49 protein-coding genes and 2 pseudogenes (2 of these 51 only partly in view) are annotated in these 57671 nt (G+C 47.0%); 28 read left to right on the forward strand and 23 right to left on the reverse strand.

Features of this window, described 5'->3' with window-relative positions; all coding sequences use genetic code 11:
* Nucleotides 1–566 carry the 3' portion of a Na(+)/H(+) antiporter subunit B gene (locus NDI48_05300; GenBank protein MEP0830623.1) on the forward strand. 94 nt of this gene lie to the left of the window's left edge, so the window shows 566 of its 660 coding nt (coding positions 95–660); its start codon lies off the left edge, out of view; the stop codon is at nucleotides 564–566.
* A 191-nt stretch (nucleotides 567–757) separates the two neighbouring features.
* Here the strand turns inward: NDI48_05300 and NDI48_05305 are convergent, their stop codons facing one another.
* Entirely contained in the window at nucleotides 758–1708 is a 951-nt protein-coding gene (locus NDI48_05305; GenBank protein ID MEP0830624.1) for a hypothetical protein, read from the reverse strand.
* A 532-nt stretch (nucleotides 1709–2240) separates the two neighbouring features.
* Between NDI48_05305 and NDI48_05310 the strand changes: the two genes are divergently transcribed.
* The 3 genes from NDI48_05310 (at nucleotide 2241) to NDI48_05320 (ending at nucleotide 4201) form a co-directional block, all read left to right on the forward strand.
* The gene (locus tag NDI48_05310; protein ID MEP0830625.1) at nucleotides 2241–3665 is read left to right on the forward strand and encodes a cation:proton antiporter; all 1425 of its coding nucleotides are present in this window, start codon (nucleotides 2241–2243) and stop codon (nucleotides 3663–3665) included.
* The gene (locus tag NDI48_05315; GenBank protein MEP0830626.1) at nucleotides 3655–3810 is read left to right on the forward strand and encodes a hypothetical protein; all 156 of its coding nucleotides are present in this window, start codon (nucleotides 3655–3657) and stop codon (nucleotides 3808–3810) included. The genes NDI48_05310 and NDI48_05315 overlap by 11 nt, the downstream gene beginning before the upstream one ends.
* 151 nt (nucleotides 3811–3961) lie before the next feature.
* Nucleotides 3962–4201: a cation-translocating P-type ATPase C-terminal domain-containing protein gene (locus NDI48_05320; protein ID MEP0830627.1), complete on the forward strand. Its 240-nt coding sequence runs from the start codon at nucleotides 3962–3964 to the stop codon at nucleotides 4199–4201.
* 98 nt (nucleotides 4202–4299) lie between these two features.
* Here NDI48_05320 and NDI48_05325 read toward each other — a convergent pair whose 3' ends face one another.
* On the reverse strand, nucleotides 4300–4473 hold the full coding sequence (locus NDI48_05325) for a hypothetical protein (protein MEP0830628.1): 174 nt from the start codon (nucleotides 4471–4473) through the stop codon (nucleotides 4300–4302).
* Between the two features lie 319 nt (nucleotides 4474–4792).
* Here NDI48_05325 and NDI48_05330 point away from each other — a divergent pair, with 319 nt between their 5' ends.
* Entirely contained in the window at nucleotides 4793–5209 is a 417-nt protein-coding gene (locus NDI48_05330) for a DCC1-like thiol-disulfide oxidoreductase family protein (GenBank protein MEP0830629.1), read from the forward strand.
* Nucleotides 5210–5296: 87 nt separating this feature from the next.
* Here NDI48_05330 and NDI48_05335 read toward each other — a convergent pair whose 3' ends face one another.
* Nucleotides 5297–5965 carry a nitroreductase family protein gene (locus tag NDI48_05335; GenBank protein MEP0830630.1) on the reverse strand — a complete coding sequence of 223 codons (669 nt, stop codon included), beginning with the start codon at nucleotides 5963–5965 and terminating at the stop codon, nucleotides 5297–5299.
* Nucleotides 5966–6058: 93 nt separating this feature from the next.
* On the reverse strand, nucleotides 6059–7042 hold the full coding sequence (locus tag NDI48_05340) for a GntR family transcriptional regulator (GenBank protein MEP0830631.1): 984 nt from the start codon (nucleotides 7040–7042) through the stop codon (nucleotides 6059–6061).
* A 648-nt stretch (nucleotides 7043–7690) separates the two neighbouring features.
* On the opposite strand from NDI48_05340, the gene NDI48_05345 reads away from it, so the two are divergent.
* Together NDI48_05345 and NDI48_05350 are read left to right on the forward strand one after the other, a co-directional pair.
* On the forward strand, nucleotides 7691–8449 hold the full coding sequence (locus tag NDI48_05345) for a dienelactone hydrolase family protein (protein MEP0830632.1): 759 nt from the start codon (nucleotides 7691–7693) through the stop codon (nucleotides 8447–8449).
* A 65-nt stretch (nucleotides 8450–8514) separates the two neighbouring features.
* A complete protein-coding gene (locus NDI48_05350) occupies nucleotides 8515–9423 on the forward strand; it encodes a S1 RNA-binding domain-containing protein (GenBank protein ID MEP0830633.1) in 909 nt (302 codons plus the stop codon).
* Nucleotides 9424–9458: 35 nt separating this feature from the next.
* On the opposite strand, the gene NDI48_05355 is transcribed toward NDI48_05350, so the two are convergent.
* A complete protein-coding gene (locus NDI48_05355; protein ID MEP0830634.1) occupies nucleotides 9459–10652 on the reverse strand; it encodes a transposase in 1194 nt (397 codons plus the stop codon).
* A gap of 117 nt (nucleotides 10653–10769) precedes the next feature.
* Here NDI48_05355 and NDI48_05360 point away from each other — a divergent pair, with 117 nt between their 5' ends.
* Entirely contained in the window at nucleotides 10770–11477 is a 708-nt protein-coding gene (locus NDI48_05360; protein ID MEP0830635.1) for an ROK family protein, read from the forward strand.
* Nucleotides 11478–11611: 134 nt separating this feature from the next.
* Here the strand turns inward: NDI48_05360 and crtD are convergent, their stop codons facing one another.
* A complete protein-coding gene (gene crtD / locus NDI48_05365; GenBank protein MEP0830636.1) occupies nucleotides 11612–13135 on the reverse strand; it encodes a C-3',4' desaturase CrtD in 1524 nt (507 codons plus the stop codon).
* A gap of 141 nt (nucleotides 13136–13276) precedes the next feature.
* Here crtD and NDI48_05370 point away from each other — a divergent pair, with 141 nt between their 5' ends.
* From NDI48_05370 to NDI48_05380, 3 genes are all read left to right on the forward strand, one after another.
* The gene (locus NDI48_05370; GenBank protein ID MEP0830637.1) at nucleotides 13277–14581 is read left to right on the forward strand and encodes an insulinase family protein; all 1305 of its coding nucleotides are present in this window, start codon (nucleotides 13277–13279) and stop codon (nucleotides 14579–14581) included.
* A 120-nt stretch (nucleotides 14582–14701) separates the two neighbouring features.
* Entirely contained in the window at nucleotides 14702–15649 is a 948-nt protein-coding gene (locus NDI48_05375) for a fructosamine kinase family protein (GenBank protein ID MEP0830638.1), read from the forward strand.
* Nucleotides 15650–16305: 656 nt separating this feature from the next.
* Nucleotides 16306–18492, forward strand: coding sequence for an ATP-binding domain-containing protein (locus NDI48_05380; protein ID MEP0830639.1), 2187 nt, complete (start codon nucleotides 16306–16308; stop codon nucleotides 18490–18492).
* Nucleotides 18493–18754: 262 nt separating this feature from the next.
* Here the strand turns inward: NDI48_05380 and NDI48_05385 are convergent, their stop codons facing one another.
* Nucleotides 18755–19813, reverse strand: a complete 1059-nt coding sequence (locus NDI48_05385) for an isochorismatase (protein MEP0830640.1) — start codon at nucleotides 19811–19813, stop codon at nucleotides 18755–18757.
* Between NDI48_05385 and NDI48_05390 the strand changes: the two genes are divergently transcribed.
* Nucleotides 19812–20753 carry a DUF2236 domain-containing protein gene (locus tag NDI48_05390; protein ID MEP0830641.1) on the forward strand — a complete coding sequence of 314 codons (942 nt, stop codon included), beginning with the start codon at nucleotides 19812–19814 and terminating at the stop codon, nucleotides 20751–20753. The genes NDI48_05385 and NDI48_05390 overlap by 2 nt on opposite strands.
* Here the strand turns inward: NDI48_05390 and NDI48_05395 are convergent.
* From NDI48_05395 to trpS, 3 genes are all read right to left on the reverse strand, one after another.
* Nucleotides 20728–22338, reverse strand: a complete 1611-nt coding sequence (locus NDI48_05395) for a mucoidy inhibitor MuiA family protein (protein MEP0830642.1) — start codon at nucleotides 22336–22338, stop codon at nucleotides 20728–20730. The two genes, NDI48_05390 and NDI48_05395, sit on opposite strands and share 26 nt — an antisense overlap.
* A 174-nt stretch (nucleotides 22339–22512) precedes the next feature.
* Nucleotides 22513–23442, reverse strand: a complete 930-nt coding sequence (locus NDI48_05400) for a methylenetetrahydrofolate reductase (protein ID MEP0830643.1) — start codon at nucleotides 23440–23442, stop codon at nucleotides 22513–22515.
* A gap of 245 nt (nucleotides 23443–23687) precedes the next feature.
* The gene (gene trpS, locus NDI48_05405; protein ID MEP0830644.1) at nucleotides 23688–24698 is read right to left on the reverse strand and encodes a tryptophan--tRNA ligase; all 1011 of its coding nucleotides are present in this window, start codon (nucleotides 24696–24698) and stop codon (nucleotides 23688–23690) included.
* Between the two features lie 188 nt (nucleotides 24699–24886).
* Between trpS and psb28 the strand changes: the two genes are divergently transcribed.
* On the forward strand, nucleotides 24887–25225 hold the full coding sequence (gene psb28 / locus NDI48_05410; protein ID MEP0830645.1) for a photosystem II reaction center protein Psb28: 339 nt from the start codon (nucleotides 24887–24889) through the stop codon (nucleotides 25223–25225).
* Between the two features lie 155 nt (nucleotides 25226–25380).
* Nucleotides 25381–25884: a molybdenum cofactor biosynthesis protein MoaB gene (locus NDI48_05415; protein ID MEP0830646.1), complete on the forward strand. Its 504-nt coding sequence runs from the start codon at nucleotides 25381–25383 to the stop codon at nucleotides 25882–25884.
* A gap of 275 nt (nucleotides 25885–26159) precedes the next feature.
* On the opposite strand, the gene NDI48_05420 is transcribed toward NDI48_05415, so the two are convergent.
* On the reverse strand, nucleotides 26160–26753 hold the full coding sequence (locus tag NDI48_05420) for a hypothetical protein (GenBank protein ID MEP0830647.1): 594 nt from the start codon (nucleotides 26751–26753) through the stop codon (nucleotides 26160–26162).
* A gap of 226 nt (nucleotides 26754–26979) precedes the next feature.
* Here NDI48_05420 and NDI48_05425 point away from each other — a divergent pair, with 226 nt between their 5' ends.
* Entirely contained in the window at nucleotides 26980–28980 is a 2001-nt protein-coding gene (locus NDI48_05425; GenBank protein MEP0830648.1) for a S8 family serine peptidase, read from the forward strand.
* A 132-nt stretch (nucleotides 28981–29112) separates the two neighbouring features.
* Here the strand turns inward: NDI48_05425 and NDI48_05430 are convergent, their stop codons facing one another.
* Entirely contained in the window at nucleotides 29113–30429 is a 1317-nt protein-coding gene (locus NDI48_05430; protein MEP0830649.1) for a S41 family peptidase, read from the reverse strand.
* Between the two features lie 368 nt (nucleotides 30430–30797).
* Between NDI48_05430 and NDI48_05435 the strand changes: the two genes are divergently transcribed.
* Both NDI48_05435 and NDI48_05440 read left to right on the forward strand, forming a co-directional pair.
* On the forward strand, nucleotides 30798–31409 hold the full coding sequence (locus NDI48_05435; protein ID MEP0830650.1) for a YdcF family protein: 612 nt from the start codon (nucleotides 30798–30800) through the stop codon (nucleotides 31407–31409).
* Nucleotides 31410–31483: 74 nt separating this feature from the next.
* A complete protein-coding gene (locus tag NDI48_05440) occupies nucleotides 31484–32314 on the forward strand; it encodes a thioredoxin domain-containing protein (protein ID MEP0830651.1) in 831 nt (276 codons plus the stop codon).
* Between the two features lie 19 nt (nucleotides 32315–32333).
* On the opposite strand, the gene NDI48_05445 is transcribed toward NDI48_05440, so the two are convergent.
* The gene (locus NDI48_05445) at nucleotides 32334–34838 is read right to left on the reverse strand and encodes a DHH family phosphoesterase (GenBank protein MEP0830652.1); all 2505 of its coding nucleotides are present in this window, start codon (nucleotides 34836–34838) and stop codon (nucleotides 32334–32336) included.
* Between the two features lie 509 nt (nucleotides 34839–35347).
* On the opposite strand from NDI48_05445, the pseudogene NDI48_05450 reads away from it, so the two are divergent.
* Nucleotides 35348–35773: pseudogene (locus NDI48_05450) on the forward strand (peptidylprolyl isomerase).
* A 255-nt stretch (nucleotides 35774–36028) separates the two neighbouring features.
* Here the strand turns inward: NDI48_05450 and NDI48_05455 are convergent.
* Nucleotides 36029–37636, reverse strand: a complete 1608-nt coding sequence (locus NDI48_05455) for an FHA domain-containing protein (protein MEP0830653.1) — start codon at nucleotides 37634–37636, stop codon at nucleotides 36029–36031.
* Nucleotides 37637–38071: 435 nt separating this feature from the next.
* On the opposite strand from NDI48_05455, the gene NDI48_05460 reads away from it, so the two are divergent.
* Entirely contained in the window at nucleotides 38072–39712 is a 1641-nt protein-coding gene (locus tag NDI48_05460) for a protein kinase (GenBank protein MEP0830654.1), read from the forward strand.
* Between the two features lie 127 nt (nucleotides 39713–39839).
* On the opposite strand, the gene NDI48_05465 is transcribed toward NDI48_05460, so the two are convergent.
* Entirely contained in the window at nucleotides 39840–42431 is a 2592-nt protein-coding gene (locus NDI48_05465; GenBank protein ID MEP0830655.1) for a sigma 54-interacting transcriptional regulator, read from the reverse strand.
* Nucleotides 42432–42636: 205 nt separating this feature from the next.
* Entirely contained in the window at nucleotides 42637–43062 is a 426-nt protein-coding gene (locus NDI48_05470) for a hypothetical protein (protein MEP0830656.1), read from the reverse strand.
* A 224-nt stretch (nucleotides 43063–43286) separates the two neighbouring features.
* Between NDI48_05470 and NDI48_05475 the strand changes: the two genes are divergently transcribed.
* The 3 genes and pseudogenes from NDI48_05475 to NDI48_05485 all read left to right on the forward strand — a co-directional run bounded on the left by NDI48_05475 (nucleotide 43287) and on the right by NDI48_05485 (nucleotide 44255).
* The gene (locus NDI48_05475) at nucleotides 43287–43433 is read left to right on the forward strand and encodes a hypothetical protein (GenBank protein MEP0830657.1); all 147 of its coding nucleotides are present in this window, start codon (nucleotides 43287–43289) and stop codon (nucleotides 43431–43433) included.
* A 223-nt stretch (nucleotides 43434–43656) separates the two neighbouring features.
* Nucleotides 43657–44067 (forward strand): annotated as a pseudogene (locus NDI48_05480) (Uma2 family endonuclease).
* Between the two features lie 14 nt (nucleotides 44068–44081).
* Entirely contained in the window at nucleotides 44082–44255 is a 174-nt protein-coding gene (locus NDI48_05485; protein MEP0830658.1) for a hypothetical protein, read from the forward strand.
* A gap of 201 nt (nucleotides 44256–44456) precedes the next feature.
* Here NDI48_05485 and NDI48_05490 read toward each other — a convergent pair whose 3' ends face one another.
* Together NDI48_05490 and NDI48_05495 are read right to left on the reverse strand one after the other, a co-directional pair.
* Nucleotides 44457–45248 (reverse strand): PD-(D/E)XK nuclease family protein, encoded by a 792-nt coding sequence (locus NDI48_05490; protein ID MEP0830659.1) that lies wholly within the window; start codon nucleotides 45246–45248, stop codon nucleotides 44457–44459.
* A 99-nt stretch (nucleotides 45249–45347) separates the two neighbouring features.
* A complete protein-coding gene (locus NDI48_05495) occupies nucleotides 45348–45938 on the reverse strand; it encodes a PAP/fibrillin family protein (protein MEP0830660.1) in 591 nt (196 codons plus the stop codon).
* Between the two features lie 267 nt (nucleotides 45939–46205).
* On the opposite strand from NDI48_05495, the gene NDI48_05500 reads away from it, so the two are divergent.
* Nucleotides 46206–46445, forward strand: a complete 240-nt coding sequence (locus NDI48_05500) for a DUF3134 domain-containing protein (GenBank protein ID MEP0830661.1) — start codon at nucleotides 46206–46208, stop codon at nucleotides 46443–46445.
* Between the two features lie 100 nt (nucleotides 46446–46545).
* On the opposite strand, the gene NDI48_05505 is transcribed toward NDI48_05500, so the two are convergent.
* Entirely contained in the window at nucleotides 46546–47739 is a 1194-nt protein-coding gene (locus NDI48_05505; GenBank protein MEP0830662.1) for a tetratricopeptide repeat protein, read from the reverse strand.
* Between the two features lie 301 nt (nucleotides 47740–48040).
* Nucleotides 48041–49246: a peptidoglycan-binding protein gene (locus NDI48_05510; protein MEP0830663.1), complete on the reverse strand. Its 1206-nt coding sequence runs from the start codon at nucleotides 49244–49246 to the stop codon at nucleotides 48041–48043.
* Nucleotides 49247–49829: 583 nt separating this feature from the next.
* Here NDI48_05510 and ftsH4 point away from each other — a divergent pair.
* The 5 genes from ftsH4 to NDI48_05535 all read left to right on the forward strand — a co-directional run bounded on the left by ftsH4 (nucleotide 49830) and on the right by NDI48_05535 (nucleotide 55268).
* A complete protein-coding gene (ftsH4, locus tag NDI48_05515) occupies nucleotides 49830–51710 on the forward strand; it encodes an ATP-dependent zinc metalloprotease FtsH4 (protein MEP0830664.1) in 1881 nt (626 codons plus the stop codon).
* A 226-nt stretch (nucleotides 51711–51936) separates the two neighbouring features.
* The gene (locus tag NDI48_05520) at nucleotides 51937–52698 is read left to right on the forward strand and encodes a sterol desaturase family protein (GenBank protein MEP0830665.1); all 762 of its coding nucleotides are present in this window, start codon (nucleotides 51937–51939) and stop codon (nucleotides 52696–52698) included.
* Between the two features lie 888 nt (nucleotides 52699–53586).
* Nucleotides 53587–53862, forward strand: coding sequence for a GlsB/YeaQ/YmgE family stress response membrane protein (locus NDI48_05525; protein ID MEP0830666.1), 276 nt, complete (start codon nucleotides 53587–53589; stop codon nucleotides 53860–53862).
* 70 nt (nucleotides 53863–53932) lie between these two features.
* Nucleotides 53933–54211 (forward strand): GlsB/YeaQ/YmgE family stress response membrane protein, encoded by a 279-nt coding sequence (locus NDI48_05530; protein ID MEP0830667.1) that lies wholly within the window; start codon nucleotides 53933–53935, stop codon nucleotides 54209–54211.
* A gap of 265 nt (nucleotides 54212–54476) precedes the next feature.
* The gene (locus NDI48_05535) at nucleotides 54477–55268 is read left to right on the forward strand and encodes a glutathione S-transferase family protein (protein MEP0830668.1); all 792 of its coding nucleotides are present in this window, start codon (nucleotides 54477–54479) and stop codon (nucleotides 55266–55268) included.
* A gap of 234 nt (nucleotides 55269–55502) precedes the next feature.
* Here NDI48_05535 and NDI48_05540 read toward each other — a convergent pair whose 3' ends face one another.
* The 3 genes in view from NDI48_05540 to NDI48_05550 are tightly spaced (at most 15 nt apart) and all read right to left on the reverse strand, a layout consistent with a single transcriptional unit that may run on beyond the window.
* Nucleotides 55503–55880, reverse strand: a complete 378-nt coding sequence (locus NDI48_05540) for a response regulator (protein MEP0830669.1) — start codon at nucleotides 55878–55880, stop codon at nucleotides 55503–55505.
* Between the two features lie 15 nt (nucleotides 55881–55895).
* Nucleotides 55896–57323: a GAF domain-containing protein gene (locus NDI48_05545; protein ID MEP0830670.1), complete on the reverse strand. Its 1428-nt coding sequence runs from the start codon at nucleotides 57321–57323 to the stop codon at nucleotides 55896–55898.
* Nucleotides 57289–57671 carry the 3' portion of a response regulator gene (locus NDI48_05550; GenBank protein MEP0830671.1) on the reverse strand. Its footprint extends 1708 nt past the window's final position, so the window shows 383 of its 2091 coding nt (coding positions 1709–2091); its start codon lies beyond the right edge, outside the window; it ends in the stop codon at nucleotides 57289–57291. The genes NDI48_05545 and NDI48_05550 overlap by 35 nt, the downstream gene beginning before the upstream one ends.

Consider the following 57671-nt stretch of genomic DNA (forward strand, 5'->3'; position numbering starts at 1 on the left):
AAACGCTTGTACAAGAGAGTGGAGTACCTAATGCAGTTACGGCTGTCATTCTCAGGAATCGGCTGTATGACACGATCTTTGAAGTGGTGGTATTTACGATCGCGGTAATGGGTGCCCATTATCTGCTGGCGAACGAACGACCATTCTGCGCGATCTATCAGTTCACCGATCAACCATCCATTATTATGGCGCGTCTGGGAGCGACCATTGCTGCGTTGGTGGGTATCGAACTGGCGATTCGGGGGCATCTAAGTCCCGGCGGTGGCTTTGCGGCTGGAGTGGCAGGTGGAACGGCGATCGGTCTTATTGCGATTACCTCATCAACGGAGTGGATGCAGGAAATCTACAAGCGCTGGAACGCCGCTACATGGGAGAAGGTTTCGGTTCTTATTTTCATTGTCCTGTCGGTTATCACTCTAGCCGGATTTGAATTACCGCACGGAGAGTTGGGCGCACTTTTCAGCGGCGGGGTTATCCCCCTGCTCAACATCTTGGTTGCAGTAAAAGTCGCATTGGGTTCTTGGGCGGCTGTTTTGGTTTTTATTCATTATCGGGGATTGTTGTGAGAGATGGAAAGCTAGCTCTGTTGATTCTGTTAACTATGTAGGTGAACCGCTTCGATAGTTAAGAAGTCATATTTCCCGATGGATTAGATAAAGCTGATCTAGCCGAATGCTTTTACTGCAATCCTTAATAAAATAATTAAGGTTCTATGTTGGGCACGAACATTGCAGTGCAGCAACTTGTTAGGTTGAGATCAATGGAGTTTGCTGGAACAAGCAAGTGCTGTACAAAACAGGAAATCCACGAGTTCTTTCAACTTATACACATCCTGATGATTGAGTTCTCCTGGTTTAGCACCAGTTAGAAGGTGAGCTGCATATTGTCCACGTTTTCTAATCAGTTCATCTCCATGCACTTTCAAAATATCGAATGGAGGCGTGTTGCCATCGATAGTCTTACAATCAAGGCGATCAAATGCTCTACGAAGGTGAAAGCCTTTGAATTGACCGCGTTCTCTAAGAACTTTAACCATGACTATATACTCAAGACAACGGAAGAACGAGAGATACGCTTCGGATAAAAAATGGGAGAAACCGTTGGGGTGCAAAGGGTTAAACTCCATTGGGCTTAAGAGGAACATTTGACCACTCTCATAGTTGTGGAGAAATGCCTCTGACCAAGACGAATTGAACATAGCTAGTGCTGTAATTGCAGCACAGAGGTTTCCTGCATCGATGCTACCCTGAGATTCAACATTAGGAAACTCATGTCCAAATTCTACTTTGCTTAAGTTTGGTTTACCCAAAATAGCTACATCAACGCCACCATGTAAAAAAGTTAGATGACGGCGAAGAATGAGACAACGCGCTGAAGCTGCTAATCCAGCAAGTACAATTCGAGCTTGACTGTATCCCTTAGCTATGGCTGCTCCAATGTGATCCGTATTATCCGGATTTTCTTGTCCTGCAATAGCTTTGCATCTGATGTCGAGTTCATATCTTATGGGTGGTTCGACAACCTTCAACCTTGCTAGGCGTTGTGCATCGTGGAATACAGCAAGATCGTGATTTTCTAGCAAATCTCGTCCAAATAGGTCAAATTTTACAGAAACTGTGGCGATTGCCTGATAATCATACTCACCCACCTCAATTAAACTATTTTTTATTTCATGCAGTCTCTTCAGCCCTTCATCACGGTTATACATTACTGTTTTTTTAATTACCTAAACTGCCTCAACTTTTCCTAGGCTAGACGATCACTTTATCCAAAAAATTAATAACCTATCGATTTAGATAGTGGTTGACGGATGCTTGGTAGAGTTTTAGACAACGCGATCGCGATATTGGCGATGGCATATTCTCCCTAGTTGTGATGCTCCTTTAGTGAAAAACCTCTTGAGGTCATCAGCGATTTACTCAATGATTTGAGGAGTGATCGGGGTATCGGCATTGTAGAAGCGAAACCCTTACGCGCTTCAAGAGTGGCAGCTTTAGCGATCGCCTTTGAAGTGGGTTGACCCAAAATCCTTTCCTTGCCTTTGTGAAATCAGGGCTTATGCAGCACCTCGACAAGTAGGGTGGGCATTGCCCACCCTAGCCGCCTCATTGCAGGTTCGATGCATCGAGGCAACCTAATGCGTCAGAAAACTAGCTGGCGATCGCGTAGCGTGCCGTAAGCAATCGGTTGTCTCTAATATCAAATCAGGTTTAAATCGTTTTTACCACCACAACCTAACCATGTTTTTGAACCATACAATTACAGCTTTAAGTTCTGGGATGGCATCTCTGGTTGCTCCCATGCCCTTGTTGGCAACTGTCGAGGCGGAAAATTCACCGATTGTCCTGGCTGGAGTTCTGCTGAGTTTAGTAGTGATTTATCTCGCCAGTAAACTCGGCGCGGAACTAGCTAAACGATTTGATTTGCCACCCGTCCTGGGTGAACTGGTGGCAGGGGTAATTGTCGGGGTATCTGCTTTACACCTGATCATCTTTCCCGAAAGTGGACTTTCCGCCTCAGACTCAGCGGTTATGACCGTGCTGCAATGGATTAATCATCTGTCTCCCGCAGCCCTCACGAGTGTATACGAGTCTCAGAGTGAAGTCATTTCAGTGCTGGCTGAATTGGGCGTGATTATTCTGCTGTTTGAAATTGGTCTGGAATCGGATCTCAGACAACTGAAAGAAGTGGGTACTCAAGCTGTGATCGTCGCCTGTGTGGGGGTGGCAGTTCCGTTTGCCGCGGGCACCGTTGGCTTAATGATGTTATTCCATGTTCCCGCAATTCCAGCAATTTTTGCGGGGGCTGCCTTGACGGCAACCAGTATCGGGATTACGTCCAAAGTGTTGTCTGAATTAGGACAGCTTAAATCCAAAGAAGGTCAAATCATTGTTGGTGCTGCGGTTATTGATGATGTACTGGGAATCATTGTCCTGGCTGTTGTCGCCAGTTTAGCCAAAACGGGTGAGATTGATGTTACCAATGTCATCTACCTGATTGTGAGTGCAACAGCGTTTCTGCTCGGTTCGATTCTGTTGGGTGGCATCTTCAACAAAACCTTTGTTGCAGTTGTGGAGAAACTCAAAACCCGTGGCAACGTTGTCATGCCAGCATTTATCTTTGCCTTCTTCATGGCATTTCTGGGCAACGCAATTCATCTAGAAGCGATTTTGGGTGCTTTTGCTGCTGGCTTGGTTCTGGATGAAACCGATGCCCGCAATGAGTTGGATGAACTGGTGAAGCCGATCGCCGATCTACTGGTGCCCATTTTCTTTGTGACTGTAGGAGCACGGGCTGATCTGGGTGTGTTGAATCCGACGGTGCCTGAGAATCGTGCCGGACTTTTGATTGCCGGATTTTTGATGGTGGTTGCCATTCTCGGCAAGGTGGTGACGGGTTGGGCGGTGTTTGGTCAGCCCGGAATTAATCGACTTGCGATCGGGGTTGGCATGATTCCACGGGGTGAAGTCGGGTTAGTGTTTGCCGGAATCGGTTCTGCGAGTGGGGTTCTGGATAAGCCGTTGGAGGTATCCATTATTATCATGGTGATTCTAACCACATTTCTGGCACCGCCGTTTCTGCGGATCGCCTTTGGTGAGCCAGTGGAACCCCCAACCAAAGGAGAACCTTTGAGTGAGCAACCCATTGTAGTGGGTGAATCTTAGCCTACGCCGTGAGGTTGCTGGGGGCGATCGATGTACCATGAACGCCACAGAATGCGATCGCCCCACTATCAACCTCTCGCCTACTGCCTTACCAGTAATGTCACCTTTACTTCACCCTGAACACCAACAAAAAACTTGGTCTTAACAGCAAACTCTTGCTCCTGGGGTTATTGCGGCAATCATCTTGCAAGTCATTTTCTCGCACTCACCGTTTATCAACCAAAATTAACACCACCCGCTTGCCCAAATTTTATATGTTGAGTATCAGCCAGTTTATACCCAATCTCATTGCTAAGATGGACAGCACTATCGAAGAGAATGCTGATATTCCTGCCATCGGCTTTGGAATTATTGGAGCCATCATTTTGCAAATCATTTTTGCTCATGTGCCACTCATCAATAACATTTTCTATACAGCTCCCTTAACCTTAAACCAGTGGCTAATTTGTTTGGTTGTAGGTTCACCGATGATTTTATGGGCTACCTGGGTCAATCGCTTTGACCCTCCAAACTCAACTCCAGTGAGTAATAAATAGTCAAAAAAAAGGGGCATACACAAGTAAGCCTCTTTTTTCTTAACCGTTTATCAACTATGTTAATCTTTGGAATAACGTATTTTTAATAACTCATAATATTAAACAAGAATTAGAGTTTTTGCCTGAGGGTGTTGGCTCAATACCATGACTTCTTGTCCGTAGATAAATTCGCTATAGTCAGCTAGGTTATCAAGTCCAATCAAATTGAGGATAATCTCAGCGGCTAACCAAACGGTCGTTTTAACAAATAATTTCTGCCATTGGGTTTTCATTGACCTCTACCTCTTGGATAAAAACTGGAAACTCAGTGCTTTGCTTAGACTCTCTTACTTAAGAATCAGGTGATTCTTTGTGTTTTACGCAAACTTGGGAGCCTATCCGGGAAATTCCAAGGGTTTCGCTCAACAATACAGGTAGAAAGCAATCTGGACAAAAACAGCCTGCTTCAGTGGCTCAGGATGAGTCATTGGAACAGATGTTGAAAAATTAGAACGCACCACCTATGTCCCTACAAAGGCTGTGCCTCATTTTTCATAATTAGGTTAAAAATGAAGAGATACTGCCGTTTTTGGCGCAAGCAATCACGAGAATATGAGATACCACGTTATTTACGACGGCAACTGTAATCTTTGCGTCACCCTGGTACAGGTACTCGAAAACCTGGATAAAGGACAGCTATTCGATTACATCTCGATGCAGGAGGAAGAAGCGCTGAAGAATTTGGGCGTGACGCCCCAAGATTGTGAAATGGGGATGATTTTAATTGATACTGCCTCACCAGAACGTCGCTGGCAAGGCAGTGATGCGGCGGAGGAGATTGGGAATTTGTTACCAGCCGGCAATGTGTTTGTTTCGGCTTACCGAGCTCTGCCTGGGATGAAATGGATGGGCGATCGCGTTTATGAGCAAGTTCGCGATAATCGTTACAGTTGGTTTGGTAAGCGTTCTAGTACGTATCAATCCGCTTATCCAGTGGGTTGCGCTGCTGCGTCTGATGCCCAGAGTTAGAGGCGAGGGAATGCTGCATTTAGCTTTATCGTCCTTCTAGGAAATATCCTCCGCAGGCATTAGTCCGTAACAGCCAACAGGGCTACTTTATAGGGTCAAGGGTTGTTCGTAACTTTCACCGAAGAAAACCTGATCAATCCCAAAGCGTCCACCATAGGACTTAAACGGTTCAGCCACATAGCCTAATGCTAAGAGACAGCAAACATCGACCTCCTCTGGAATTTGGAACGCTTCTTTCACCTGAGTACTGACAAACCCTTCCATGGGGCAACTATCTACACCATAACTCTTCGCCACAATCATTAAGTGAGCGACGGCTAACATCGTGTGGCGATTCGTCCAAGCTTCCACATGTTCAAAACAGGGACGATTCTCAAATAACTGGGGAATGGATTGGCGCATGTACTCTGCATAACCCTCATTCACCGCCCCCGCCTCAGAACCCAGCTTAATCACAGATTCTATGTAGTCAGGTTCAGCGACACGCCTGTCGCCACAACAAATTAAAACCACAGGCGCTTCACCAACTTGTCGCTGATTGAAGGCACAAGCTTTGAGTCTCTCTTTATTTTCTGCCTCCCGTACTACCACAAAGCGCCAAGGCTGGAGGTTATAACCAGACGGTGCTCGGACACCCAGCCGCAGAATTTCTGCTAAAGCGGCGTCCGGAATGGGATCGCTGCGAAATGCTCGCGCCGCGCGACGCTGCTCAATGCTATCCTTTAAACCCATGCTGGGATGCATGTTAATGGTCATTTTTTCTCCTCATTCCACAGTTAAGTTCGTCATATCACAAAACGGGTTGCCCAGCGCCAAAAGCGACTCGCAAAACCTTAACTTTTGTGTCACTTAACCCAAACCCAATTCGCGTTTGAGCAAGTTAATCGACTTGCTGCCAATATAATTGTCACTGCAAATGAGTTCTGGGGGACGGATAATGTCTTCTCTAGCCGCTAAGATGGCGGCTTTGACGATTTGATAGCTGGCTTGGTCGCTCAGAATCGTTTGGGCACTACGAACTAAGGCATTCAGTTTATAGGTTTCGTTAAACTGAGCTGTCATTAGGAGCAAATCTTCCCCACGCAGACTGTGGATAATCACTTCTACAACCCGTAGGATGCCGTCACTGATACTCACTACTCCCAAACAGCTATCTTTGGGGAGGCTTTGAATCAGCTTGATTTCCTTTCCATAATCGTAGATATCTACGGGAATAACACGAACAGATTTGGGAGCGGCGATCTCTTCGGCTTGTCGGATAAAATACCGACTGGTCACAACTGTACCAGAGTTGGTTTGATCCAACGCTAGGGCGAGTTCCTCCATGGGAACTAACTGCACAGGAATTCCCAGCGATTTTTCCAATTCCTGTACCATCAACTCCCCAGCACCCAAGTCTCGTGACTCAACGGTGACCAATACTCGCGCACTACAGCGCAATCGCCAATCGATTTCTGTGAGAAACAGTTCTCTGGCTTCACTGAGAGAGCAACCCTGTGCCAGCAGTTCATCAAGACTCTGCTGCACAATTTTGGAGGCATTAGGATACTGATTGAGGATGGGAGACTGTCGCTGGGCACCCCCTTCATGACCTTGTGCCTTAACATAAATCCCTGATCCCGCTTGAGATTCTACCAGTCCTGTGTCTTCTAACTGCCGATACACCTTACTAATGGTGTTGCGGTGCAAACCGGTAATCATGGCTAATTGCCTGGTACTGGGCAAACGATGACCGGGGGGATATTGCCGAGAGGCGATCGCAAATTGTATTTGATCAAATAGCTGCTTTGAGGCAGGAATCTCACTATCTGGCTGAATATGATATTGAACCATCACAATGTCTCCAAAGCCCTTGGTTAACCGAGGCAAGTTTTGCCATCGGCACCCTTAACACTAAAATTTTGTCCAGGTCTAGACTCTATCCAATCTATCCTTACTCAGCCCTGGATACCTAGAAAAACTCCTACTTCGGCACGATAAACACTTGATCGCAGCGTCGGTCTCATAGACAAAAGTTAAAAATAAGTGTGTGACTATATTAATAGTAGTCTTTTAGAGCTTAATGCCGCATTCCCTCCAGCGGAGATTCATCGGCCACAGACGAGCCTCTAGATTTTTCTCAAATGACTTGATTTAAAATTAAGGGATATCGATTCTATCTTAATTTAGGACAGTCTGAAAAAGAATCGACTTTATCAGTTTTGTGCTTCATCTATTTTTTGCTCTGATTTTTTGATTAAAAACCTTAGACTCGGTCGATTATTGCAGGACTAAATCTTTTTCCAAGAAACATAGATGTTATGAGAATATCTAAAAAAATAAAGATCAAAAGATAAAGTTCTATTGTAATTTCGTTCAAGCATTGGGTAACTTAGAGTTAAAATTAAACAGAAGTTTTTGCATCGGTTAGAAAGCCGATAAGCCTTCGAGATTAGCTGCTCTGGATTTCACAGCGCTCCTTTCCACGCGTTCAACTAAATCATGGCGAATAGAGAAATAAAAACAGATTCCGTTAAGATTGCGAATGGCTCTCTAGAAATTGAAGCTTACCTGGCAATGCCAGCCGACACGGGGAATTTCCCAGGCGTTGTGGTGCTACAAGAAATTTTTGGAGTGAACGATCATATCCGAGAGGTCACTCGACGGATAGCCCAAGAAGGCTATGTCGCGATCGCACCTGCACTCTATCAACGCCAAGCTCCCGGTTTTGAAACGGGTTACACAGACAAAGACATTCAAATTGGCAGAAAATATAAGGAGCAAACCACAGCAGAAGAACTCAAAAGCGATATTCAAGCAACCATCAATTACCTGATCAGCCAGACACCAGCCAAACCCAACTCTATTGGCTGTATCGGCTTTTGTTTTGGAGGGCATGTTGCCTATCTAGCGGCGACCCTACCAGACATTCAAGCCACCGCGTCGTTCTATGGCGCAGGCATTACCACAATGACTCCGGGTGGCGGTGAGCCAACCATCACTCAAACCAAAAATATCAGAGGAGGCACAATCTACCTCTTCTTTGGCATGAAAGACGCCAGCATTCCCTTGGAACAGGTTGCTCAGATCGAACAGGCACTGAACAAGCACCAAGTGATACACCGTATCTTTCGTTACCAGGAAGCCGATCACGGATTCTTCTGTGACCAACGCGCTAGCTACAATGAGGCAGCAGCCGCTGATGCTTGGGGGCAAGTGAAGCAGTTTTTTAAGCAGGAACTGGCCTTGGCATCGGCTTGAAGCTGCACCCCTCATCGACTCACTCTCGACCGTAATTCACTACTTTTTTTAAGCGATTAATTGACATGAAATCAGAACCAGCACGTTCTAAAGCTAGCAAAGTGTCTTTCTCCATGGACGATTTTGCCAAAGCCTTGGAACAACACGACTACGGGTTTAAAAAGGGACAGGTAGTGCGTGGCAAGGTGTACAACTACGAAACGGATGGTGCGTATGTTGACATCGGCGGCAAGTCTTTGGCCTATGTTCCCATCAACGAGGTTTCTGTGAAATCCTCAGGGGATTGGTCAGAAGTGCTGCCTTTACACGAAGAACTCGATTTTCTCATTATTGGAGAACAGGACGCCGATGGTCAGGTGACGCTTTCGCGGCGTCAGCTAGAAGTGAAGCGGCTTTGGGATGAGTTGGCAGAGGTACAGGAAGACGGGAAATCATTCCAAGTGCGCGTTACCGGGGTGAATAAGGGTGGCGTTACGGTCGATATGCGCGGGTTGCGGGGGTTTATTCCGCGATCGCACTTGAGTGAGCGAGAGGACTTAGATTCATTGATTGGTCAAACCCTCACCGCTACCATCTTAGAAGCCGATCGCGAACGCAACAAGTTGGTCGTTTCCCAGCGCCAAGCCACTCGTTCTGCTGGTTTTAGTCAGCTAGAATTGGGGCAATTGGTGGAAGGCAAAATTACTTCCATTAAGCCTTTCGGTTTGTTTGTCGATTTTGAAGGCATCACAGGTTTGCTGCACATTAAGCAAGTGAGCCAAACCTTTATTGAATCTCTCCCAGCCGTATTCCAAATCGGTCAGATCATTAAAGCGATGATTATTGACCTCGATGAAGGGAAAGGCCGTATTTCTTTGTCTACTAGGGTGTTAGAAAATTATGCTGGAGAAATGTTGGAGAAAATGGCTGATGTGATGGATAGTGCTGAAGCGCGTGCAGAACGGGCTAAGCCAAAAATCATGCAGCAGCAGTGACACTCCTCTGCCTCTTAGGCGCGAGGATTCTTGGCTCAACCAGTCGATTTGCTTATTGATGTCACCACCAATGAGTAGAGATCGGTCTGTCCCCAAGCGTTGATTCCGGCGTGCCCCGCCGTACTTAAATCAATTCCTGCCTGCCTTAAAGCTTTGGCTAGGATGTTCAATGCTGCGTTGTGGTCGCGGTCTAGCACCGTGCCACAACGGCAAGCATGAGTCCTCACTGAAAGCGACTTTTTGACTGTATTGCCGCAAGCTGAACAGTTCTGGGAAGTGTATTGAGGAGTAACAGCAACCACTATTTTTCCATACACTTTCCCTAGATACTGCAACCATTGAGAAAACTGCGACCAAGCGGCATCACTGATGCTTTTGGCAAGATGCGGGTTCTTCACCATGTTCCTCACCTGAAGGTCTTCATAGGCAATAAAATCGCTAGATTTCACTACGCACAATGCCGTCTTAATGGCAAAGTCTTTACGCTGCCTACTGACCTTGAGGTGTTTTCTTGCCAGCCGATTAATGGCTTTCCTGCGGTTGGCTGACCCCTTTTTCTTGCTAGAAACTCGCCGTTGCGCTATGCGCAATCCTTTCTCACTTTTTCGGAGATGGCGGGGATTGGGAACGGTGGTTCCAGTGCTATCGGTCAAGAAGTGGTCTAAACCAAGATCTATACCAATAGCTTTACCCGTAGGAAGGGCTTCCTCTACTCGTTCCACATTGATGCAGAACTGAGCGTAGTAGCCATCGGCTCTACGAATTACCCGTACCCGCTTAATCTCATCCGGCGCATAGAAGTGTAAATCGCGAGAGCCAACTAATTTAAAAGAGCCAGCAGCAAAGCCATCTGTAAAAGCTAGATGTCTTTTATCAGAAGAAAGCTTCCAGCCTGAAGTTTTGTACTCGACAGTTCGAGAAAACTTCTTGAACTGTGGGTATCCTTTCTTTCCTGGTTTTTTAGCTTTGCAATTAGCAAAGAAATGTTGGATAGCAATCAGGGCACGTTCTGCCGAAGCTTGACGCGCCATTGAGTTAAGTTTTCCTGCCCATTCAAACTCTTTGGCTAGTACAGCACATTGTTTGTAGAGGTCAGACAGCTTAACGCCTTGATTTTCCATCCAGTACTTGAGCGCCTTGTTTCGGATGAACTGAGCGGTGCGGATCATGTTGTCAATGACCCGATACTGCTGCGGCTTACCTTTTAACTTAAACTCAAGTACAATCATGAGCATATCCTACCATGTTTATGGCTACATATTGCTATAAACCAAGAAAAACTGTCCTAGAAGGACGCGGAGCTTCAGTGAGCAGCTTTAAACCCATTAATTTTGGTAAAAATACTCATGACTCAAGCAGACGGATCGAGCCGCACTCTCGGCGTGGACATTGGCGGCAGTGGTGTCAAGGTGATGGTATTAGATGAAGCGGGTAATCCCCTGACGGAACGCAGCCGTGTGGAAACGCCCCAACCCCCCAAACCCGATGCTGTAATTGATGCGATCGCTCAGTTAGCGGCAGGACAAGGTGAATTTGATCGAGTGTCAGTGGGATTTCCAGGGGTTGTAAGTTGCGGTATCACAAGAACAGCGGTAAACTTAGACCCCGATTGGATGGGCTTCGATCTTGCCACAGCTCTTTCTGAGCGTTTGGGAAAGCCCGTGCGGGTGGCGAATGATGCCGATGTGCAAGGAATGGCGGCTATTGTCGGTAAAGGAGTGGAAATGGTGATCACCCTAGGTACGGGGTTTGGTTCTGCCCTATTTGTAGATGGGAAACTGGTGCCCAATTTGGAAATGGGACATCATCCGTTCCGCAAAGGGGAAACCTATGAGCAGCAGTTGGGACGTGCAGCGTTGGATGCAGTGGGTCAGAAAAAATGGAATACTCGCTTAGAAAAGGCGATCGCATGTCTGGATCATCTGTTTAATTACGATTACCTCTACATCGGCGGCGGTGAAGCCAAGAAAATCACCATCGAGCTACCTCCCAATGTGAAAATTGTGCCCAATGTCAATGGTTTGTTGGGTGGGATTGTGTTGTGGCGGGATTAGAAAAGTTGCATGGTTGTTGGGGAGTTGGGGAGCGGGGGAGCTGAGGAGACAAATACTGGATTTGGCAAGGGGGGCTATCAATGCCGATTTGGGATGAGATGAAATTGAGAAGTATCCCTTTCCAGAGAGGAATTTTACGCCGATGCCTCAATTTGTCTTACAGCCGTGAGCGCTGAGTAACTCACCCCAGCTGTCCCTTCCCCTGGATGGGTCGAATCGCCCACCAACCACAGATGATTAATCGGTGTTCGTGTGGCAAAGCCAAAGGGGCCAAAAGTTGGTATGCGTTGCCCAATGCCGCCCACGATTCCTTGGTCGCGACCGGTGTAGAAGGCAAACGTGCGGGGAGTTGCCACTTCTTGGTGGATGATGGTTTCGGGTTTTAAGTAAAAATACTGGGCAAGCTGGGCGATCGCATCTTCTGTATACTTTTGCTTAAGCTGGTCATACTCCTGTTTCGTCCCCTGCCACCACCTCGCCGCCTCGGTAAAAGAAGAGGCAATAATTGTCGCTTTGCCCTGTGGTGCGCGACCATCTCCGGGATGACTCACTGAAACGAATAGAGAGTTATTCTCCCCAATTGGGCCACAGTAATCGTAAAGAAACTGAAGATGGGGCGGACAACCCAGGGGAATTGCACTTTGGTCAACGCCCAAATAAATCACAAAAGCACCCGATGCTGGAGGTAACTTATCCACTCGCTGTTTGTACCCCTGAGGGGCTTGTTCTGCGAGTAACTTCACCAAATTTTGGGCAGTGACGTTGGCAACCACTTCATCCGCCGGTTCTGTCCATACTTCCCCTGTTTTTTGATTGCGAATTCTCACACAAGTCGCTTTACCACCGGACACTTCAATGTGTTCAACCGTGTGGCGCATCAGCAGTTTACCCCCCCATTTTTCCAGCGCTTCGACTAAGCGATCGCTCAACACCTGCATACTGCCCTTAAGATGAAATAGCCCCTGCGGTTCGCTTGAAACACCCAGCGCGGTCGCCGCATAAAGTAGGGCGGTTTCATCCGCATTAACTTGGGAATAAAGCTTCAGTTGCAAATCGAGAAACGTCCTCAGACGCTGATTTTCATAGAGTCCGTATCCCTGCAGTGCATCCCCGACTGTGGTGAAAGTAAAGGGCAAGGTAATCAAGGTATCTGGACGCACGGCTGACGATAACTGCCACAAGTCCCACAAATTCCGGGGAGGCAATACAGGGTCACGGGATTGAAACTTCCAGCTCGCCTCGAACAACTTGGTCATCAATTGCCAGAAGGGTTCACTGCCGGGAAACTGTCGCTGTCGTTCAGCTTTCCATTTTTCTGGGTCGCGCCAGACGTTAATCGGTTCGGTTTCACCGGGAAGAAACACCGCACAAGCCGGATCACAAGGCGTTGCGGCGGGTAGGTCAATTTCTAACTCATCAAAAATTCGCTGGTGAATGCCACCCGGTTCTAAACCCGCCACCTGAGTCGCACCCACATCAAACGTAAATCCCCGACGTTTGAAGGTAGAAGCACACCCTCCTGGCACAAACGCTTGGTCGAGGACTAAAACTTGATAACCCCGACGAGCCAGTAAGGCTCCAGCCGTTAAACCCCCGATTCCAGCACCAACGACAACAACACGGCGAAACTTGCTATTGTCTGCCTGACTCCTTGGCATAGCAAAATTTTATATTTCTTAATATTAATTATCATAACTTGATTTTAGAATGCGCTTGTGGAGGGCTAGGGCGAAGCGCTGACAGAGCCGACCGTTGCAAACTACTAAGATAGAGAGGAATGGCAAAAACGCGAAGTACCGATGACCTCAACGCTGCTCAAAACTCCCCCGCTCAACGCCCCGACCATCAAGCAACTGCCCAATGGTCTAACTATCGTGGCAGAGCGGATGCCTGTCGAAGCCGTTAACTTGAATGTTTGGATTAATGTGGGTTCGGCTGTAGAACCCGACAACATCAACGGCATGGCTCATTTTTTAGAGCACATGATTTTTAAGGGAACGCCACGCCTGAAAAGTGGTGAGTTTGAGCGGCTGATTGAAGAGCGGGGTGCGGTGACCAATGCCGCCACCAGCCAAGATTACACTCACTATTACATCACCACAGCCCCAAAAGATTTTGCCCAACTTGCCCCCTTGCAACTGGATGTGGTGCTTAACCCCAGCATTCCCGATGATGCTTTTGAGCGGGAGCGACTGGTGGTTTTAGAAGAAATCCGCCGCTCCGATGATAATCCAGGGCGTCGTATGTTTCGACGGGCGATTGAGACAACGTTTGAACAACTGCCTTATCGGCGACAGGTGTTAGGGCCAGCATCGGTGATTGAGCAGTTGAAGCCTCAGCAGATGCGTGACTTTCATGCTCAATGGTATCAACCGAAGTCGATGACGGCAGTCGCCGTGGGGAATTTGCCGGTTGAGGAGTTGATCGAGATTGTTGCAGAGGGTTTCAATCACACACAGAGCAACTCAAGCAACAGCTCTTTACCTGAACCGTTTTTACAGCATCCCAACGCTTTCCAGCCTGAACCTGCGTTTCAAGAGATTGTCCGCCGAGAGTATACCGATGAAAGCTTACAGCAAGCTCGTCTCGTCATGATTTGGCGGGTGCCGGGGATGTTGCAATTGGAGCAAACTTATGCATTGGATGTCTTGGCGGCTATCTTAGGGCAGGGACGCATGTCACGACTGGTGAGGGATTTGCGTGAAGAGCGGAAATTGGTGACCCATATTGGGGTGAGTAATATGACGCAGCGGCTTCAGGGCGTGTTCTATATTTCCGCACACTTACCCGAAGAAAATTTAGCGGAAGTGGAAGCTGCGATCGCGCAACATATCCACCGCTTTCAAACGGAATTGGTAGCAGAAGCGGATATCGCTCGTATCCGTCGGCAAGTGGCTAATCGGTTTATTTTTGGCAATGAAAAACCGAGCGATCGCACCAGTTTATATGGCTACTATCAGTGCCAAATTGGAGATTTAGAACCAGCGCTGAACTACCCGACTCGCATTCAATCGGTCAATTCTTTGGATATTCAATCGGCGGCACAACAGTATCTCTCCGCTGAGGCTTACGGTATCGTGAGTATAAAACCGACCAAGATTTGAGATGAAGGGAGTTGCTAAGAGCGGGTTGAAGTTGGCAATGATTCAACTTCAAAATGAGTAAATTAGCTTAATTTACTGTGAAAATCTAAAGTCCAAAATTCCAAATCCCAAATTCTAGTGATGTGGACAGAAATTGCGACGCATATCAGCCAAATCACTGGCAAGACATTTGACATTAAGAACCGTCGGTCTGTCAGTGGTGGCTGTATTAATCAGGGTTATGCTGTCAGCAGCGAGACGGATACTTATTTTGTGAAGCTCAACCGGGCGTCTCAGGTGGAAATGTTTGAGGCAGAGGTGCTGGGTTTAAAGCAGATGCTGGAAACTCAAACGATTCGGGTGCCAAAACCGATTGGCGTTGGTACCGCCGCTGATTCTGCTTACATTGTGATGGAATGGCTGGAATTTGGGGGGAGTGGTAAGACCCCAGATTGGGAAGAGATGGGGCGAAAACTAGCCCAAATGCATCAGGCGAAACCTCCTCAACCTAACCCAGAGTTGAACGTTGGCAAGTTGTTAGCGAAGCGGGGCGAAAGCTCAGTTGAAAGTTCAAATAATCAACCTTCCACCTTCTTTGGTTGGAACTTGAACAACACCATTGGTTCAACACCCCAAATTAATACTTGGACATCTCATTGGGCGGCTTTTTTTGCTGAACATCGGTTAGGCTATCAGTTCAAGCTGGCGCAACGTCGTGGGGGGCAATTTCCTCAGCAAGAGCGATTATTAGCGTTGGTTCCACGTTTGCTGGAACATCAGCCTCAACCGTCTTTGGTGCATGGTGATTTGTGGGGCGGGAATGCGGCTATTACGAAGTTGGGAGAACCGGTGATTTTAGATCCAGCGACGTATGTGGGCGATCGCGAAGTAGATATCGCCATGACGGAACTGTTCGGCGGCTTTCCGGCTGCCTTTTATCGCGGCTATAACCAAGTTTGGCCGTTGGATGACGGTTACACACAGCGAAAAACTCTCTACAACCTCTACCACATCCTCAATCACTTCAATCTTTTTGGCGGTGGTTATAGTTCCCAAGCGAACCGGATGATTGAACAAATTCTCGGTTAAGTAGGCTAAGGGGGCTAATATTATATAACCCAGGCCCTAGGGTCTGGGTTTGATGTTTATAGGCTGGTCAGAAGTCTGCAAAGGACTTTTTAAAAAGGACTGACCAGCGGTTTTAAAAACAGCTTTGAATTGCGCTACGAACAAGGTACTTATCCTCGTCGATTCCTAAGATAACCAACTCAGGTGAAATTTTCGGGTAGGATAGCTCAACTTAACAAATTGCAACAAATGAAGCAAAAGGCAGAAGGCAGAGGGCAGAAGGCAAAAGGCAGAGGGCAGAGGGCAGAGGGCAGAGGGCAGAGGGCAGAGGGCAGAGGGCAGAGGGTAGAAGGCAGAGGGCAGAGGGCAGAGGGCAGAGGGCAGAGGGCAGAGGGTAGAAGGCAGAGGGCAGAGGGCAGAGGGCAGAGGGTAGAAGGCAGAGGGCAGAGGGCAGAGGGCAGAGGGTAGAAGGCAGAGGGCAAACGACTTCGGATGCGATGCATCTCGGACAAATCCAGTGAGGGCAAGGATTTTTGTATGGGCGTGACTTCCCGAAGAAGCGATCGCGCCAAAAAATTTTGAGCCGCTTGTTCCCCGATTGGATTTTTTGGGAACTCTACTTTTGAGGCTGCATTGAGCCGTCACCCAGAAAATCTTACTAAAGGAAGTAAGCCTAAATGCCTGTGAATGAAATTGATCAGGGTCGCAAGTTTATTACAACTATGCCCATAGGGGATAGTGGAGAAGCAGGGGAGCAGAAGGTGTGGGATGCTCTAAAAAATGCTTTTTCAGATCGCAATTGTATTGGCTATTGGCGTTATCCAATTTTCTCGAAAGTCGGAGAGATTCGGAAAGAGCCAGACATTCTTCTGGTGGATCGGGAACACAGTTTAATTGTGATTGAAGTCAAATCAATCACCATTGACCAAATTGTTGCAATTGACGGTCATCTGTGGCAGCTGCAAAATTTTGATACCCGTGAAGCTAACCCCTATCAACAAGCTGAATGTCAGCTAAGAGCGTTGGTTGCGTATTGCGATCGCGAACCAGCCATCTGGCGCAAAGTCATGGGACGAGCAATGGTTGCATTGCCTCTGATTACCCAAGAACAATGGCAGCAAAGAGGTTTTGACCAACTCCCCAGTTGTCCTCCGATTATCTTCCAAGATCAATTAGGCAAGGCTGGATTTTTAGAACGAATTCAACAAACTGCACCAATTGTTCCGGGAGAAGACTTGGATGACGAACAGTGGAAGTTGCTCAAGGCAGTGATTAGCGGCGCACCCGTTTTGCGTCGTTCTCCTCGTACCCTTGTCTCTACTAACGGTAAAATGCGTGGAAGCGTTGTGGCAGCTTATTCTCAACATCTCTTTGATTTGGACTTGCAGCAGGAACATATTGGCAAAGAAATTCCTCCAGGTTTTCAACGATTGCGAGGTGTGGCGGGTTCGGGCAAAACAATCCTGCTATGTCAAAAAGCGGCTCATATGCACTTAAAGCATCCAGAGTGGGATATTGCTTTGGTATTTTTCAGCCGCACACTTTACGACACAATCATTGGATTGTTGGATCGATGGTTGCGTCGTTTTAGTAATGGTGAAATTGGCTATGACCAAACAGAGAATCACAAGCTGCGAGTGCTTCATGCTTGGGGTGCGAAGGAGCAACCTGGTTTTTATGGAACAATTTGCCAGTCCCATGGCGTTCGGGCGAAAACAGCAGGAGAAACCAGGGAGAGGCAGCCCAATCGAGGATTGGCAGACCTGTGTAAGCGACTGTCTGAAGAAATGGAAATTGAACCGATATTTGATGCCATTCTCATTGATGAAGGGCAAGATTTAGTATCTGAGGATGACTTGAAGTATCAGGACAAACAAGCGATTTATTGGTTAGCTTATCAAGCTTTACGACCGATCGACTCAGAACAACCCGAACAACGTCGTTTAATTTGGGCTTATGATGAAGCGCAAAGCTTGGACACCCTGAAGATTCCGACAACCAAGGAATTGTTTGGTGAAAAGTTGAGCGGGTTATTAACTCAGGGAACGCAATACAACGGTGGGATTAAAAAATCTGAGGTGATGCGTCGCTGCTACCGCACCCCTGGCCCAATTCTCACAGCCGCTCATGCGATTGGGATGGGTTTGCTCCGTCCAGAGGGAATGCTGGCAGGAATTACAGACAAGAAAGAGTGGGACAGGATCGGCTATGAAGTTGTGAAGGGGAAATTTATTTCGGGTCAACAAATTACTCTGCACCGTCCTCCGGAAAACTCTCCCAATCCGGTTTCAGAACTTTGGGGCGAACCCATCATAGAGTTTGAAACCTATGGTTCTCGTCAGGAAGAATTGACGGCTTTAGCTCAGAAGATTGAGCATAACTTGTATCATGATGACCTCAAGCCCAGTCGTGAGATTTTAGTGATTGTTTTAGGCTCTCTTTCTGAAGCCAGGGAATTAGAAGATAAGGTGGCTAGTTGCTTGATGGAACAAGGCATTGATATCTATATTCCCACAGCTTTAGAAGTGAATGAACTCAATCCCCAATGGCCTCATCATGACCCAGATTGTTTTTGGATGGAGGGAGGAGTAACGGTGTCTCGCGTCCCCCGTGCGAAGGGGAATGAAGCGGATATGGTTTATGTCGTCGGCTTCGATCATGTTGCTCGGAATGAGTCGGATGTGAGCCTTCGTAACCAGCTATTTGTGGCATTAACCAGGACACGAGGCTGGGTGAATCTCAGTGGAGTTGGCAGCTACCCCATGTATGAGGAAATGCGGAGGGCGATCGCCAGTGGAGATACGTTCAGGTTTACCTATAAGCGTCCCTTGAAGCGAGATATTGGGGAGGGAGATGAGGGGTAATATTTACATTTAATTTGGAATTTTTTTGTAGGTGCAAATCTTATGTCATTGGTTGCCATTTAACCTGAGCAAGCACAGATTTGTGAAGAGCAGGCGGCATTTCCTCGGTGCCGCTTGCGCTTATAGGAGTTATCCAACTGTAGGTTTTAACCCACTTTCTGCACTTTGTTGATATAATTCTCTATCTAATAACTTCTATCCCGTGATACCTATTCTCCTACGATTTTCTTCATTCCCTAAGGTGCTGACAGCATAATAGCTATTACTGGATGAGGGTTCCAAACTCTCCCCAGCTTTCCAACGGTTCGGTCGATTTAACCAAGTTCATCCCTGCGGCGGCAAATCGCCGGAACGCTTCATCGGCTTGTTCGCTATAGTCTACTATCCCTGGAACTACAACGGGTGAGGTGCAATCTTCTAGCAGGTATACCTTTTTGGCAAGACTGGCATCTTGCTGCTGAATTTCTGTGAGTAAATCGGCAATTGTCCAAGCCACACAGTGACTCTTCGCTTGCCCTGCAATAATCACCGCATCAAACTCCAGCAAATACTGAATTAAGCTTGTATTTTTGTGGGCAATTGGGCTTCCACTCATATCTGCTATCACTTCAGGACGCAGGATGGAATAGTTTTCAGTTAAAGGATTGTTGCCTTTAATTTCAAATCGCGTTTGACTATTTCGGGCGATGCAATGGAAAAATATGGCCTCCTCCACAGCAGAAACCAAAGCGTGACCAATCCCGCCTAGCATGGAATGATAAGGCCATACCGTCAACGGGTATTTCCCCGCATCACTGAGTTGCTTGACGTAGTGTAGGGCGTGTGATTGGAGTCTGGAGTAGTTTCCGTGAGTGAGGCTATCAGCAATGGCTGGGTTGACTTTCCAAATACCTTGCTGGATATCTTCCGGGGTGATGAGAGTGGCAGCCGGTGTCGGGTGTTCTCCAGCTTCGTTAATCCAAAATATAGGATGGAAGATTTGCATGGCTGTGTGAGTGTCCATCGTCGGGGCGATCGCACTTATTACCCCCAAATGGCGGTAAATAAACTCACACAACCGTACATTATCTTCTACTGCTCCTATCCCGGATTGTCCACCAACGAACAGTTCAAAGTCGGGCAGGCAAAAGGTGTTTTGAACATCGATTAGCAACAAACAAATGCGGGTTTTGTCCTCAGCCGTCGGTTGGATATTGTACTGGTTCGCCCAATTCCTTGCTTGTGCGACTCTCTCCTGATAGGGAACTCGCCAAACTTCCCCCACTTTGGCGGCGTCGAAGTGGGTGGGAAGTGGCAGTGGGTTGATGGTTTGAGTACTCATGGTTGAGCTCCTTTTGGGACTACTAGCTGAAAACAGCCTTGTGCTTCATAGTGTAGTTAATCTGTTTACGAAGCAATCAATCATGGGTCGCTATGATATTTTGCACCGGATTCAACAGCTAGACCCGGTGCAAGACCATTGTGAGATTTATCATTTGATGAGTGGCTATGAGTTCCCTTGGGAGATAATGCGATCGCTCGAAGTTGCCCTGATGAGAACATTCTGCGTTCCCAGCATCTCCGCACTGCTCGATAAAACAGGCGAATTCAAACTTCGTCCCCAAAAACGCTACGACGACACAGGATTGCTTACCGCCGAAATCGTTAAATGGGGTTACGAGAGCGAACGAGGTACCCAAGCCATCGAGCGGATGAATGCCATTCACGGACGATTCAAGATTTCCAATGAAGATTTCCTCTACGTACTTTCCACCTTTATTTACGAACCCATCCGTTGGAATGCTCGTTTTGGTTGGCGTTCCATGTGTGAGCAAGAACGTCTGGCGTCTTTCTATTTCTGGCGGGAAGTGGGCAAACGGATGCACATCCAAGATATCCCAGAAACTTATCAGGAGTTAGAACGCTACAATCTTGACTACGAGCGAGAACATTTCCGTTATTCAGAACCCAATCGCCGGATTGGAGAAGCCACTCGTGACCTTTTCTTGAGTTGGTTTCCCCGTATCCTGCAACCTGCGATCGAGCCTGCTATTTATGCCCTGCTCGATGATGCGATTATCGAAGCCTGTGGGTTGCCTCAAGCACCAAAAATACTGCGCTCAGGGGTTGCCATCAGCCTAAAATGGCGGGGTCGAATATTGCATCTGTTTCCACCTCGGAAACAGCCAGACTTCTTTACAGACTCACCCGTGCGGAGCTATCCCAGTGGCTACGAGATATCTAAGTTAGGCTCTGCTAAATCTCCAAACCAACAATCGTAAATTCGGGCGGATGTTCGATCGCAAACTGATAGTACAACTCTTGCCCAGACAGAGGCGGCAACGTGAGCGACCATTCCACCATACCCATCTCACCCACCTCAATCTCCGGATTGGAGAGCGTCAGACGGACTTTCACTTGCTCGTGACGACTGACGGGCAACTGTTCTGTGAGTTTCAGCTTCACTTCACACTCCCGGAAGTTTGTAATCACCAGTCGATAAGCATAGGTACGATGGCGTTGGTTGCCCATCAACTTCGGGTCTACTTGACGTTCAACCAAATCGCGTTGAATCACGATTCCTTCATCACTCCCTAAGTTGAGCTTGAATTCTTGTCCGGGAGCAATGTTATCGAGTTGTGTTGTTCCGACAAAGGTCTGATCCAAGAAGATATTCACTTTGCCCGCTAGCAGCATCACTCCAGCCTGGAGATTGGTAATCGTGGCCTGGAGATAAGCCAAAGGGGAGACGCGAGCCAGAGCCATATACTCGGCACGGCAAGGGAAATCTTCATTCAAAATCGTCGTTTTATGAGGAACGCCATCACTAGGGATATAACTAGTGCTGTTGATCCGATAAGTAATACTCCCTCCTGGTTTGGAGGCATCTGGGGCTGCTGTTTGGGTAAAACCATACTCAAATCCAGACTTCATCATCGCTTCCGTTGAAGGTGTCGTCCCAGCAAACGGCATGGTAGCCGCTAGAGTCCGAGATGGCAGGCTGGCGGGTTCTGAGAGGGTGGGTGTTCTGAACTGATTGGGCTGTTGGACATCGATATACCAGGGGGTGAGCTTGGCAGGTAGAGTGCCGATTCCTGGCTTGGCGGTAGATAGAGTGAGCGCTACACCCCGCCAATCTTCACCCGTACTTTGTTTAATTTCCGCGAGGTAACTGATATTGATTTTTTCATGGCTTGAACCCAAGCGCATGTCATAAAGGGGTGTCCAGCTTGCTTTATAGACGATGTAGGATATCTCTAGCTCCAATTCTCCTACTGCCGAGGGTTCGACCGTGATCATTAGATTGAAACTTTCTGGAGGCTGGGTGCCTGACAACTGTTGAAGCTGCTGCCGCAGAGATTGCAACTTCGAGTCTAGCTGTTTTTGTTCTTTTTCCAGTTGGGCGATCGCATCAGAGAAGTCATTGTACTGCTGCCCGACAAAATCCATTAATTCCCGGATTTGATTCAGGTTCATCTGTTCCGGGTCTTGGAACTTCGTTAAGCGCTCCAAGTACTGACTACTCAAACTTTTGACAAAGTTGCGTTGCAGATTGAGCAGTGTCAGCCCATCTTGCACGGGGCGCTTTTGCTCCTCAATTTGCCCAATTTCTTGATTGAGCTGTGCAATTTTCTGTGCCACTTCCTCCGTCGCACAGGTGCGTTCGGTTCGGACTCCCAACAAGCGCACCCTTAAGGCACCGCTATTCCTCACCCGTATTGACTCACTCAAGAGCGTTACTGGCAGTTGGGTAATCACCAGTTCATGCTCGTCGCCAGTGAGCTGCACGACTCCTCGGCGAGTCACCAGCGCTTGGTTACTGTACACTGTAATGTCACAGATTCGGGTGTCTACCGTTTTATTCATCAGTCCTTTTTTCTTCGCCCTTAGTCATTCGTTCTAAATTGTTCGTCCAAAGAAAAGTTGAACGTTTGCCAGCACAGCAAGTTATCAGGTTGATACGTTCTAACCTGCCAGCTTTAACCTTCAAGCTTCAACCTTTAAGCTTCAACCCTTTAACCAATGACCCATTCGGTTTACTTAGCTTTTCAGGGGTTGAACTCCAGCTAAATCGAGAATTTTGGGAATCAAATCTTCCCGCTTGATCGCCATCATATGAACACCCTGACAAAGTTGCCGCGCGAGCTGGACTTGCTCGGCAGCAATTTTCACTCCTTCCTGTAAGGGTTCATCCGCCTCTCCCAATCGGTCAATGATGGTTTGGGGAATGTGAACACCTGGGACGTATTTATTGATAAATTGGGCATTTTTAGCCGATTTGAGCAGAAATATCCCCGCTAAAATTGGCTTATTGGTGCCAGCAGCAATCTCGTTCATAAACTTTTCCAGACGCTCAAAATCACTAATTAATTGGCTCTGGAAAAACTGTGCACCCGCTTCTAGTTTACGCTCAAATCGACTTTGTAATCCAGACCAACTTTTTAGCTGCGGGTCAACGGCAGCACCTGTAAATAAATCCGTAACACCATCTGTTAGAGGCTTATCATTGGCATCGAAACCACTATTGAGCTTGCCAATTAGCTTCAATAAACGCACGGACTCTACATCAAAGACCCCCTTCGCATCGGGATGGTCCCCAGCTTTGAGGGGGTCACCCGTGAGAGCCAGGATATTGCGAATCCCCAGAGCATGAGCCCCCATGAGGTCAGCTTGGAGGGCGAGACGGTTGCGATCGCGACAGGCCATCTGACAAATCGGCTCAATTCCATGCTGCAACAAAATGACGGAGGCGGCGACAGAACTCATCCTGAGTACAGCCCGACTGCCATCGGTAATATTAACGGCGTGAACCCTACCCTTGAGGGCTTGAGCCATTTTAATCATATGAGATGGGTCACCACCTTTGGGGGGTGCCACCTCGGCGGTAATTAAAAATTCACCGGATTGAGCCGCCGTCCGAAACTGGTTTTGAGTAGAGACAGGACTGTGTGAGTTGCTCTCAAGAAGCATCGCCTCTATGTCCGTCCGAACTGTGGTCTGTTGAAGGGAATCGCTCATCATCAATTGCGCTTACTTACGAGTATCACCTGTATCCGAATCCTGCCCAATCTGCCCAAGGGATGAATGACAAGAAGCCACTATTTAGAGATGGAATTTTGCTGAAGTAGACTGCAAAAACGGTATCGCTGAATGTCGCACTCAACCCCAATCCGACATGAGTTCTCACTCACTATCTACGATGGGATTAGTATCTGTCAAAGCGGCATTGAATAGCCCATAGCGGCCTTCACCCTTAATAAGGTCGCATTGGCGATCGCTTCGGCTTTCTCTCTCCCTTCTCGCAACACAGACTCCAGATATCCCTGATCATCCATCACGGCTTGATACTTTTGTTGAATGGGTTCAAGCGCGGCAACGGTCGCCTCCGTCAGTAACGGTTTGAACTGACCCCAACCCATATCTTGACATTCTGCTGCTACTTCTTCTTTCGTTTTCTGTGCAAGCAGCATATATAGACTCAGCAAATTATTACACTCCGGACGTTCTGGATTGTCAAATTCTAGACCTTTAATCGGGTCAGTTTTACACCGTTTAATTTTCTTGGTGATTTCGTCTGGGGAATCGAGCAAATTAATTCGACTCAAGTCCGAAGGGTCTGACTTAGACATTTTCTTTGTGCCATCCGCCAGACTCATCACCCGTGCCCCTTCCTTACGAATCAGGGGATCGGGTAGCTTCAGGATGGGTTTTTCTGGACTGCCAAATTGGTGGTTGATCCGGTTAACAATATCGCGTGTTAGTTCGAGGTGCTGCTTCTGGTCTTCCCCCACTGGGACTTTATCGGGATCGTAGAGTAAAATATCTGCTGCCATGAGTACGGGATAGTCCATTAAGCCAGTATTGACATTTTCCCCTTGTCTAACTGCTTTTTCCTTAAACTGGATCATGTCTGTTAGCCAGTTGATAGGTGTAATGCAGTTAAACAGCCAAGTTAGTTCACTATGGGCGGGGATATGGGATTGCACAAAAATTGTGGAGTCGTTTAAATCAAGACCACAAGCCAGATAGAGAGCCACGAGATTGTAGGTATTAGATGCCAGTGTGGCAGGCTCGTAGGGTGCGGTAATCGCATGTAAATCGGCTACAAAAAGAAAATTTTCGTACTGGCTTTGACCTTCCACCCAATTGCGAATTGCTCCTAAATAGTTACCCAGATGAAGGTTGCCAGTTGGTTGAACCCCAGAGAGAACGCGCTGCTTACCCATTGATTTCGGTTAAATACTCGTACAGAAACAACTTGAAAAATACTACAAGCGTTCTTAGTGTGTAACAGTTCTATCAATTTTGCCACTCCGGGAGTCTTAATGGGTTACAGTTCACGATTTCGCTTAAGTTCAGTCGGCTCGGTAAGATAATGAGAGAAATTACCTCGCATATTTGATTGGACTCAGTCATGGCTCAAATTCAGTTTTCTAGAGGGATTGACGAAGAAGTTATTCCTGACGTGCGTCTAACCCGTTCTCGTGACGGTAGTAATGGGACTGCCACATTTATTTTTGAAAATCCCAAAGCTCTCGACAGCAATAGTACAGAAGAAATCACTGGGATGTATTTGATTGATGAAGAGGGTGAGATTGTCACGAGAGAGGTTAAGGGCAAATTTGTCAATGGTCAGCCAACTGCATTAGAAGCCTTTGTTCTAATCAAATCCCCAGACGAGTGGGATCGTTTCATGCGTTTTATGGAACGATATGCCCAAGAGCATGATCTTGGATTTACTCAGGCAAAATAAATAGAGCCTTCCTTCAGGTACACTTTTGTGGCGACCTGAAGGATTGCTGTTTTCATACACAGTTGCCGTCAAACGTAGTACTTTATTTTTCCCTCATCTCCCCATCTTCCCATCCAAGTGATCTACTATCTTTGAACGCCACTGGGTATCAGTCTATGGCTCAACAACCTCACCCCGATTCCGCCCCAATCACAGTGAATTGTGCTGTGATTACGGTTAGTGATACGCGATCGCCCGAAACGGATAAAAGTGGTCAGCTAATTCAACAATTACTCTTGGATGCGGGTCACTCTATTAGTTTTTATGCGATTCTCAAGGATGAACCTCAAGAAATTCAGTCCCAGTTGAAGGCGCTGGGAGAACACACAGACGTGGAGGCGGTGATTTTTAATGGGGGTACTGGTATTGCACCGCGTGATACCACTTATGATGCTTTGGAGAAATTACTGGAAAAGACGTTGCCTGGATTTGGGGAAGTGTTTCGGTTCTTAAGTTACCAGGAAATTGGCTCACGCGCGATCGCTTCACGCGCCATTGCAGGAGTTTATCAAACTCAGCTTATCTTCTCCATTCCTGGCTCAACGGGTGCTGTTAAACTTGCCCTGCAACAGCTCATTTTGCCAGAACTCATGCATCTAGTCCGTCAACTGAAGTTGTGATGGGTAATACCAAATCCGGGTTAAATACCCCTTTTTTAGTGGAGACAAGGCAGAAGGCAAAGGGCAAACCGGAGCTTTAGTGAGGACAGGAGAAAGAAAAGACTTCAAGCAAAAAGGGGGTTATCAAGGCGGATTTGGTATAAATGTTGATTTTTTCTTGGTCTCGGCATCTTATTTTTTAACGCAGAGATCGCAGAGCGCAGCGCGGAGTGACGCAGAGGTTTTGGAGGAATCGGTTGGTTCGTTCCCATGGATCTGGATCATGATAGCTCTGGCTAACGTGGAGTACTTTGCATCAACATCTGGGGTTCAACGGCTTCGACATGGGGCATCGCTTCTAGTTGAGAAATTCCCTTCAGGGCTTCTAGCAAGCTGCCGGATTGAGTACGCAGCCAAGCGGCATTTGGGGCGTAGGAGAGGCTCTGAGCGACTTCGTAGCCTGCATTTTGGATTACCTCGTGCTGTGTGTCCACTTCCACTCCTTCCGCAAAGCGGATGAAAACCAATCCCGTGGGAACGGCGAAGGAACCACCGGGTTGTAGTGTATAAATTGGCCCTAGGGTGCCTGTCGTGGATTCCAACTGAAGATCATTTTCGGGTTCATCCGGTTCGCCAGGAAAAACAGCGATCGCACCCTCATTCAGTTGTAAAATCGCTCCGGGAGCTGCTGTGTCCGGTTGCTTGTAGTGTACAGCGTAGTACCCCGATTGACGGCTGTATATGACAGCAGACTGATGGGTACCAGAGCGAATTTGCTGGGGATACTCGGAAAAGGAGTTTTTCTGGAATCTCACTTCTGCCATCACAGGGGGAGTGTGAATCTGCAAGGGTTCTGCTACCAGAAATACCTCAATTGGCCAATAAATCATCTTCCTTAAGTGGTATCTATCTCTTCGGGAAACACGGCTTCAAGACTTGTATCAACTGACAGATAGAGGAGTTGGGTACGGTTCACATGAATCCATTATGAATGACCCACTTTGTATTTTTGATTGAGCGATTTGTAGCGGCTCCTCGTCTAATTGCTGCATCCGTAAACTTTAGTTTCACCTATTAGGCACAAGAGTTCACGACCTTTATCCCAGGAGTTGAGTTATGGTTACAGTCCGCTATGGCGGTAGAAACGGTGAACCGTATGAACTAACAATTAGTAATGAACACATTGTAGTTCGCACGGAAAACCGCAGTATTCTTACCGAAACAAGACCTTATGAAGTCACGCCCGTGTCACCCGAAGCCCGCAACATTCTCGATCAGTTCGAGTTAGAAACCCGGTTTCGTGCAGCGGGTGTAGAAATCTTGCGCGCTAAAGATCCCCGTGAGAGCAGTGCTTTGGGTGACAGTGCACGAGCCATTCTTAACCAAGAGCCTGAAATCCAATTTGCTGGGCGTGTTTTGGTTGATCCACAGTCGATGAAACCGGTCGTTTATACCGAAAACTTCTTTGTTAAGTTCGATGATGAAGCGCCGTCTAGTGCCTGTCAAGAAATCTTAGAACGATACGGTTTAACGATTAAGCGTGAACTTGGGTATGCACGAAACGCTTACTTTGTGAGCGCACCAGAGAATACAGGTTTAGCTATTTTTGACATCGCTTCTCGGCTTCTTTCCGAGGAATCTGTGGAATTTTGCCATCCTGAATTAGTGCGTGAGATTAGCAAACGTCAGGCTTTCCCCCAACAGTGGCACCTGAAGCCAACGACCATTAATGGTCAGGCCATCAATGCCGATGCCAACGTTGAGGCGGCTTGGCCGTTAAGCAATGGCACAGGCACAATTATTGCGGTTATTGACGACGGGATGGATCTCGATCATGAGGAGTTCCGCACCTCTGGCAAGATCGTTGCACCTCGCGATGTGACCCGTCAAACGAACGAGCCAAGACCAGGGAACCGGGATAACCATGGTACTGCCTGTGCTGGTGTGGCTTGTGCTAACGGTAATGTTGGGGCATCGGGTGTCGCACCGGGGGCACGGCTGATGCCGATTCGTTTGGCTTCCGGACTGGGTTCCCAGGCAGAAGCGGATGCCTTTGTTTGGGCGGCTCAAAATGGTGCGGATGTGATCTCCTGTAGCTGGGGACCGCCAGATGGCGTTTGGTACAACCCCAACGATCCTGTGCATAACCAAGTCGTGCCTCTGCCTGACTCCACGCGATTGGCTATGGACTTTGCCATTAACCAGGGACGTAACGCCAAGGGATGTGTGATTTTGTTTGCGGCGGGGAATGGGAATGAAAGTGTGGATAATGACGGTTACGCCAGCTACGAAAAAGTGATCGCGGTAGCCGCTTGTAATGATTCGAGCGTGAAAAGCGCTTATAGCGACTTCGGCAATGCTGTTTGGTGTGCCTTTCCTAGCAATGACGGCAGACCCTCAAAAACCCCTGGAATTTGGACGACGGATCGTTCGGGTCGGGTGGGCTACAATCCGGGGAATGCCAATCAGGGTGACGCGGCTGGTAACTATACCAACAGTTTTGGGGGAACCTCTAGCGCCTGTCCGGGTGCGGCGGGTATCGCGGCTTTGATCATTGCCCGCAACCCGAATTTACGTTGGGATCAGGTGCGGGACATCATTAAACAATCCTGCGATCGCATCGATCAACAGGGAGGGAATTACGATGCTAGTGGTCGCAGTCCCTTCTATGGCTACGGTAGAATAAATGCTCGCAAAGCGGTTGAATTGGCCTTGCCAGAGCAAGAGTCTCCTGTTTCCATCTTCACGGCGGTGCAGGATGTACCGATTCAGGACTTGGAGACATCTACATTGACTTTAGCGATCGCCAATCCAGAGCTAATCAAGTCTATTAAAGTTTCTGTGGATATTGAGCATACTTATATTGGCGACTTGGTCGTTACCCTTAAAGCTCCTGTGGAAATGGGTGTAGACCCGATGCTTTTGCACAATCGCGAGGGGGCAGCCACTGGGAACATCAAGAAAACCTACGACGAGGTAAATGCACCGGGATTAGCGGTCTGTAAGGGCAAAAGCCCCCAAGGAACTTGGACGCTTGAAGTGGCTGATAAAGCCCAGCGTGATATCGGCAAGATGCGTAGCTTTACCCTGGAACTCGGATTTGAGCAGTTGTCTTAATTGACATCCCGTTAAACAGCGACGGGGGAGTAGACGATCAGGAAAACGGGAGATGGGGAAAAGGTTGATTGTTGATTTCGGGATGAGAATATAGAACGTTGAACGTTTCTCCTTCTCCCCCTCCTGCTCACGTTACCGAATACTGAGCGGCTTAGGCTGTTGACCTAAACCGGGTCGGGAGGCATTCATGGTTAAAGTTGCGATCGCCTGTTTGTATTGAGGGTCTTCCTGGGTCGCCCGTAAGGTTGGATTAGACTCCAGTTGCTTTTCTTGTGCCTCTGTCAATTCCAGTTTGACATCGGGTTCAATCCCCTTGTGGTTAATATCTTCGCCATTGGGTGGGAAGTAATGCTGAATCGTCACCGCTAAGCCGGAACCATCCGATAGAGAATGAACCGACTGCACTACCGCTTTCCCAAAGGTTTTGCTGCCGATCACACTCGCCCGCTTATTGTCCTTGAGTGCACCCGCCAGAATCTCACTGGCACTGGCGGAGTTGCCATCCACGAGTACAACTAAAGGCGACTTCGTTAGAGCCGTGTTATTAGCGGAAAACTTCTGATCCCCACCCTTGCGGTCTACCGTGCGGACGATTAAGCCGCTATCTAGCCACATGCGGGCAATTTCCACACTGGCGTTGAGTAACCCCCCTGGATTTCCCCGCAGGTCTAACACGTAGCCACCCACTTTCTGCTTTTCCAAGTTCTGAATCGCCTTCTGCATTTGTTCCGGAGCATGGGCACTAAATTCATTTAAGCTGATATAGCCAATCCGCTTCTGACCTTCCTGCTTGAGGGTGTGATGAACGGCTGGGAGTTCAATTTGAGCACGGCTCAGCTTAACATCAAATGGCTGCTTTCCCTTGCGGGAAATTCGCAATGTGACGGATGTGCCCACTTCTCCCCGAATCATGGATGAAGCTTCTTCCAGAGTCATGCCTTTGGTTGATTTGCCATTAATGGCGACGATGCCGTCTCCCGGTTGCAGCTTTGCCTTTGCCGCTGGAGAATTTTCAATGGGTGTGACGATTTGCAAAGCCTTCGTTTTCTCGTCAAGTTCGAGGCGAATCCCTACCCCAGAAAGCTCACCGGAGGTTTGGCTTGTGAGCGCTTGGAATTGTTCGGGGTCCATGAAACGGGTGTAGGGGTCTCCTATCGGCTTGAGAGCAGCCCGAATGGCCTCGTAGGCTTGTTCTTTGGATGTGTAGTTTTTGCTCAGGAGCTGTTGCCGTGTGGCTAGCCAATCCACGTTATTGAAGCTGTTATCCACATATTCCTGGTTAACGATTTGCCAAACCTCATCAACTAGGTTTTTGGGGCTATCCTGAAGTGCGGCAAAGACAGAGCGACCCCCCATGGGTACGATGAGAGACAAAGCGGCGGTTGTTGCGATCGCTCCAGAGAAGAAGACGCCTTTGAGCCAAGGGAAATGTTTTGGGTGCTGATTCATGGAGTATGGCTAAAACGAGGTTGGCGTTAGATGGTTATCCGTTATTGTAAAGCGGCCTGTTGAAGAGAGACCCTGGGTCTAAAGTCTAAACTCAGCTTACGCTAGAGAGCGATCGTACTACTGATAGGGGAGATATCGGTTTAGGGCTAATATACTCAAGTTGAATTGCCAAGCTAGATAAATTTTGTGCCAGTTTGCTCAGTGTCCTGCTGATACAGTGAGACTCATGATGAGCGCTGATGGCTTGAGCCAAGTCCGAGCATGGGTCATAAAACATGAGAGGTACACTCATTCCACGCAACTGGGTTAGTTTTAAAAATTGGTTTCGATCTAGGGGGCGACGTTTCCTAAGCACTAGTCTACTGATTTTGGGTATCCTCCTGGGTAGCTGGCTGCTGATTAACACTGTGAGATTGCAAGCGGTGGCGTCGGAACCTGTCGATGTGTTTTTCGTCCTGGGAGGTGGGATTGATCGAGAGATCTACGTCGCCCAGTTAGCCAAACAGCATCCAGAAGTCCGAGTTTTGATCTCTCAAGGCTCGGAAGACCCCTGCATCTTGCTGATTTTTCAACGAGAACAGGCACCTATCCGCCAAGTTTGGTTAGAAAAGTGTGCCAATTCTACCTTTGATAACTTCTACTTTAATCTCCCAATTCTCAAACAGTGGGGTATTCGTAAAATTAAGTTAATTACTTCTAGCAGCCATTTACCGCGAGCGAAGTGGATGGCACAGATTCTGTTGGGCGCTCATGGGATTTGGGTCGAGACAGATCTTGCCTCACACAAGGGCACACCCGGAAATCGAGAATCTGTTCTGAAGGCGGGTTTGGATATCAGCCGTTGTCTGGTTTGGGCGGTGTTGAGTCAGGTTGTCCAGCCGAGATGCTTGAAATTAGTGCCACTTTCTGCTGTGGATTTGGCCGCTTGGCGTAACTCCGATTTTCGATGTGAGCGTCAAGAGGAGTTGAAGCTTGAGTAGATTCCAGTCCAAACCCGTTCGTGATCAAATCTGGCAAGTAAAGTGGTTGATGTTAGCCATTTACAGGGTACTTTATGTATCGATCACAATTGTTGAAAAATACCTTCATCCGTTTCCGACGCTTAGCGAAGACAACATTAAAACTAACAGGGTTGTTGCTACTGTTGAGCCTGACACTCCTAACCCCATCACTCCCTGCACAAGCCGCCACCCAAGTTAGTCCTCTGGTTGAAGAACAAGTCTTGCAGGTGCTCCGCAATCACCCTGAACAAATCTTGCAGCTCATCCGCGAACACCCAGAAGTCATTGTGCAATCTGTTCAAGCCTACCAGCAGCAACAACAATCACAACTGCAACAGATACGGCAGGCTTTCGTGCAAGCACTACAAACTAATCCTAAAGTTGTGATTCGCGACTCTCCCACCACGGGCACAACTGATTTAAAAGCCGTGCTATTAGAATTCTCAGACTTTCAATGTCCCTACTGTGCACAGGCTCATAAAATCATCCAACAGTTTATGAGCAAACATGCGGATGAAGTTACCTTAGTCTACAAACATTTCCCTCTCACTCCCATTCACCCCGAAGCCATGCCTGCGGCTAAAGCCGCTTGGGCGGCATTTCAGCAAGGTAAATTTTGGGAGTACGAGGATGCTCTATTTTCCCAGCAAGACAAGTTGGGCAACTCGTTGTATCTGGCGACTGCCAAAAGCCTAAATCTGGATTTGGAGAAGTTTGAGCAAGATCAAGCCAATGCCGATAGGGCGATTGAGGAGGATCTTCAGTTAGCTCAGACGTTGGGACTTTCAGGCACTCCCTTCTTTGTACTCAATGGCGAAGCCTTTTCCGGTGACGTGAAGTTATCGGATTTAGAGAAGGCTTTGGCTGGTGCAAACCCGTCTTAAAACTAGATTCCCAACTTTGTCATGCAAACAGCCGCTCGGTAATTTGCCACGCTTGGGATTGAAGGGTAGATAGGGGCACTTGATAGAAATACTGACGCAGAAACTGTTCTTCTTCAACAGCGGCTAGAAATTTTTGGATGGCTTCATTAACAGCAGAGTCAGTTACTTCTAGCGAGGGTTGTCCGCTAATGGCGATCGCCCAATCTTTGTGTTTGACATTAAAACCAATTTGTGATATTAAATCCAGTCCCAAATGGAGAATGCGATCGCTCAAATCCAGCTTTTCTTGCAATTGCACCAAAGTCGCCGTTTGTCCCGTGCGGCAGAGGAATTTGGCAATTCCCACGAGTTGTTTCCAGATTTCAGCCGGTGATAGTTGGCTGGGAGGTGGATAAGCCAGCGCTAATTTTCGATTCGATGCGATCGCACGGCGAAACCAGATTTGCAGTTCGTCCCAACTGGTGGGACACTCGCTAACCGTGAGGGGAGCAATCGATTTGGGATTGGGATTTTTCCCCATCTCCTCATGCCTCTCCTCACTCAGTCTTGCTGCGCTATCAGTAAAGCTTTGGCTTTCCATCTCCTCATCTACACCGCGCCAGTCTAAAATCCAATCTAATCGGGTGGGAATACTAAACGAGGATAGATCCACCCGTGAACGCACCGCCAGTAATCGCACTTCGGGGCGTTTTTTGTAATTGTTGTAATCTAGTTCAACAATCGCATCGCATCTTCCTTTAGGGACTTCATCTCTGTAGTGTCCCCACCAGATCCCAGGGAATCCGCTATGGCAAGAGTTGTCCCAAATTTCAAATTCAGTTTTAATGAATTGTACTTTTCGTCCTTTAAAGTCTTGGGTATTGTAGTTTCTAACTTCCTCAAACCAACAGTTTTGAATCAGCAGTTTCGGCACAGGATTTCCCATGCCACAGGGTTCGAGTAGTTTAAGTTCATAAAATAATTCTTTGCCCAACTCGGCTATGGTTACAATCAGGTCAGCTTCGAGTACGGGAGTGAGCGAGGCACCTGTAGTCGATACTTGTTGCCGTAACTGTTGGTTAATCGCTTCAGTAAACAGGGGCAGATTTTCAACTAAGAGACTCAATCCTGCGGCAAACGGATGACCACCAAAGCGATGCAGCAGGTGTTCTTGGGACTTCACCAACTGATAAAGGTCAATATTATTCACAGAACGCGCAGAACCCCTGGCAAATTTTGGAGGATCGGGTTGTGATTGAGACTGGATTATTGTCGCTTCCTGCGCCTTATTTTCTAATTTATAATCAACATCATTTTCTGTACTTAACAAAATAGTAGGGCGTCCATATTGCTGAGCAATTTGCCCTGCAACTAAGCCGAGAACACCAGCAGGCCATTGAGAGTCTTCAAGGACAATGACACTCGTGGTTGAAAGGTCAATTTGCTCAAGTTTGGCTTTCACTTGCTGGGTTACATCTTTTTGCAAAGACTTACGGCGAGTATTGGCTAATTCTGTTTCGGTTGCCAGTTGTTCGCAGCGCTTTTCATCCGTACTGGTGAGTAATTCCACACAGAAAGATGCATCGCCTTGAATGCGGCTAACGGCGTTAATTCGGGGGCCTAGTCCGAAGGAAATATCGGTGGGGCGATCGCCATTTCTCTGGCATAATTCCAATAAGCGAGCCACACCGGGACGTGTGATTTTGGATTTTTGGGTTTGGGTTTTGGATTGTTGTTGCAGGCGTCTAATTCCGAGTTGTGCCAGGTAGCGACAATCTCCACTGAGTTGGACTAAATCAGCAATTAATCCAATGGCTACCAAATCTAACAAGTTTTCTAACGGTTGTTGGGGAACATCGGGTAAGGTTTGATAAAGGGCTTCTATTAACTTGTAGGCAACCGCAACACCGGAAAGATGGAACAGGGGATGGTCGGGGGAAAAATAGCGGGGGTTGATAATCGCCTTGACAGGTGGACGCTGTGCTGGGAGGGTGTGATGGTCGGTCACAATCACATCAATTCCTAGGGTTTGAGCATAGTCAATTTCCCTTAGATTGGTGCTACCCGTATCGCAGGTTACGATTAATCGACAACCCTGTTTTTGCAACGCATCAATACCCTGATGATTCAGACCATGAGATTCTGTGAGGCGATTGGGAATATAGTAAATGAGCTGCCACTCTTGCGGTAAAAACTGTCCTAAGCCTTCCCAGAGAACGGCGGTTGAAGTAATGCCATCGGCGTCAAAGTCTCCCCAAATTGCCACCATTTCACCGGTTCGGCAAGCTTGTTGCAAGCGTTCCACCGCCCAGTGCATTTCTTGCCCAAATTCAAAGGGATTCGCGGGTTGGTAAAAATCTGGATTTAAGAAACCGGGCAGTGCAAGAGCATCACGGATGCCCCGTTTCCATAAAAGTTGGGCCGCATGATGCCCATCTCTATCGCTTGGAACTTGAGCGAGCACATGGGGTTTGATGGCATCTAGGAACCATTGGGGGATTTCAGACGGTGGCGAGACTTGCCATTGCAGTTGGGGTTCAGGCATGAGATTTGTCAGTGGCGATAAGCCTAAGAGTCTGCGGCACTAACGCAGGACAGGGTATTTCCCTACAATTTCTGTATTTTATGTATTTTTTGAGCTGACTTGCGAATAGGCAAGCCGAGGAGGAGACGAAGGTTGAGAGCCGAATTCAGTGACTGCCCTGACGCAACTGATGATTGAACGTTTCACTTTTTCCTTGAGCTTCTGAAATTTATCCGGACGCCGTGAGCAAGATATGGGATTAAGCAGTAGATGCACCCTGATGACCGCCCTCAGCAACTCGCTGAGGGTTTTTTATTGGAAGGCGATCGCACACAACACATTAGACCTGTTGAAAAAGTTGAATCAACCCCCGTTATAAAGGGGAGACCTGGGAAGAAGTGATTCAAGGATTTTTGCCAGAAGTCTATTAGCCAAGCCGATTGCACCCCCAACCAAGTCGAGAGTATTCCGCCGATACCTCTAGTTGTTACTCTAGAGGAGTTGATCATGTCCAAAGGACAGTAAAAATGGTACAAGCCAAATCGGGTGACACTGTCAAAATTCACTATACGGGCAAACTAGACGATGGCACCGTGTTTGATTCCTCCGTCAACCGTGAACCGTTAGAATTCACACTTAATCAGGGACAAGTCATCCCCGGCTTCGAGGAAGCGGTGATGGGAATGGCTCCTGGAGAATCAAAAACTCAAAAAATTCCTGTGGATCAAGCCTATGGCCCTTATCGAGAAGAAATGGTGATCCAGGTCAACAGAGAACAACTGCCGCCAGACTTGGAACCGGAAGTCGGTCAGCAATTACAAGTCCAACAGCCGAATGGGCAAGCTGTTCCAGTTTTTATTACAGAGGTTTCTGATGGCAAGGTAACCTTAGATGCCAATCATCCTCTGGCTGGCGAGAACCTAACGTTTGATATTCAGTTGGTTGAAATCATCTAAATTCTGAGAGTATACCGACTCAATCCGCCGAAATTGGCAAACTATATGAACTCCATGTGATATCTTCGCTGGTGTAGCAGCAATTTCTAATCGTCAGGGACTTTGGCTAATCCCCCTGGCCTTTTTAGCGGGTGAGGGGATTTCTTGAATTTTTCCGGATACCTTCAGATTCATGTCGGATTAAAAAACAGTAGATGCACCCTGATGACCGCCCTCAGCCCCCCCGCTGAGGGTTTTTTTTGGGCAAATACTGTCTCAACGCCTCTTCGTCTGATAAACCTGTATCGCTCGGTCAATTCCCTTGAAACGGTGTTCTCCCATCTCCTCTAAACCCTGATGATGCGACAGCATTTGATAGGTTGCTTCACTCAAGACGCATTCACCAGGGGGACAGATGCCTTCCATGCGGGAAGCTAGATTGATTGTGGCTCCTAATGCCGTATAGTCTACCCGTTGAGAACTGCCGACATCACCAACTACGGCCTTTCCACTATTAATCGCAATTCGTAATTGCAGAGGTTCGCGCAAGACCTGATTGGCATTCAGATTCTCTAAACGAGTTAGCATTCCTTGGGCGGCGGCAACAGCCCGGTCGGCATGGTCTTTTTGAGGTTCAGGAGCGCCAAAAAACGCCATGATGCAATCACCAATATACTTATCCAAAGTCCCGCCGAGGGCGAAAACTTCTTGCAACATTTCCTCAAACAAACCATTGAGTAATTGGGCAATTTCTGTGGGGCTTAACCGTTCTGAGAGCGCCGTAAAGCCCACAATATCTGCAAAAAGAATACTGATTTCACTCTCTTGGGGAGATAAACGACCGTCTGGTAATGCACCTACTGATATCAACTGTTGCACGACAGCTGGAGAGTGATATCGCTCTAATCTTTGCCGAATCATTTCTTCACTTCTGAGCTTTTGTTGCAAGAGCCAACGTTGCACACTAGAGGCTACGAGGTTCGCTAAAGTTGAAAAAAAACTGAGGTCTTCTTCTCCTTCTTCTGCCCAATGGATTGAAGAAAAATGGGCATCGGCATACAGAACACCGACCACCTTATTTTCATCCCAGAGGGGAACAGCCATGGCGCTACCAATGTTTTTGAGTAAGATACTCTGTTGCCCCTCAAAACGTTGATCGACTTGGGCATCCGCCGTTTGAATCGCCACTTTTTCTGTAAATGCTTTTTGACAGATAGTTTGGCTAATCCAACTGCCATCAGGAGACAAATTCTTCTGGTGGGAGACATTTCGGGTTGCAGCATTGAGCAATTCAAGTTGCCCTTCACCACTCACATCAATTAACAACGCTAATCGATCAATACTCTTCAGGTAACGAAAAACGACCTCCTGTACCTGAAAGAATATTGCTTCTATCGATTCAGCCGCACTCAGACTCTTAGCTATCTCCACCAAGTCTTTGAGGCGGGCAATCGTCTTGTCTTTGTTGCTGATATCATCACGGTCAGCACTCGCTTGTATCCAATGCTGTTGCAGTTCTTTGACATTGTGAAGGATGGTGGCTCCTTTTGCTGAGGGGGGTTCCTGTGTTGTATTCGCTGGAGGCGGCTCGACCAAAATAACCACAAGCCTAATATCTCCCAGCCAAATTACATCGCCGTCCTTGATCTTTTCCGGCGAAGTCACAGGGCGTTGATTCATGAGTGTCCCATTTTTACTCCCCATATCCTCAATCGTCCACACCCCGGAGGCCGTTTTTAACAAGCGGGCATGGTATCGAGAAATTCCCTCGAAAGGCAAGTTTAAGTTACATTCGGGCAATCGACCGATCGTAAATTCCTCCCGATTCACCGACACCGTTTTTTCCGTATTTTCCCGTTTTAGGCGCAGTTTAAGTTCAGCCATGACTTCGATACCTTATGAAGCGAACAAGGTCTGCCAGAAATTTATTAGGCAAGGGGCTTCTCGTTGGGTCAAACTTCACCTCACCGCAAGGTTATGGCATTGCCCTGATGGCCCAAGGGACGCTACCCTGAAAGGGTAATCGCTCCCCTGTCAATCTACAAGTCAGGGTCGGCCTGATCAGGGAATCGTTTGGGTGTTAAGCGATCGCGCCCATAAAATTGCACTTGGCGCAGGGGCATCTTTCCCATTCCAAAAAAGTTTCAAAAATAGGCTCATACCAAACTGAATGTTTGTCAGCTTCAAACTTGCGCGGGTGTCGAGTTGCTGTACATCCGAGGTTCATCCACACATATGTTTACAAAAATCCGGAAACACGGTTTCTGGCTTGAAAAGTCTATTAGGCTAACGGTTTACTGCGGGGGAGCGAGCAATACCATGATAGGCGCATTACTAGACCAGCGTTACCAGGTGGTTCGAGTTCTAGGCCAAGGCGGATTTGGTCATACTTACATCGCCGAAGACACTCGCCGACCGGGCAATCCCACTTGTGTGGTCAAACATCTCAAACCCGCTTCTCGCGACCCCGAATTTTTGCAAATTGCTAGACGCCTATTTACTCGCGAAGCCGAAACTCTGGAAAAGTTGGGCAATCATGACCAGATTCCTAGACTTTTAGCTTACTTTGAGGAAAACCAAGAGTTTTACCTAGTCGAAGAATTTATCGACGGACATCCGCTCAATGTGGAACTGGAACCTGGTCAGCCGTGGAACGAAAGCCAGGTGATTCAACTGCTGCAAGAAGTCTTACATATCCTAGATTTTGTCCACACTAACGGTGTGATCCATCGCGACCTCAAACCTGAGAATTTAATCCGTCGCAAGCACGATAACAAAGTCGTTTTAGTGGACTTTGGTGCCGTTAAGCAAGTGCAGATGCAATCGATCGTTGCCCAAGAACTGGTCAAAGAGACGGTTGCCATTGGTACTCCAGGTTACATGCCCAGCGAACAGGGACAAGGCAGACCTCGTACTAGTAGTGATCTTTATGCTCTGGGCATGATTGGTATCCAAGCCCTAACCGGCATGAATCCCACCCAATTTGGAGAAGACCCGGATACGGGAGAAATCATCTGGCAGCAACAGGCTCAAGTCAGCGAGGCGTTGGCGGCTGTCCTGGGTAAGATGGTACGCCATTACTTCAAATACCGCTACCAGTCAGCAACCGAGGCATTGCAAGCGCTGGAGCCACTCGCCAATCCCAACGCAGCAAAGGCTTTTGCGGCGATCGCGAGTCAGAGAGTCCGTTACTACCTCAGAGATGGCTATCAGTCTGCCTCTAAGGTGCTGCAAACGATTCAGAATATATCTGCTCTGAAGACGCGACAGGCGATCGCCTCACTGAAGTCTTTGCCCTCAGGTCAAGCCGCTTTGCCATCGAGCAATTTGATGGAGGAAACGGCAACCGTTCCTCGGAACAATCCTTCGCGATCGCCAATGGGTGCGGGTTCTTTTTCTGGAATCCCTAACAAATTGCCCCTAATCCTGGGAACAAGTGCCGCTACTCTAGTCGTTGCCGCCGGTATTTTTTCGATGGTTCGTCCACCCTCACCCTCTGCGGTGACAACGGCGAATAAAACGAACGCCATACCTGACCCTAATAAATCGAACGTCACACCTGAACCTGAGAAATCTGACTCAAAATCTGAACCTGAGAAATCTGACTCAAAATCTGAACCTGAGAAATCTGACTCAAAACCTGAACCTGAGAAATCTGACTCAAAACCTGAACCTGAGAAATCTGACTCAAAATCTGAACCTGAGAAAGTGCAAGACCCAAATGGTTGTACTTTCACGATGAGAAGATCATCAAATGTACGAGAATCACCCAGAAGTAAAAAAACCGGGGAAGTTATCAAATCAGGAACCCCAATCACTGTTACTGGAAAAGAACAAAATGGCTATATAGAGATTAGCTCTCCGACCCCCGGTTGGGTTTATAAGAATCGTACTAAAAAAACTTGCCCTAAACCCAAGAAAGCTGATGCCAACAAGAGTGAGCGATCAGAAAGTCCCTAAATAATTTTCGGACAATTTCAATTTTTCCGGATACCAGGAGATCCATGTCGGATTAATAAATATTAGATGCACCCTGATGACCACCCTCAGCAATCCGCTGAGGTTTTTTTTTGTTCTATGTCATCACTTAGTAACCGACAATAATTGCCCAAAGACAGACGCCGAGAATAACAGATGCCAGATGTTGCGCTAAGAGCGATCGCATCGGCTGACAAGCAACTTTTTGCGTTAGAAACATCGTCAAAAGTACACCAAAAATCAGCGTCACCCCCTGCAAAAAGGCGATCACAGCCGGATGAGCCACAAACACAGGCAACCCTTCACCACTCAAGCCAAATGTCGCCAACGTCACGGGCAACAGCCGTCCACCTTCACTTAAACCCAAGCGCAAATAGTGAGCTAAGTTACCAGCGAGGACTAAGGGTAAGTATCCATAGGCTAGCTCTACAAACGGTTTAGGTTTGGGATTGGGTATGGGGGATTTTAGAGCTTGAATGAGTCGGTAAAATAACTGCTCCCCCCCATAGGCAATTAACGGGATAGTGGCGGGAATGGCTAACACAGCCAGCGATAAACCAAAATGTTGCCAAAAATCCTGCAAATTTAGGGACAACCCTAATTCTGCCTGTATCTCCGGTAATCGATGCAGAAATATGCCACCGAGCAACAATAGGAGTAGCGCCACCTCATAAGCGCGGGGATTATGAGTTGTCCAAAGCTCAATTCCTGGAGGGCGCAAATTGACCTCAACGGAGCGATGAGGACAAGCTTTGAGGCAAGTCATACACAACACACAGTCCCGGTTCTCTTCCAATTGAGCTGGGTGAGAATACAATGGACAACCCGCCGTTTCCAACCCTTCACCTTTTTGGGGGCCGCCTTTGTAACATTGATAGGTCGTACATTCCGCCGAACAAGTCCCTTGCTGTGCTCGTAGTTCCGTCATTGATAACTTAGCAAATAAACCATTCATTCCCCCAATAGGACAGAGATACCGACACCAAAATCGACGCTCGAATATGGCAGAAAAAATCATCGCCCCAGCCGTAATTAGCAGGAGCAAGCAAGCCGAGAGGTAAGCCGTATTTTCTAAATTCCAAAGTTCTTCCCACAAAAAAATTAAGGTGAACAGGCCAAACAAAAACCAGCCTCCCCACTTTTCAGCGGCTTCTCTAGGCCAACGTTTTAACTGACGAGGCCATAACCTGAGGGAAAGTTTCTGGGTCACTTCTCCATAAATCATGAAGGGGCAAACCGCACACCAAAGGCGTCCCACAAAGGGAAAGCCCACCAAAATTAAAGGCCACCACCACGCCCAGAATAAATTTAACGTAAAATTTTCTTGACGATTTTGGGGGCCAACGAATCCCAACATCACGATTAAGGCAAACAACCATAATGTCAAGCCGTAATTAAGGCGATCAGGCCACCACTCACTCCTTAAAAATCGCCTCAATCCAGGATAAGCATTTAACAGATTCAAGCGAAATTGTTTCTTCTTACTCTGAGAAGGCCAGACAATTTCTTCAGTGAGTTCTTTAGCCGTGCCCAATTGTACAAGCGATCGCTCTAGGAGGTTTTGCAATTCCCTCAAGTTGCCCGGAAAATCATACGCCTGTAATCGACGCAGCGCTTCTGGTGTTACACGGGGTTTAGAACTCCCTTTCGCCCGACACCAGAGGCTAATGTAGTAATCCATCTGGTCGCTGATATCCGCTTTCCGTACCCGCAGGGGTGGAACTTTAATTAAATGACTCACCCGATGTTCAATGTCTGGCAGAGCTTTTTCAGAAATCATGACAATATGAGCCTGACATTGCAATTTTGGATTTTGGATTTTAGATTTTGGATGGGGTTCTTCCCGGTTGTTGCCCTGCTCTCTTTCAACGGGTGTGTACGTGCCGGTTTCTAGCAAATTAGCGAGAGTTGGCATTAATTCTGGGGGTAATTCCTGAATATTGTTCAGAATCAATGTGCCTTGTTGGAGGGCTTCAATTAATCCGGGTTTACCTCCCGCTCGCCCGAACAATTCTGCACCACTTGCCTGTACGGTGCTGCAATCGACTTTAATAATAGGTTCCCGTCGGTATGCGGAACCAAAGTGAATCAGAGTGGCTATATTATCTTTTTCTAGTCCAGGTTCGCCGAAAATGAGTGCTGATTTGCGGTCTTCCGCTGCTTTTTTAATTTGTTGCCGCAGTCGCACAGCATAGCGGCTTTTACCGATAATTCCGCGTTTTGCCTTACTCACTAAATAAGCTCTTAAGATAGCCTGACGCTCTTGCTCGTAACTGAGTTGAGAAGACAGTTTAGCGAGTTCAGCGGCGAGTTGGGGCGAAAAAGCTTGGGAAATTTCGGGGTATTGGCTGAGTAATCCCTGAAATTGTTCGGCAGGGATTATCCACAGGTGACATTCGCTGAGAGTTTTGACGGTTCTTTGAGCCGCTTGGTCAAATAGTAATTCTTGTAGATGAATAATGGCTCCTGGGAGCCAACTTATAGCCCAAGCAGAACTCGTTTGGTTAGCACGGTCGCTCTCAATACGCCCTTGTTGGAGAATGTAGAGAGATTCAACGGGTGTGTCTTCGATCACCAAGCGCGTGTTACCGGGCACTACGCGCTCTTCCATCACTTGCGCGATCGCATTGATCACGTCCTCGGAAAGAATACCGAAAGCTGTTCGTTCTTTTAGCCAAGTCACCAAGTCTGGGAAGGTCATACATTAGCCCTCCAATAAAGCTTGGTTTACATTCTACAAAAAATCTATAATTATTCTTAATTTAAAAATGGTGATAGCCAGGACAACACCCCCAAATGATAGAGCTTTCTAATCTCTGGGTGCCTTTAGCCCTTTTGGGGCTGATTATTCTAGCCGCTATTTTTTTCAGCCGCAATAGTTGAATCCGTCTTTTTTTTCCTGAAAATCAAGCTACATCTAATAAGAACAGCGATAACAAAATTAAGTACAAAAGCAGCGCGAACACGACCACGACGAAGGGTGGTGTGATCACCATGGGTATATTGTTTTCCTCCAAGAGACTGGGCAGGAATCCCTCGTAGCAGAGAGAATCACCACAAGTTCTATAGTTAAACAGAACCACAAAAACTTGAAAGCCAATTATTTTGAACAATAAATTCAAATTAACTTTCACTTTCGTCCGTCCCCGACGGGTACGAAATGTGGCACTGAGAAATAACAAAATAGAACTGAGAATGTAGTATACATTCCCAAAAATTAAGTAAAGAAAGACCGCTAACCAGCCATCAGAGGTTGATAAAAAAAGCGGTACACTCAACAGGGCGTAAATTACATAAAAGCTAAAAAACACCCAAATGTTAGTTTTAATCATTGGGGTTCTATCCATTAGAACATGACAACAGTTTATGTTCCCAGCTTCCCAATAGAAGTGAGAGGTGTAAAAAAATGGTAGAAATTAAATCTTTTTATTAAATCAGCGCTAACGCTGCTCGGAACCTTATTTATCTATTACGCAGAATTACACCAAGACTAGAGAAAATTAGACCATCTTCACTGAAGCCAACTGTTGCATATCAGAAGGCTTATCAATTGAAAATGTGTCCTGCTAATCATTACTGGGAAGCTCACCGAAATCCGGAGTTGTTTAACAGTTTTATGGATGGACTTCTCGAAGAGGCTAGAGAGAGCGATCGCTCTTTTCCACTCTTGACGACCGCGAGTTCTGGCGTCATGTTACCTTAAGGGCATTAGATCTGTTGCATCAGTCAAAGAATTACCCCCTAAATCTCCTACTCAGGGGAAGTTAAGTAGAATCTTGCTTCCTTCCCTTGGTAACTGGAACTCATACGAGGAGAGGGCTGGGGAGGAGTCTAAGGGATTGTTGCAAAGGGTTTATTGTATTGACAGCCTTGCGGACGTTGAGGGAATGGTATCTTAACTCGAATCGCCCAGCCAGTCAGAGGTCATCTACCCCGATAGTGATGGACAGCCTATGGCAAATAACACCACACAGTTTCGCTGGATTGTTGTGATTCAGCAAAATTCGGATTGGTTGTTTGCCGATGATCCGAATGTGTTTGTTGCAGGGGATTTATTTTGGTATCCCGTGCAGGAAAAACCGAATATGGTGAATGCCCCGGATATTATGGTGGTGTTTGGTAGACCCAAAAGTGATTCCCTTCGGGATAGTTTTGCTGTTATCGCACCATGCTACGCAAACGCTTCACGCGGTTCTTACCAACAATGGAATGAGGGAAATATAGCACCACAGGTCGTGTTTGAAATCCTCTCACCTAGCAATACACAGAATGAGATGGACAGGAAGTTGCTGTTCTACGAGCGCTACGCTGTGAAAGAGTACTATATTTATGACCCAATATTGGTAATGATTTGCAGTTGACCGACAAGCAGTGGGAAGTGCTGAAGCAATATTATGATGCTAATACATTACTAGCCGATTGTCTGAATAGCGATTGTATAGTAAGTGCTGAAGTCAGGGAGGAGATTGAGGAGACTTTGTTGTTGCCTATTGCAGAGATTGAAAAACATCAGCAGCAGATGTAGCAGATAAATAACTTGTGAACCTGAGAAAAATATTTTAATAAAGCGCGATCGCACTTTTACACAACAAAGAAATTATAGCTAATGGAAGAATTAATAACACTCAAAGACTTACTATACCAAGGCAAAATCACAGAATAAATAAAATCTTTAATTTTCTTGAATAAATCTATAATTACACCTCACTATAAAAATGCAAATTTCTCAAATAGACACTTCTTTAATTTCAGCTAAATTAGGGAGCAAATCGCTGCGATCGCTCAATATACTTTCCGATGTCCGCTGACAGCGAATGGCAAAGTTACAATCGTTACAATGTCCTTTTTCTTCGGACACCAGAGGAAAGAGAATCCCCTTTTCACAGTAGTTTTCCATCCAGTGAGCGAGTTTATTCAACAAGCGAGTTAATTCTTGACGAGTCTTTTCATGTTGTGCATTGCTATAGGTAAATTTAAGGCTTTGCGGCTGCGGTTGGGACTTGACAAACCAGTAAGTCATCGAAATTTTTTCAGGAGTATAATCGCTGGTTTCTGCCAACACATACAGATACAATCGCGTTTGCCAATCTTTGGTTAGCCAGGTTTTCTTTTTGGGGAGAGGATAGGTTTTCCAGTCGAGAATTTGAGCATTTGCCTCGTCTTCAATTAATAAGTCGTAGATAACAGTGAGTAAATATCCTCGGAAATTTAGTGTGCGGCAATGTTCAGATTCGCGAAAAGTTTGAGGAACAGGTGTCAAAACATCGGTTGCTGTATTTACCAAGGCAGTAACCCAATGTCGCAGTTGAGTATCTTCCTCAACCAGCGATTCTATCGGCAATCCTAGTTCTCGTTGTTGCATCAAGAGGTGAAAGCGGCTTCCCCAAAGGAGTCGCTCTTGTTGCTCTGGGGAAACGGGTGTTCCTAACTGCTCTAAGTATATGTGTTGAAACTTTCGGGGGCAGGTTTCGAGTAGGTTGAGTTGTCCTTGGGAAAGAGGCGTGAGGGAGGATAGCATTTGGGATTTTGGATGATTAATTGCAAGATAAAATGAACCACAGAGGACACAGAGGGGCAGAGTAAAGCAAGAGGGTATTTTATCAATGATTGATGCTGATCATGATGTTTTTGTTAATACAAAAACACTTCCTTCATTGCCTCGCCCAATTCGCATATCTTTGTCGAGATAGGTAATATCAAGCCAGCCTCTTTGCTCACGGTTCTCAATGCCAAAATCCAGAGATGGGAAAAACTTTTTGCCTGATTCGATTTGTTGGATAAAACTATTCGGAGACTGATAGCCAACTAAGCGTTGCAGACCGATGATAAACCGTTCAAATTTGACATTAACTCGGCGTTCGTTCACTGGCTCAAATCGCGCACAAACGCTGACTAAGCCTTCGAGATAAGGGAAACCAGGGAGTTCGGCAATGTTATAAATTCTGGCACCTGAGGTGCGAACACATTGGTAGATTTGACCCAGTTGCGCCAAGGGAAATCGATCAATATTTAATAGCTCTTGACTGGTGGTATAAAGTAAACGCCAGTTCCCCTCTAGAAGGTCAGTCGCCTCAACGGGTCGAGGCGTGGGGTTGCGGTCTTCCAATCGCGAAACCGTCGAAAGAATAGCTATTTTATCCGTTTCGGTCGCCAACAGACCGCGATTCTTGCCCGCGATCGCTTCTAGTAGTTCTGTTTTACTAACCATCTGATAGTTACCTCTATTTATACTTACTTTAGGAGACTTTTCGTACTGCAACACCACTTGGAGATGCCTGTGGTGTTACCTCTTCGCTTCTGTTTCTTCAAGAAGAAAGCATGAGGTGTTAGGGTAGATTTGATAAGTTGCTTGACGGTTCTCTCTCTTAGCTTAGCGAAGTCAGATTCCGACGCATCGATCGCTGTTTCTCCCTGCTAAGCTCTAGAATACAGAAGCTCTAATCCTCGTTTATTGACTCACTCACCGAATCTTCCTATGTACAATCCTTCTTTACGTGAAGAACCTCGAGATCAACTCGCTGATGTCATTCCTGTGAAGCAAGAAACTTCACTGTTGGATTGGCTAGAAACCAATGGTCGCCTAGTAGCGCGTGATAGTGACGATGCCTCTTTCCTTGATAATGAAGAGGAAATCTCCGAACTGATGGGAGCTGAGGATGGCGGCTTTGACGATGATGATGACGACTTGGATGACGACTTGGATGATGATCTCTAATCTGGCTTGAAGATTGAAGGTTGCAGGTTGTACTCCAAAGAAGAATCCCAAGGGTCGATTGGAACGTTTAACCTGTCAAGTTGCTAATCTTCAACCCCCATTAAACCTGAAAGCCCATTTCTTGTAGTCCCTGGCGGAGGCGTTGAGCTTCCGCCAAGTCGTTATGTGCTTCGTGCAGAGCGATCGCTCTCTTAAATGCCGCCAAACTCTCTGGTACTTTACCCAGTTTCAGCAACACTACTCCCAGGTTTTGCTGAGCATCGGCATAGTCAGGGTTGAGTTGAATCGCTTTCTGGTAGGATGCGATCGCTCCCTCCAACTGCCCTAGTGCCTTTAGGGTCATCCCTAGATTGTTGTGCCCTGCCGCAAAACTGGGGTCAATTTTCAATGTGGTTTCATACGCCATTTTGGCATGGGTTAAATCGCCCACGCCTAACAGCAAGTTACCCAAGTTGTTGTAAGCTCCGAGTTTCAACGAGAGGAGAATCGGTTGCTGGATGGCAGCTTGATAATGCTCTACGGCGGACTCAAGCTGTTTTAAGCGCGTGTAAGCATTAGCGAGATGGTAGTGCAATTCAAATAACACCGGAGCCTCTACTGGAATCGCCCGCAATCCCCGTTGCAAGAGTTTGATCCCTTCGCTGACCTCATTGATCTGAATATACAGCGCTCCCAATTTGCTGCATACATAAGCGTCATGGGGATGCTGGTTAAGATATCCTTCCATTGCTTGTCGCGCTTTGGTGTATTTATCCCGTGCGGCGATCGCACCCGGTTGGTAACCAGAGTGTTCGATCGCCACAGTAGACAAAGAAATAACTTGCCATTGGGGTTCCTGCTGTAACAACGCTTGCACGCTGTCATCGATCATGGCGTGATAGGGGCGAGAAAAGCGAATCTGGGGATGCTTGCGAAATAACCGGGAAACGAGGGAATAGGGAGATTGAGAAGCACCCACTTCTTTGCGTACCAGGTTAATCACCAGGTTGTGATCAAACGCGATCGCCTGCTGTATCTGAGGCACAATTTCTGGCGTCAGTACCTCATCCGCATCCAACACCAGCACCCACTTTCCCTGCACATGGTTGAGAGCCACATTCCGAGCCGCAGAGAAATCGTTGCACCACTCAAAGTGATACACCTTAGCTCCGAATTCTTGGGCAATTTCAACGGTGCGATCACCAGAACCTGTATCTAGGATTACCATCTCATCGATAACATCCTGGACACTCCTCAAGCATTGGGACAAAGACGCTTCCTCATTTTTGACAATCATGCACAGGCTCAGATCCATTTCGCTCGAAAATAGGAGTTCAGGAGTTTAGGAGCAAGGCTTTTAAGCTTTCGCACATTTTACTGGTAATTGAGCCGTAGCCAATTTTTTCTGGGATGGGCATCCTACCCGTCCGGACTAGGCTTGTTTAGAGGTACTAGCCCCTTATCCCACGAGAATTTTCCACCAGTCATCCTCAGCTACTGGTGTAAGGTTGCACTCGCTTACATAATGGCTTGGAGAACTCCCCTAAACTCGAAGGGAGCTTCCACTCGTTGCCGTTTACGGCCAAATCCAGAACCGTACAGCTCGCTAAACTCAGCTACCGGGTAAAGGGGTTGAGAGGAGCAGAATTGTCCTCATACCACGGGGTTGTTTTCTCCGGTTCAGGCTGTAACTGGCTTTTAGACTTCCCGGACAAGGCTGTTAGGGTTTGCTCTCCCACAATTCCATCGACTCTGAGTCCTTTCGATTGCTGGAATAGGCGGACGGCTTCTTGGGTTTTCAAATCGAAGACGCCGTTGGCATTATTCTGAAAACCTGCGGTTGCCAACTGTTTCTGAATCTCACTGACTTTGGAGCCGCGATCGCCGATTTGCCAAACACTCTTCGTCGATTCGTCTACCGCTTGAGCCTCAGGTTCCTCTATGGATTCCCAACGGATACTCTTTTTCAGTTCAGGATTGGACTGATTCAGTTTCAACTCATCAGGCTTGGGTTGATTCAGTTTCAACTCATCAGGCTTGGGTTGATTCAGTTTCAACTCATCAGGCTTGGGCTGATTGAGCTTCAACTCATCAGGATTGGACTGATTCAGCTTCACTTCATCAGGATTGGACTGATTCAGCTTCACTTCATCAGGATTCGACTGATTTTCCAGGTTTCTGGATTCAGGCTTTTCTGACAAGGCAGTCAGTGTTTTCTTGCCAACAATCCCATCCACTTGGAGTCCTTCGGCTTGCTGGAATAGACGAACCGCTTCTTGGGTTTCCTGATCAAAAACGCCGTTGGTACTGCTCGGATAGCCGGAATCTGCCAAAATTTTCTGAATCTCACGGACTTTTGAGTCGCGATCGCCGATTTGCCAAATCGGGTGAGAAGGCTCAATCTTCTCTACCGCTTGCTTTCGTTGTCCCCGTAAGGCGGATCTAGTGCTGGTTCCGACCACACCATCCGCTGCCAGCCCCCTGGCTCGCTGATATCTGAGAACCGCTTGCTTGGTCAGTGGGCCATAATAGCCAGTTGTCGGGCCGTTAAAGTAGCCCAGCCTCTGCAAACGCTGTTGGAGAGCCATCACTTCTGAGTTGCGATCGCCGGGTTTAACCATGGCAAACGCCTGTCTTGCCAATCCTAAGATACCGAGTACAACCGTTAGAGACAGCAGAGGAACGGCTGCACGAGTTGAGAACTGGGGTGAATTAAGACCCGTCAAAAGTTTAGGGTTCTTCCAGATCGCCGCCAAGGTGTCATCGGTGTCTGTTGGTTCTTCGTTGGCGGCAGCCACATGAAGGTAAGCAAGCGTTTCCATAGTTTTAATGTCACCTCATTCAGGAATAAGCACTAGTTTAGCTCGAAGATTTACCGACGAATAATACTGATAGCGGGCGTTCGCCCGATCAGGTGAACCCTTAAGGGGTAATCAACGCCACCTTTGTATCCGTTGAATTCAGAAGTTCTTTGAATCAGTGATGTCGGGCGGCTCATTCCTCTAGTAAGAGGTTTTAGGATAGGGCTTACGCCTCGCTGACAAATTTTAGAGAATTTCAGCTATTGTCGTGCCTTAATTTTATGAAAAAAGTCTCTCTCTTACAAGTTTAAGTATTAAAATTAAAAGTTTTTGGGTTAATTATTACAGCGATTTTGATCTGGGAAAATCTTAAAATTACCAACGGCCTCAATTTCTTCTTTTTCTGTGTTTTTTATCAATTTTCCCCCAATCGTTTAGCCAAAATCCTAGCTTTTCGAGTTCCATACCCTTAGTTGTAACCTCTCGTAATGGTGGAAACCCGAACCATCTTAGTGGAGCGATCGCCGACTCTAGAGGGAGTTCAGTTGGGTTAAGAAATTTTACAATTATTAAAGTAACGGTTTGATAAAACAGCTTTAAACCCATGAGTATTAAAGATAAACCTCAACTCCCTCGCAGTCGGCAGATTGCCAATATTCTCTTCTTAGTGGCCGGTTTGTTCTTAGTGGCAAACTTATTTTTGCCTGCATTTTTGGGACCACAGACTCAGCGAGTCCCCTACAGCATATTTATTGACCAAGTGCAAGATGGCAAAGTGGCGCAGGCTTACGTCGGGCAAGACCAGATTCGCTACCAGCTAAAAGGGGAAGGCGACCAACCCGGACAAGTCCTCTCTACCACCCCCATCTTCGATCTAGATTTGCCCAAACGGCTAGAAGATAAAGGAGTTCAGTTCGCGGCTGCCCCACCGGCGAAGGGGAACTGGTTTACCACACTCTTGGGTTGGGTGATTCCTCCCCTGATTTTTGTGGGTATTTTGCAGTTCTTTGCAGGACGCTTTGGTGGCGGTGGCCCACAAGGTGCGCTCTCCTTTACCAAGAGCAAGGCTAAAGTTTATGTAGAAGGCGAATCGACTAAAACCACCTTTGCCGATGTGGCTGGGGTGGAAGAAGCGAAGACTGAATTAGTAGAAATTGTTGATTTTCTGAAAACTCCGCAGCGGTTTACTAATATTGGTGCTCGTATTCCCAAAGGCGTGCTGCTAGTTGGCCCTCCAGGAACCGGTAAAACGCTCATGGCTAAGGCGGTAGCGGGAGAAGCGGGTGTACCCTTCTTCAGTATCTCTGGTTCCGAATTTGTGGAACTGTTTGTCGGTGCAGGTGCGGCGCGAGTACGCGATTTGTTTGAAGAAGCTAAAAAGAAAGCACCTTGCATTGTGTTCATTGATGAATTGGATGCGATTGGCAAGTCTCGCGCCAGTGGTGGATTGATGGGGGGTAACGATGAGCGGGAGCAAACGCTCAACCAGTTGCTGACGGAGATGGATGGTTTTGCGGCAAGTAATACCACAGTAATTGTGCTAGCGGCGACCAACCGTCCTGAATCCTTAGACCCTGCTTTGTTACGTCCGGGACGCTTTGATCGTCAGGTATTAGTGGATCGCCCTGACTTATCGGGACGGGAAGCGATTTTAAATATCTACGCTGGGAAGGTGAAGCTGGGTGATGATATAGACTTACATACGCTCGCCGCTCGTACCCCTGGTTTTGCCGGTGCAGATTTGGCGAATTTGGTCAATGAAGCTGCGCTGTTAGCCGCACGCGGCAGGCGTGAAACCGTTGCTCAGGCGGATTTTAACGAAGCGATCGAGCGAGTTGTGGCCGGTTTAGAGAAGAAAAGCCGCGTCCTCAATGAAAAAGAGAAAAAGATTGTCGCTTACCACGAAGTGGGTCACGCTCTAGTGGGTGCGCTGCTGCCAGGAGGGAGTAAGGTGGCGAAAATTTCCATCGTGCCTCGTGGGATGGCAGCGCTTGGTTACACCTTACAAGTACCCACGGAAGACCGCTTTTTGATGGATGAAGGCGAACTTCGGGGTCAGATTGCGACGCTTTTGGGTGGACGTTCCGCCGAAGAGGTTGTCTTTGGGAACATTACGACAGGTGCGGCCAATGACTTGCAGCGAGCCACCGACTTAGCAGAACGGATGGTCACCACCTACGGCATGAGCAAGGTACTCGGCCCCCTTGCTTACGAGAAGGGTCAGCAGAATAACTTCTTAGGGGATGGCGCAATGATGAATCCCCGCCGCATGGTGAGTGATGAAACCGCAAAAGCGATCGATGAAGAAGTTAAGGAGATTGTGGAAAGGGCACATCAGCAAGCCTTAGATATTCTCAACAACAATCGAGATTTGCTGGAAAAAATTGCACAGAGAATCTTAGATGTTGAGGTCATCGAAGGTGAGGAATTACAAAATCTCCTCAGCCAAGTCCGATCTCTAGAAAAGGTACCTGCGACTGTTTAAAGTAACTGAAGTTGAACAGGGAGGTGCGGGATAGGTTGATATTCCGCACCTTTTTCGCATGTCGTTTGATACCCAATGCGACTTCTAAACCTTCTAAGCGTCTCAAGAATCTCTTCCTCACTCTCCCCCTCCCCCACTCTCTCCCCATCCCACCGATCTACTATCTTTGAATGCAACTCGGTGTCAGGGGTAAACTACCATCTGACTTCAAAGAGGAAACGTTAAATTGGCAGACCACTCATTTTTGTACTATTGCTTCATCTTTTTCGGGGCTATTCTTGCCCGCTACTTTCTCATCGCTGGGGGAACCTACTTGATCTTCTATTCGGATCTGGGGAAGCGCTTCCCCAAACGAGGGTTGCGTCGGTCGCCTCCCCTATGGAGATCGATCCAAAAGGATTTGGAATTATCCGTTCTTTCTGCGGTGGTTTTTGCGCTGTGCGCTGCATTGATAATCTCAGAACACGGTTGGGAAGTCACTCGCTTGTACACTGACCCACACCAGTATGGACTGTGGTATTTGGGGGTCAGCTTTGTGGCGGTGCTCATCCTCCAGGATACGTACTTTTATTTCATGCATCGGATGTTTCATCACCCCTTGCTCCTGAGATGGCTGCACCAGGGTCACCACCGTTCGGGAGATCCAACTCCGTGGACTTCCTTCGCGTTCGACCTACCGGAGGCGCTGATTCAATCGCTCTTCTTTGTCAGTGTAATTTTTGTTGTACCGCTCCATATCATCACCTTGGTTGCCGTACTCATGACGATGACGGTCTGGTCTGTGTTGAATCATCTGGGATTCGAGCTATTTCCCTCATCGTTTCCCCGCCACTGGCTGGGAAGGTGGTTCATCGGTTCGACGCATCACTCTATCCATCATCGCAAGTACACAGTACACTACGGACTTTATTTCACTTTCTGGGACAAGATGCTCGGTACTGACGACCCTAATTATGAGAATGAGTTTGACTCCGTTCTCAGACGGTAATCCATAAGACTGACGCCTGGGTAAGACGCTCAGTCTTCTTCAAAAAAATGGGCTTGCATCTCAGGAGGACATCGTCATCTTGGGGATTGTAATAGTAGTTTACGGCTTAGCGTCAGTTTTAATTAAACAATGGGCAGAAAATAATAGATGGAATTGATAATGATAATCAAGGCAAGAATCAATAGGAGATAATATCCTCAAAGGACGTAACTGAAGTCAGGTTCTACGAACAACAAAATCATGACTCGTAGATTTAAGAAATAGAGATCAACAAATGTCTAGATCTAATAGTCTAGGAAAGTTTCTATCGCCAGATGAACTCAAGAGTATCTCTTGGGAGATAGTCTTAACCTCCAGAAATATGAGAAGCTTTTTCAGTTTTCTGGTTGTGAATCGTATCAATCACTACACTCATCTACTTTTTGGGGACTTCATCGAGTTCATCAACGCGGTATTAGCCCTTTGAGTGAGTTCTATAAGTTCTGATCTTTGTTGGCCTATGCCTTGGAGGCTTTCAAGAGCCACCGGGTCGGTACACCAGCTCTTCGAGAACCGCTTCGTTGTTGAGCCATCGTTCTTTTATCCCCAATCGGTTGTCAAAGGCTGCCACTCGTCTTTTTCGCCATCTCAACTACAATTCCTGTCAAGCCTCCAACAGCAGAATTAATACAAGGCTTCATTCTCTTTAATGGCAGTCAGGGCGAAAAAAGTGTGAAGTGGAAAAAGTGAACAATACCCTTCGTCTTTAGATAGAAAACATTCCGAAAAAGCTTAATATTTCTCTACCTTTCGATTATACCCTCTGATAGAGGTGACGAAGTTGTTCAGCTTGATATTCTAAATGTACAAAGCAAGAAAAAAGTTTAATCAAAAAGGGAGAAAAATAAAATGGTAATTAATGTTATTGCTTGGCTCGTTTTAGGTCTGATTGCTGGTGCGATCGCCAAAGCCATCTATCCCGGTCACCAAGGCGGTGGAATCTTTGCAACGATTGGTTTAGGAGTTTTGGGTGCTATGGTTGGAGGCTGGCTGGGTAATCTCTTCTTGGGAACCAGTGCAGGAGCAACAGCAGGCGCTTTAAGTATTCCCAGTATTATCTTCGCCATTATTGGGGCCTTAGTTCTTCTCTTCCTGTGGGGCATGTTCACCAGACGGGCTGCGTAAGTATCTCATTCTAAGTTGGGTATCGCTCAAGCCAGGAAAAGGACGTTAATCAGCGAGGGGGAAAATCAACATGACAGGTATTCTTGCGTGGATCATTTTGGGTCTGATTGCTGGTGCGATCGCCAGAGCCATCTATCCCGGTCCTCAAGGTGGTGGAATCTTTGCCACGATTGGTTTAGGCATCCTGGGTGCGTTAGTCGGAGGATGGTTGGGTACCGTGTTACTCCCAGGTTCGGGGGCGGCAGCAGCATCAGTAGGAGCTTTGACGTTACCGAGCATTATTTTTGCAGTCCTTGGTGCGATCGTGGTGATCTTCATTTGGGGTTTATTGACCAGACGCGCTCTCTAAACCTTAACCTCTGGAAAAACTCCATTTCAGGCTCTGGTGACGCCTTATCCCCCATGTCAAAGATGGGGGTTTTTACATAAATAAATTTTCCCATCCTTTCTCAGCCAATTTAGAGTTTTTCGGGTCTTCTAAAACTTAAATTTTTGGCTCAAAATAGGGATTGAGGATGAGGAATTAGGAATTTCCAGACGGGAAAAGGGATATAGACTAAGCTGGAGACGTTAAATTGGCAATGGTCTCTAAATAAATAGCAAGGAGATATAGAATGCTGGAGTTGTACCAATTTGAGCTATCGCAATACTCTGAAAAAGTACGGCTCATCCTGGACTATAAAGGGCTAGCCTATCGAAAAATCGAAGTGACGCCAGGAGTAGGGCAGCTAGAAGTCTTCCAGCTATCTGGTCAACGGAAGCTACCCGTGCTTAAAGATGGGGATACTGTAATTAGTGATTCTACGGCGATCGCGATGTATTTGGATCGGAAGTATCCCGACAGGCCGCTCATTCCCACCGATCCCAAAGAACGGGGACTGTGTTTGCTCATCGAAGAGTGGGCGGATGAGTCTATTGGTGTTAAAAGTCGGAAGGTACTCTATGGCGCAATGAGCCAGAGTCCCACTTTCCGGAAATCGGTTTTGCCCAACACGACGCCTGACTTTCTCAAAACCTTAGTCGGTGCTGTCCCGCCGGAAGTACTTGAGATTTTGGGTACCGGTGTTGGGGCTGGCCCGGATGCGGTAAAAGATGCCAGAGATGCCCTAAAGCAAGACCTGGAAGCCCTGAGTCTGCTGCTTCTGGATAGTCCTTATCTGGTCGGAAACCAACCTAGCTTAGCTGATTTTGCTGTCGCGGGTGTCAGCCTGTTGCTCAAGTTTCCCGAAGGCCCTTACCTGGATTTGCCTGAAAACATCAAAGGTAAGGGAATTCCAGGTTTAGCCGATAGTAGCGTTTACGAAACCTTCTTTAACTGGCGCGATCGCCTCTATGCCGCTTATCGCAAGCCTCTGACTTCTACTGGAACAAACGGTTCTGCACCGACATCCATCGAGATTGATTAGGTCGTTTGGCTTAAAACACTTGATTAATGCATAATACTTAGCGACCCAAAGATCTGGGTCGTTATTTTTTTGTCACATACTTTTCCTGCACCCAACAAGTGAGTGATGGCCAATTCGTTGCGATAATCCCCTGATTCCCCCAAGGAGTGGGGTCAAAGTTAAGCATGAGGATGGGGAAGAGATGGTTTAGACGCTTAAAAAAGGGGTCTACAAGTTGAATTTGGTATGACATATTCAAAGGCCAAGAACCTCCACCGATTTTTCTAGCACCTCATCGGGATCGAAAGGCTTTGTCATGTACATATCAACACCAACTTGATGCCCTCTTTGTTTATCAAACTCCTGACCCTTTGCGGTCAGCATGATAATGTAAATTCCGTCAATTTGGAGTTCATTCTTAACGGCGTGGCACACATCAAAGCCGTTCATTTTAGGCATCATTACATCCAGAAAGACAATGTCAGGTCGCTCTGTCTCGATCGCCTCAAGAGCCTGTTCCCCATTCTCTGCCGTCAGTAATTCTACCCCCCCGTCTTCCAAGTCCTCTAGAGTTTGTTCCAGTAACAGTCTAATGTGAGGTTCATCATCGACTATTAATATTTTTTTATTCATCTAATCTCATTATGTTTAATAGATTACTTCAAAAACTTCTATAGGTTTTTTCTTGCCTTTAACCTGTACGAGACCAACCTCCTTAAATTCAAAAAGGTTTTGTGTCGCCTCATAAATCTTACGGCTGACTAGAATTTGTTCGCCTTTAGCAATCGATTGCAGTCGGGACGCTATATTAACTTTATCGCCTATTGCCGTATAGTCCATGTGCTGTGGAGAGCCAACGTTACCAACAACGACCTCTCCCCCACCGATGCCAATTCCTGTAATAAAATTCTTTCTAATCCAAGGCACTGAAATTGTTTTTATCCGTTTTTGCATTTCAATAGCCGTTTCGATCGCCCGTTTTTCACTATCAACTAGCCTTGAGGGTGCACCAAACATCGCAACAATCATGTCGCCAACAAACTTATTGACAGTACCCCCACGACTAAAGATTACCTCTACCATGTGAGTAAAATACTCATTTAAGTATTCTACAATGGCTTCTGGTGCGAGTTCTTCGCATTTAGTGGTAAAGTCTCTAATATCCGAAAAAAGCAGGGTTATATCCCTTTTAGCCGGAGCCAAGGAAATATCTTCTTTAGCCTCTAAAATAGCTTCAACCAGTTGTGTAGAAAGATAGCGCTCTAAATTACTTTTAATTCGCTCTTGTCGCAGTTTGTCGGCATGAAGGAGAGCATTTTCAATAGCAGATGCGCCTTGGGATGCAAGAGCGATCGCAAGTTTTAAATCTTGCGCTGTATAGTTGATTGGCTCCCCACTACTGATATTGAGTACACCCATAACAACATTCTGTGTCTTGAGTGGAGCACAAATCAGAGATCTGATCGGATTAGCAGATAGAACAAATCTAGGATCGGACTCCACATCATTGAGTATTTCTGCCCTTCCTGTCTGAAATACACTGCCAGCTATACCAACACCAGGACGCAGAATTAGTTGAGGATCGTGTGCCTTACCTAAAGCTGCAATAATTTCCAGGTTTCCTGTCTTTTCATCTAATAACATAGCTGATGCACTGTCGGCTTGGATTAGTTTCGTCGCTTCATCAATGACTAATTTTGCGACCGCATTAAAGTCCAAACAAATCGATAATTTCCCCGAAATATTATAAAGAAGATTTATTTCTTTATATCGATCCAGGGTTTCACGAGCCAAAGTTTTTTTTTCAAATTCTTGATTGGCTAAATAAGTGATAAGAGATGCGACGATGGCAGTATTTTCTAATCCGATGATCCACCCAATCACCTGTTCTCCAAGCTTTATCGGATAGGTGTTCAGTGAATCATTAGAGACATGACCCAGTACAACTCTGCCCTCTGCATCCTGAATGCATAGTGGCATTTTCATGACATCGCTGATGTCATTGATAATAGCTGTTACTTCTTTTTTATCAACAAGCCGTTTAAGACTTATTTGATTCACTAGATTCTTCATCATTTACTAAAATAAAAAATACGTTTTCTAATTCTTTCTCAAATCGCCAAGTCTTGACCAGATCGGGATGCTCCAAAACCAGAGATTTGGCAATAATCATATCCGGTTTAACTGATTTGGCCTTTGATACCACTTCGTCGCTAGTAAATGCCTCAACTACACTGTAGCCTTTAGCCTGTAGGACATCAGCCAGCGCCTTGGCGGCTGATACATTTTCATCCACGACTAGAATTTTCTTCGTTGAGGTTCCCTGAGAAACCAATACATCAATTTCTTTGAGCAGCGCTTCTGTATCAATGGGCTTAGCTAAATATTTGTCCGCACCGAGACGATAGCCCCTTTCCTCTTCGC

Origin of the sequence: Microcoleus sp. AS-A8 (assembly GCA_039962225.1) — a bacterium.
In the GTDB taxonomy this organism is placed as follows: Bacteria; Cyanobacteriota; Cyanobacteriia; order Cyanobacteriales; family Coleofasciculaceae; genus Allocoleopsis.

Coding starts and splice junctions, on each gene's coding strand:
- NDI48_05305 (MEP0830624.1), bottom strand. CDS start 1,708: ATGTATAACCGTGATGAAGGGCTGAAGAGACTGCATGAAATAAAAAAT.
- NDI48_05310 (MEP0830625.1), top strand. CDS start 2,241: ATGTTTTTGAACCATACAATTACAGCTTTAAGTTCTGGGATGGCATCT.
- NDI48_05320 (MEP0830627.1), top strand. CDS start 3,962: ATGGACAGCACTATCGAAGAGAATGCTGATATTCCTGCCATCGGCTTT.
- NDI48_05325 (MEP0830628.1), bottom strand. CDS start 4,473: ATGAAAACCCAATGGCAGAAATTATTTGTTAAAACGACCGTTTGGTTA.
- NDI48_05330 (MEP0830629.1), top strand. CDS start 4,793: ATGAGATACCACGTTATTTACGACGGCAACTGTAATCTTTGCGTCACC.
- NDI48_05335 (MEP0830630.1), bottom strand. CDS start 5,965: ATGACCATTAACATGCATCCCAGCATGGGTTTAAAGGATAGCATTGAG.
- NDI48_05340 (MEP0830631.1), bottom strand. CDS start 7,042: ATGGTTCAATATCATATTCAGCCAGATAGTGAGATTCCTGCCTCAAAG.
- NDI48_05345 (MEP0830632.1), top strand. CDS start 7,691: ATGGCGAATAGAGAAATAAAAACAGATTCCGTTAAGATTGCGAATGGC.
- NDI48_05350 (MEP0830633.1), top strand. CDS start 8,515: ATGAAATCAGAACCAGCACGTTCTAAAGCTAGCAAAGTGTCTTTCTCC.
- NDI48_05355 (MEP0830634.1), bottom strand. CDS start 10,652: ATGATTGTACTTGAGTTTAAGTTAAAAGGTAAGCCGCAGCAGTATCGG.
- NDI48_05360 (MEP0830635.1), top strand. CDS start 10,770: ATGACTCAAGCAGACGGATCGAGCCGCACTCTCGGCGTGGACATTGGC.
- crtD (MEP0830636.1), bottom strand. CDS start 13,135: ATGCCAAGGAGTCAGGCAGACAATAGCAAGTTTCGCCGTGTTGTTGTC.
- NDI48_05370 (MEP0830637.1), top strand. CDS start 13,277: ATGACCTCAACGCTGCTCAAAACTCCCCCGCTCAACGCCCCGACCATC.
- NDI48_05375 (MEP0830638.1), top strand. CDS start 14,702: ATGTGGACAGAAATTGCGACGCATATCAGCCAAATCACTGGCAAGACA.
- NDI48_05380 (MEP0830639.1), top strand. CDS start 16,306: ATGCCTGTGAATGAAATTGATCAGGGTCGCAAGTTTATTACAACTATG.
- NDI48_05390 (MEP0830641.1), top strand. CDS start 19,812: ATGGTTGAGCTCCTTTTGGGACTACTAGCTGAAAACAGCCTTGTGCTT.
- NDI48_05385 (MEP0830640.1), bottom strand. CDS start 19,813: ATGAGTACTCAAACCATCAACCCACTGCCACTTCCCACCCACTTCGAC.
- NDI48_05395 (MEP0830642.1), bottom strand. CDS start 22,338: ATGAATAAAACGGTAGACACCCGAATCTGTGACATTACAGTGTACAGT.
- NDI48_05400 (MEP0830643.1), bottom strand. CDS start 23,442: ATGCTTCTTGAGAGCAACTCACACAGTCCTGTCTCTACTCAAAACCAG.
- trpS (MEP0830644.1), bottom strand. CDS start 24,698: ATGGGTAAGCAGCGCGTTCTCTCTGGGGTTCAACCAACTGGCAACCTT.
- psb28 (MEP0830645.1), top strand. CDS start 24,887: ATGGCTCAAATTCAGTTTTCTAGAGGGATTGACGAAGAAGTTATTCCT.
- NDI48_05415 (MEP0830646.1), top strand. CDS start 25,381: ATGGCTCAACAACCTCACCCCGATTCCGCCCCAATCACAGTGAATTGT.
- NDI48_05420 (MEP0830647.1), bottom strand. CDS start 26,753: ATGATTTATTGGCCAATTGAGGTATTTCTGGTAGCAGAACCCTTGCAG.
- NDI48_05425 (MEP0830648.1), top strand. CDS start 26,980: ATGGTTACAGTCCGCTATGGCGGTAGAAACGGTGAACCGTATGAACTA.
- NDI48_05430 (MEP0830649.1), bottom strand. CDS start 30,429: ATGAATCAGCACCCAAAACATTTCCCTTGGCTCAAAGGCGTCTTCTTC.
- NDI48_05440 (MEP0830651.1), top strand. CDS start 31,484: ATGTATCGATCACAATTGTTGAAAAATACCTTCATCCGTTTCCGACGC.
- NDI48_05445 (MEP0830652.1), bottom strand. CDS start 34,838: ATGCCTGAACCCCAACTGCAATGGCAAGTCTCGCCACCGTCTGAAATC.
- NDI48_05455 (MEP0830653.1), bottom strand. CDS start 37,636: ATGGCTGAACTTAAACTGCGCCTAAAACGGGAAAATACGGAAAAAACG.
- NDI48_05460 (MEP0830654.1), top strand. CDS start 38,072: ATGATAGGCGCATTACTAGACCAGCGTTACCAGGTGGTTCGAGTTCTA.
- NDI48_05465 (MEP0830655.1), bottom strand. CDS start 42,431: ATGACCTTCCCAGACTTGGTGACTTGGCTAAAAGAACGAACAGCTTTC.
- NDI48_05470 (MEP0830656.1), bottom strand. CDS start 43,062: ATGATTAAAACTAACATTTGGGTGTTTTTTAGCTTTTATGTAATTTAC.
- NDI48_05475 (MEP0830657.1), top strand. CDS start 43,287: ATGTGTCCTGCTAATCATTACTGGGAAGCTCACCGAAATCCGGAGTTG.
- NDI48_05490 (MEP0830659.1), bottom strand. CDS start 45,248: ATGCTATCCTCCCTCACGCCTCTTTCCCAAGGACAACTCAACCTACTC.
- NDI48_05495 (MEP0830660.1), bottom strand. CDS start 45,938: ATGGTTAGTAAAACAGAACTACTAGAAGCGATCGCGGGCAAGAATCGC.
- NDI48_05500 (MEP0830661.1), top strand. CDS start 46,206: ATGTACAATCCTTCTTTACGTGAAGAACCTCGAGATCAACTCGCTGAT.
- NDI48_05505 (MEP0830662.1), bottom strand. CDS start 47,739: ATGGATCTGAGCCTGTGCATGATTGTCAAAAATGAGGAAGCGTCTTTG.
- NDI48_05510 (MEP0830663.1), bottom strand. CDS start 49,246: ATGGAAACGCTTGCTTACCTTCATGTGGCTGCCGCCAACGAAGAACCA.
- ftsH4 (MEP0830664.1), top strand. CDS start 49,830: ATGAGTATTAAAGATAAACCTCAACTCCCTCGCAGTCGGCAGATTGCC.
- NDI48_05525 (MEP0830666.1), top strand. CDS start 53,587: ATGGTAATTAATGTTATTGCTTGGCTCGTTTTAGGTCTGATTGCTGGT.
- NDI48_05530 (MEP0830667.1), top strand. CDS start 53,933: ATGACAGGTATTCTTGCGTGGATCATTTTGGGTCTGATTGCTGGTGCG.
- NDI48_05535 (MEP0830668.1), top strand. CDS start 54,477: ATGCTGGAGTTGTACCAATTTGAGCTATCGCAATACTCTGAAAAAGTA.
- NDI48_05540 (MEP0830669.1), bottom strand. CDS start 55,880: ATGAATAAAAAAATATTAATAGTCGATGATGAACCTCACATTAGACTG.
- NDI48_05545 (MEP0830670.1), bottom strand. CDS start 57,323: ATGATGAAGAATCTAGTGAATCAAATAAGTCTTAAACGGCTTGTTGAT.